Origin of the sequence: Pseudonocardia ailaonensis (assembly GCF_039531635.1) — a bacterium.
Taxonomy (GTDB): domain Bacteria; phylum Actinomycetota; class Actinomycetes; order Mycobacteriales; family Pseudonocardiaceae; genus Pseudonocardia; species Pseudonocardia ailaonensis.
This window is the reverse complement of sequence record NZ_BAAAQK010000026.1, coordinates 1-54,820: the sequence shown is the minus strand read 5'-3', so window position 1 is coordinate 54,820 and position 54,820 is coordinate 1. Positions and strand designations below refer to the sequence as shown.

The 54,820-nt window shown below is 73.1% G+C and carries 56 protein-coding genes, 1 tRNA gene, 1 rRNA gene and 1 pseudogene (1 of these 59 cut by a window edge); 33 read left to right on the top strand and 26 right to left on the bottom strand.

What is annotated here, in order from left to right; all coding sequences use genetic code 11:
• A protein-coding gene (locus ABD324_RS31815) for a pyridoxal phosphate-dependent aminotransferase (RefSeq protein ID WP_344425687.1) crosses the window boundary here: on the top strand, positions 1-86 show its 3' portion. Its footprint begins 1,060 nt before the window's first position; 86 of the gene's 1,146 nt are visible here — the last part of the coding sequence; its start codon lies off the left edge, out of view; it ends in the stop codon at positions 84-86.
• A gap of 27 nt (positions 87-113) precedes the next feature.
• Here the strand turns inward: ABD324_RS31815 and ABD324_RS31810 are convergent, their stop codons facing one another.
• Genes ABD324_RS31810 through ABD324_RS31800 form a run of 3 tightly spaced genes read right to left on the bottom strand, consistent with a single transcriptional unit; the run spans position 114 to position 3,154 of the window.
• Complete coding sequence (locus ABD324_RS31810; protein WP_344425684.1) at positions 114-2,414, bottom strand: FdhF/YdeP family oxidoreductase; 2,301 nt, start codon at positions 2,412-2,414, stop codon at positions 114-116.
• Between the two features lie 48 nt (positions 2,415-2,462).
• Positions 2,463-2,897: a hypothetical protein gene (locus tag ABD324_RS31805; RefSeq protein WP_344425681.1), complete on the bottom strand. Its 435-nt coding sequence runs from the start codon at positions 2,895-2,897 to the stop codon at positions 2,463-2,465.
• Positions 2,894-3,154 (bottom strand): helix-turn-helix domain-containing protein, encoded by a 261-nt coding sequence (locus ABD324_RS31800; protein WP_344425678.1) that lies wholly within the window; start codon positions 3,152-3,154, stop codon positions 2,894-2,896. The genes ABD324_RS31805 and ABD324_RS31800 overlap by 4 nt, the downstream gene beginning before the upstream one ends.
• Positions 3,155-3,187: 33 nt before the next feature.
• Here ABD324_RS31800 and map point away from each other — a divergent pair, with 33 nt between their 5' ends.
• Both map and ABD324_RS31790 read left to right on the top strand, forming a co-directional pair.
• On the top strand, positions 3,188-3,955 hold the full coding sequence (gene map / locus ABD324_RS31795) for a type I methionyl aminopeptidase (protein ID WP_344425675.1): 768 nt from the start codon (positions 3,188-3,190) through the stop codon (positions 3,953-3,955).
• Positions 3,956-4,129: 174 nt separating this feature from the next.
• Positions 4,130-5,749, top strand: a complete 1,620-nt coding sequence (locus tag ABD324_RS31790; protein ID WP_344425673.1) for an acyl-CoA synthetase — start codon at positions 4,130-4,132, stop codon at positions 5,747-5,749.
• A 70-nt stretch (positions 5,750-5,819) separates the two neighbouring features.
• Here ABD324_RS31790 and ABD324_RS31785 read toward each other — a convergent pair whose 3' ends face one another.
• Positions 5,820-6,620 (bottom strand): NAD(P)H-binding protein, encoded by an 801-nt coding sequence (locus ABD324_RS31785; RefSeq protein ID WP_344425670.1) that lies wholly within the window; start codon positions 6,618-6,620, stop codon positions 5,820-5,822.
• Between the two features lie 92 nt (positions 6,621-6,712).
• On the opposite strand from ABD324_RS31785, the gene ABD324_RS31780 reads away from it, so the two are divergent.
• Entirely contained in the window at positions 6,713-7,111 is a 399-nt protein-coding gene (locus tag ABD324_RS31780; RefSeq protein WP_344425667.1) for a winged helix-turn-helix transcriptional regulator, read from the top strand.
• Here the strand turns inward: ABD324_RS31780 and ABD324_RS31775 are convergent.
• Positions 7,038-7,682, bottom strand: a complete 645-nt coding sequence (locus ABD324_RS31775) for an HAD-IA family hydrolase (protein WP_344425665.1) — start codon at positions 7,680-7,682, stop codon at positions 7,038-7,040. The two genes, ABD324_RS31780 and ABD324_RS31775, sit on opposite strands and share 74 nt — an antisense overlap.
• 54 nt (positions 7,683-7,736) lie before the next feature.
• Here ABD324_RS31775 and ABD324_RS31770 point away from each other — a divergent pair, with 54 nt between their 5' ends.
• Positions 7,737-8,087: a hypothetical protein gene (locus ABD324_RS31770; RefSeq protein ID WP_344425663.1), complete on the top strand. Its 351-nt coding sequence runs from the start codon at positions 7,737-7,739 to the stop codon at positions 8,085-8,087.
• 74 nt (positions 8,088-8,161) lie between these two features.
• Here ABD324_RS31770 and ABD324_RS31765 read toward each other — a convergent pair whose 3' ends face one another.
• Positions 8,162-10,087 (bottom strand): acyl-CoA dehydrogenase family protein, encoded by a 1,926-nt coding sequence (locus ABD324_RS31765; RefSeq protein ID WP_344425661.1) that lies wholly within the window; start codon positions 10,085-10,087, stop codon positions 8,162-8,164.
• The gene (locus ABD324_RS31760) at positions 10,084-10,725 is read right to left on the bottom strand and encodes a TetR/AcrR family transcriptional regulator (RefSeq protein ID WP_344425659.1); all 642 of its coding nucleotides are present in this window, start codon (positions 10,723-10,725) and stop codon (positions 10,084-10,086) included. Before ABD324_RS31760 ends, ABD324_RS31765 begins: the two co-directional genes overlap by 4 nt.
• Before the next feature lie 58 nt (positions 10,726-10,783).
• Here ABD324_RS31760 and ABD324_RS31755 point away from each other — a divergent pair, with 58 nt between their 5' ends.
• The 5 genes from ABD324_RS31755 to ABD324_RS31740 all read left to right on the top strand — a co-directional run bounded on the left by ABD324_RS31755 (position 10,784) and on the right by ABD324_RS31740 (position 16,078).
• Entirely contained in the window at positions 10,784-12,067 is a 1,284-nt protein-coding gene (locus tag ABD324_RS31755; RefSeq protein ID WP_344425657.1) for an acetyl-CoA C-acetyltransferase, read from the top strand.
• Positions 12,068-12,177: 110 nt separating this feature from the next.
• The gene (locus ABD324_RS37430) at positions 12,178-12,900 is read left to right on the top strand and encodes an SDR family oxidoreductase (protein ID WP_425565944.1); all 723 of its coding nucleotides are present in this window, start codon (positions 12,178-12,180) and stop codon (positions 12,898-12,900) included.
• On the top strand, positions 12,885-13,574 hold the full coding sequence (locus ABD324_RS37425; protein WP_425565947.1) for an SDR family oxidoreductase: 690 nt from the start codon (positions 12,885-12,887) through the stop codon (positions 13,572-13,574). The genes ABD324_RS37430 and ABD324_RS37425 overlap by 16 nt, the downstream gene beginning before the upstream one ends.
• Positions 13,574-14,386 (top strand): MaoC/PaaZ C-terminal domain-containing protein, encoded by an 813-nt coding sequence (locus ABD324_RS31745; RefSeq protein WP_344425655.1) that lies wholly within the window; start codon positions 13,574-13,576, stop codon positions 14,384-14,386. Before ABD324_RS37425 ends, ABD324_RS31745 begins: the two co-directional genes overlap by 1 nt.
• A gap of 165 nt (positions 14,387-14,551) precedes the next feature.
• Positions 14,552-16,078, top strand: a complete 1,527-nt coding sequence (locus ABD324_RS31740) for an adenylate/guanylate cyclase domain-containing protein (RefSeq protein ID WP_344425653.1) — start codon at positions 14,552-14,554, stop codon at positions 16,076-16,078.
• Here ABD324_RS31740 and ABD324_RS31735 read toward each other — a convergent pair.
• Positions 16,059-17,171: a DICT sensory domain-containing protein gene (locus ABD324_RS31735; protein ID WP_344425650.1), complete on the bottom strand. Its 1,113-nt coding sequence runs from the start codon at positions 17,169-17,171 to the stop codon at positions 16,059-16,061. The genes ABD324_RS31740 and ABD324_RS31735 overlap by 20 nt on opposite strands.
• Positions 17,172-17,323: 152 nt before the next feature.
• On the opposite strand from ABD324_RS31735, the gene ABD324_RS31730 reads away from it, so the two are divergent.
• Positions 17,324-17,884 (top strand): TetR/AcrR family transcriptional regulator, encoded by a 561-nt coding sequence (locus ABD324_RS31730; RefSeq protein WP_344425647.1) that lies wholly within the window; start codon positions 17,324-17,326, stop codon positions 17,882-17,884.
• Positions 17,885-17,894: 10 nt separating this feature from the next.
• Here the strand turns inward: ABD324_RS31730 and ABD324_RS31725 are convergent, their stop codons facing one another.
• A complete protein-coding gene (locus ABD324_RS31725) occupies positions 17,895-19,439 on the bottom strand; it encodes a multicopper oxidase family protein (protein ID WP_344425717.1) in 1,545 nt (514 codons plus the stop codon).
• On the bottom strand, positions 19,427-19,801 hold the full coding sequence (locus tag ABD324_RS31720) for a hypothetical protein (RefSeq protein WP_344425644.1): 375 nt from the start codon (positions 19,799-19,801) through the stop codon (positions 19,427-19,429). The genes ABD324_RS31725 and ABD324_RS31720 overlap by 13 nt, the downstream gene beginning before the upstream one ends.
• Positions 19,802-19,874: 73 nt before the next feature.
• Here ABD324_RS31720 and ABD324_RS31715 point away from each other — a divergent pair, with 73 nt between their 5' ends.
• Positions 19,875-20,300 carry a MarR family winged helix-turn-helix transcriptional regulator gene (locus ABD324_RS31715; protein ID WP_344425642.1) on the top strand — a complete coding sequence of 142 codons (426 nt, stop codon included), beginning with the start codon at positions 19,875-19,877 and terminating at the stop codon, positions 20,298-20,300.
• Here the strand turns inward: ABD324_RS31715 and ABD324_RS31710 are convergent.
• From ABD324_RS31710 to ABD324_RS31690, 5 genes are all read right to left on the bottom strand, one after another.
• On the bottom strand, positions 20,268-20,450 hold the full coding sequence (locus ABD324_RS31710; RefSeq protein WP_344425640.1) for a hypothetical protein: 183 nt from the start codon (positions 20,448-20,450) through the stop codon (positions 20,268-20,270). The two genes, ABD324_RS31715 and ABD324_RS31710, sit on opposite strands and share 33 nt — an antisense overlap.
• Before the next feature lie 48 nt (positions 20,451-20,498).
• On the bottom strand, positions 20,499-23,201 hold the full coding sequence (locus ABD324_RS31705; RefSeq protein WP_344425638.1) for a helix-turn-helix transcriptional regulator: 2,703 nt from the start codon (positions 23,199-23,201) through the stop codon (positions 20,499-20,501).
• Between the two features lie 85 nt (positions 23,202-23,286).
• Positions 23,287-25,680, bottom strand: coding sequence for an ATP-binding cassette domain-containing protein (locus ABD324_RS31700; protein WP_344425636.1), 2,394 nt, complete (start codon positions 25,678-25,680; stop codon positions 23,287-23,289).
• Between the two features lie 13 nt (positions 25,681-25,693).
• The gene (locus ABD324_RS31695; RefSeq protein WP_344425634.1) at positions 25,694-26,107 is read right to left on the bottom strand and encodes a VOC family protein; all 414 of its coding nucleotides are present in this window, start codon (positions 26,105-26,107) and stop codon (positions 25,694-25,696) included.
• 5 nt (positions 26,108-26,112) lie between these two features.
• Positions 26,113-26,556: a helix-turn-helix transcriptional regulator gene (locus tag ABD324_RS31690; RefSeq protein WP_344425714.1), complete on the bottom strand. Its 444-nt coding sequence runs from the start codon at positions 26,554-26,556 to the stop codon at positions 26,113-26,115.
• A 188-nt stretch (positions 26,557-26,744) separates the two neighbouring features.
• On the opposite strand from ABD324_RS31690, the gene ABD324_RS31685 reads away from it, so the two are divergent.
• The 3 genes and pseudogenes from ABD324_RS31685 to ABD324_RS37420 form a co-directional block, all read left to right on the top strand.
• The gene (locus ABD324_RS31685) at positions 26,745-27,311 is read left to right on the top strand and encodes a TetR/AcrR family transcriptional regulator (RefSeq protein WP_344425632.1); all 567 of its coding nucleotides are present in this window, start codon (positions 26,745-26,747) and stop codon (positions 27,309-27,311) included.
• Between the two features lie 90 nt (positions 27,312-27,401).
• Entirely contained in the window at positions 27,402-28,415 is a 1,014-nt protein-coding gene (locus tag ABD324_RS31680; RefSeq protein WP_344425630.1) for an MsnO8 family LLM class oxidoreductase, read from the top strand.
• Between the two features lie 93 nt (positions 28,416-28,508).
• Positions 28,509-29,114, top strand: a pseudogene (locus ABD324_RS37420) (enoyl-CoA hydratase/isomerase family protein); the annotation flags it as partial.
• Positions 29,115-29,810: 696 nt separating this feature from the next.
• On the opposite strand, the gene ABD324_RS31675 reads toward ABD324_RS37420, so the two are convergent.
• Positions 29,811-29,883: transfer RNA gene (locus ABD324_RS31675), tRNA-Gly, on the bottom strand.
• Between the two features lie 129 nt (positions 29,884-30,012).
• Here ABD324_RS31675 and ABD324_RS31670 point away from each other — a divergent pair.
• From ABD324_RS31670 to ABD324_RS31650, 5 genes are all read left to right on the top strand, one after another.
• Positions 30,013-30,564: a DUF732 domain-containing protein gene (locus tag ABD324_RS31670; RefSeq protein ID WP_344425628.1), complete on the top strand. Its 552-nt coding sequence runs from the start codon at positions 30,013-30,015 to the stop codon at positions 30,562-30,564.
• Between the two features lie 232 nt (positions 30,565-30,796).
• Complete coding sequence (locus ABD324_RS31665) at positions 30,797-31,639, top strand: HalD/BesD family halogenase (RefSeq protein WP_344425625.1); 843 nt, start codon at positions 30,797-30,799, stop codon at positions 31,637-31,639.
• 11 nt (positions 31,640-31,650) lie between these two features.
• Positions 31,651-33,300: a choline/carnitine O-acyltransferase gene (locus tag ABD324_RS31660; RefSeq protein WP_344425622.1), complete on the top strand. Its 1,650-nt coding sequence runs from the start codon at positions 31,651-31,653 to the stop codon at positions 33,298-33,300.
• On the top strand, positions 33,297-34,022 hold the full coding sequence (locus ABD324_RS31655; protein WP_344425619.1) for a class I SAM-dependent DNA methyltransferase: 726 nt from the start codon (positions 33,297-33,299) through the stop codon (positions 34,020-34,022). Before ABD324_RS31660 ends, ABD324_RS31655 begins: the two co-directional genes overlap by 4 nt.
• Positions 34,023-34,029: 7 nt before the next feature.
• Positions 34,030-34,494: a GyrI-like domain-containing protein gene (locus ABD324_RS31650; protein ID WP_344425616.1), complete on the top strand. Its 465-nt coding sequence runs from the start codon at positions 34,030-34,032 to the stop codon at positions 34,492-34,494.
• On the opposite strand, the gene ABD324_RS31645 is transcribed toward ABD324_RS31650, so the two are convergent.
• From ABD324_RS31645 to ABD324_RS31630, 4 genes are read right to left on the bottom strand one after another with little or no spacing between them, the layout of a single operon-like run.
• On the bottom strand, positions 34,467-34,865 hold the full coding sequence (locus ABD324_RS31645) for a VOC family protein (protein WP_344425613.1): 399 nt from the start codon (positions 34,863-34,865) through the stop codon (positions 34,467-34,469). The two genes, ABD324_RS31650 and ABD324_RS31645, sit on opposite strands and share 28 nt — an antisense overlap.
• Positions 34,865-35,629 carry a phosphosulfolactate synthase gene (locus ABD324_RS31640; RefSeq protein ID WP_344425611.1) on the bottom strand — a complete coding sequence of 255 codons (765 nt, stop codon included), beginning with the start codon at positions 35,627-35,629 and terminating at the stop codon, positions 34,865-34,867. Before ABD324_RS31640 ends, ABD324_RS31645 begins: the two co-directional genes overlap by 1 nt.
• Positions 35,626-36,741 (bottom strand): acyltransferase, encoded by a 1,116-nt coding sequence (locus tag ABD324_RS31635; protein WP_344425608.1) that lies wholly within the window; start codon positions 36,739-36,741, stop codon positions 35,626-35,628. Before ABD324_RS31635 ends, ABD324_RS31640 begins: the two co-directional genes overlap by 4 nt.
• Positions 36,738-38,165, bottom strand: a complete 1,428-nt coding sequence (locus ABD324_RS31630; RefSeq protein WP_344425605.1) for a class I adenylate-forming enzyme family protein — start codon at positions 38,163-38,165, stop codon at positions 36,738-36,740. Before ABD324_RS31630 ends, ABD324_RS31635 begins: the two co-directional genes overlap by 4 nt.
• Before the next feature lie 92 nt (positions 38,166-38,257).
• On the opposite strand from ABD324_RS31630, the gene ABD324_RS31625 reads away from it, so the two are divergent.
• The 3 genes from ABD324_RS31625 (at position 38,258) to ABD324_RS31615 (ending at position 40,450) form a co-directional block, all read left to right on the top strand.
• A complete protein-coding gene (locus tag ABD324_RS31625) occupies positions 38,258-39,187 on the top strand; it encodes a CE1 family esterase (RefSeq protein WP_344425602.1) in 930 nt (309 codons plus the stop codon).
• 131 nt (positions 39,188-39,318) lie between these two features.
• A complete protein-coding gene (locus ABD324_RS31620) occupies positions 39,319-40,023 on the top strand; it encodes a PASTA domain-containing protein (RefSeq protein ID WP_344425599.1) in 705 nt (234 codons plus the stop codon).
• A 136-nt stretch (positions 40,024-40,159) separates the two neighbouring features.
• Positions 40,160-40,450, top strand: a complete 291-nt coding sequence (locus ABD324_RS31615; RefSeq protein ID WP_344425596.1) for an ACT domain-containing protein — start codon at positions 40,160-40,162, stop codon at positions 40,448-40,450.
• Between the two features lie 3 nt (positions 40,451-40,453).
• Here the strand turns inward: ABD324_RS31615 and ABD324_RS31610 are convergent, their stop codons facing one another.
• From ABD324_RS31610 to ABD324_RS31590, 5 genes are all read right to left on the bottom strand, one after another.
• Positions 40,454-41,557, bottom strand: a complete 1,104-nt coding sequence (locus ABD324_RS31610) for a threonine synthase (protein ID WP_344425593.1) — start codon at positions 41,555-41,557, stop codon at positions 40,454-40,456.
• Between the two features lie 7 nt (positions 41,558-41,564).
• A complete protein-coding gene (locus ABD324_RS31605; protein WP_344425590.1) occupies positions 41,565-42,227 on the bottom strand; it encodes an NADPH-dependent F420 reductase in 663 nt (220 codons plus the stop codon).
• A gap of 73 nt (positions 42,228-42,300) precedes the next feature.
• Positions 42,301-43,482 carry an RNA polymerase sigma factor gene (locus tag ABD324_RS31600; protein ID WP_344425587.1) on the bottom strand — a complete coding sequence of 394 codons (1,182 nt, stop codon included), beginning with the start codon at positions 43,480-43,482 and terminating at the stop codon, positions 42,301-42,303.
• Positions 43,479-43,817: a YciI family protein gene (locus ABD324_RS31595; RefSeq protein ID WP_344425584.1), complete on the bottom strand. Its 339-nt coding sequence runs from the start codon at positions 43,815-43,817 to the stop codon at positions 43,479-43,481. The genes ABD324_RS31600 and ABD324_RS31595 overlap by 4 nt, the downstream gene beginning before the upstream one ends.
• Positions 43,818-43,971: 154 nt before the next feature.
• Positions 43,972-44,469, bottom strand: coding sequence for a Dps family protein (locus ABD324_RS31590; protein WP_344425581.1), 498 nt, complete (start codon positions 44,467-44,469; stop codon positions 43,972-43,974).
• Between the two features lie 75 nt (positions 44,470-44,544).
• Here ABD324_RS31590 and ABD324_RS31585 point away from each other — a divergent pair, with 75 nt between their 5' ends.
• Positions 44,545-44,994 (top strand): Fur family transcriptional regulator, encoded by a 450-nt coding sequence (locus tag ABD324_RS31585; RefSeq protein ID WP_344425577.1) that lies wholly within the window; start codon positions 44,545-44,547, stop codon positions 44,992-44,994.
• Here ABD324_RS31585 and ABD324_RS31580 read toward each other — a convergent pair.
• Complete coding sequence (locus ABD324_RS31580; protein WP_344425574.1) at positions 44,975-45,946, bottom strand: sensor histidine kinase; 972 nt, start codon at positions 45,944-45,946, stop codon at positions 44,975-44,977. The two genes, ABD324_RS31585 and ABD324_RS31580, sit on opposite strands and share 20 nt — an antisense overlap.
• Before the next feature lie 306 nt (positions 45,947-46,252).
• Here ABD324_RS31580 and iolC point away from each other — a divergent pair, with 306 nt between their 5' ends.
• The 9 genes from iolC to ABD324_RS31535 form a co-directional block, all read left to right on the top strand.
• A complete protein-coding gene (gene iolC, locus ABD324_RS31575) occupies positions 46,253-47,218 on the top strand; it encodes a 5-dehydro-2-deoxygluconokinase (protein ID WP_344425571.1) in 966 nt (321 codons plus the stop codon).
• A 65-nt stretch (positions 47,219-47,283) separates the two neighbouring features.
• Positions 47,284-48,147 (top strand): class I fructose-bisphosphate aldolase, encoded by an 864-nt coding sequence (locus tag ABD324_RS31570; protein WP_425565945.1) that lies wholly within the window; start codon positions 47,284-47,286, stop codon positions 48,145-48,147.
• A complete protein-coding gene (gene iolB / locus ABD324_RS31565; protein ID WP_344425566.1) occupies positions 48,144-49,034 on the top strand; it encodes a 5-deoxy-glucuronate isomerase in 891 nt (296 codons plus the stop codon). Before ABD324_RS31570 ends, iolB begins: the two co-directional genes overlap by 4 nt.
• The gene (gene iolD, locus ABD324_RS31560) at positions 49,034-50,911 is read left to right on the top strand and encodes a 3D-(3,5/4)-trihydroxycyclohexane-1,2-dione acylhydrolase (decyclizing) (protein ID WP_344425563.1); all 1,878 of its coding nucleotides are present in this window, start codon (positions 49,034-49,036) and stop codon (positions 50,909-50,911) included. The genes iolB and iolD overlap by 1 nt, the downstream gene beginning before the upstream one ends.
• Positions 50,912-50,919: 8 nt before the next feature.
• Positions 50,920-52,413 (top strand): CoA-acylating methylmalonate-semialdehyde dehydrogenase, encoded by a 1,494-nt coding sequence (locus tag ABD324_RS31555; RefSeq protein WP_344425560.1) that lies wholly within the window; start codon positions 50,920-50,922, stop codon positions 52,411-52,413.
• Positions 52,414-52,470: 57 nt separating this feature from the next.
• Positions 52,471-52,932: a MarR family winged helix-turn-helix transcriptional regulator gene (locus ABD324_RS31550; protein ID WP_344425557.1), complete on the top strand. Its 462-nt coding sequence runs from the start codon at positions 52,471-52,473 to the stop codon at positions 52,930-52,932.
• Positions 52,933-53,089: 157 nt separating this feature from the next.
• Positions 53,090-53,545 carry a hypothetical protein gene (locus ABD324_RS31545; protein ID WP_344425554.1) on the top strand — a complete coding sequence of 152 codons (456 nt, stop codon included), beginning with the start codon at positions 53,090-53,092 and terminating at the stop codon, positions 53,543-53,545.
• Position 53,546: 1 nt separating this feature from the next.
• Positions 53,547-53,846, top strand: a complete 300-nt coding sequence (locus ABD324_RS31540; protein ID WP_344425551.1) for a DUF3817 domain-containing protein — start codon at positions 53,547-53,549, stop codon at positions 53,844-53,846.
• Positions 53,847-54,679: 833 nt separating this feature from the next.
• Positions 54,680-54,820 (top strand): 16S ribosomal RNA (locus ABD324_RS31535); the annotation flags it as partial.

The window sequence follows — 54,820 nt, the reverse complement described above, 5'->3', positions numbered from 1 at the left end:
CCCTGGCCCCCACCCTCCTCCGCTTCGCCTTCTGCAAACGCGACGAGGTCCTGACCCAAGCCCTCACCCGCATTATGGAACCATAACGCGAAAAAGAGGGCCGAAAATTCGCGTTATGGTTCCATAATGCGGCGGGAGGGGTGGGCGAACCGCACCACGACCCATTTCGACGTCGGCGTCCCCGACTCGAGGGCCTGGGAGTCCAGCGGGATCAGCGGGTTGGTCTCCGGGTAGTAGGCCGCGACGCAGCCCTTCGGGGTGTCGTAGGAGACGAGCCGGAAGCCCTCGGCGCGCCGCGTCACCCCGTCCTCCCACTCCGACACGAGATCGACGTGGTCGCCGTCCGCCAGGCCCTGCTCGCGCAGGTCCTCGGGGCTGACGAACACCACCCGGCGCCCGGAGTGGATGCCCCGGTAGCGGTCGTCGAGGCCGTAGATGGTGGTGTTGAACTGGTCGTGGCTGCGCACCGTCTGCAGCACCAGCCGGCCCTCGGGGACGGTCATCACCTCGAGCGGGCTGGTGGAGAACACGGCCTTGCCCACGGCCGTCGGGAAGGTCCGGGTGTCGCGCGGCGGGTGCGGCAGGGTGAACCCGCCGCGCCGGGTGATCTTCTCGTCGTAGGCCTCGCAGCCGGGCACCACGCGGCCGATCCGCCTGCGGATGGTCGAGTAGTCCCGCGCGAAGTCCCGCCACGGGATGCCGTGCCGGTCGCCGAGGGTGGCCGCGGCGATCCCGCACAGGATGTCGACCTCGGAGCGCAGGTGCGGGCTCGCCGGTTCCGCGCGGCCGCGGGAGGCGTGCACCGCGGACATCGAGTCCTCCACGGTGACGCGCTGGACGATCCCGCCGGTGAGGTCCTTCTCGGTGCGGCCCAGGGTCGGCAGGATCAGCGCGTCCCCGCCGGCGGTGAGGTGGCTGCGGTTGAGCTTCGTCGAGATCTGGACGGTCAGGGCGGCGGAGCGCAGTGCGGCCTCGGTGACGTGCGTGTCCGACATGGCCGCGGCGAAGTTCCCGCCGAGCCCGACGAAGACCTTCGCCCTCCCGTCGCGCAGCGCGCGGACCGCGGCGGCGGCGTCGTGCCCGTGCTCGCGCGGGGGCTCGAACCCGAACTCGGCCCCCAGCGCGTCCAGGAACGAGTCCGGCGACCGCTCCCAGATCCCCATGGTGCGGTCGCCCTGCACGTTGGAGTGCCCACGGACCGGGCAGAGGCCCGCGCCGGGCTTGCCGATCATGCCGCGGACGAGCGCGACGTTGACGAACTCCTGGATCGTCGCGACGGCGTTGCGGTGCTGGGTGATCCCCATGGCCCAGCAGTGCACGGTGCGCTGCGAGGTCGCGAGCATCTCCGCCGCGGCCTCGATCTCCTCCCGCGCCAGCCCGGTCGCGGCCAGCACCGCGGTCCAGTCCAGCTCCCGGACGTGCGCGGCCCACTCGTCGAACCCGACCGTGTGCCGGCGCACGAAGTCCTCGTCGACCGCGCCCGCCTCCAGCAGCAGGTGACCGAAGGCCTGCCAGAGCGCGAGATCGCCGTTCGAGCGGATGTGCAGGAACCGGTCCGCCAGCGCGGTGCCCAGCCCGGCGAGGCCCGTGGGCTTCTGCGGGTTGTCGAACTTCAGCAGGCCCGCCTCGCGCAACGGGTTGATCGCGAGGATCTTCGCGCCGTTCTTCTTGGCGATCTCCAACGCCGACAGCATCCGCGGGTGGTTGGTGCCCGGGTTCTGCCCCGAGACGACGATCAGGTCCGCCTCGTGCAGGTCCTGGAGGCTGACCGAGCCCTTGCCGACGCCGATCGTGCGGGCCAGGCCCACCGACGTCGACTCGTGACACATGTTGGAGCAGTCCGGCAGGTTGTTGGTGCCGAAGGCCCGCGCGAACAGCTGGTAGACGAACGCGGCCTCGTTCGACGCCCGCCCGGAGGTGTAGAAGAGCGCCTCGTCCGGGCTCGACAGTGCGTTCAGGTGCTCGCCGACCAGCGTGAACGCGCCGTCCCAGGAGATCGGCTCGTAGTGCTCGGCCCCCGCCCGCCGCACCATCGGATGCGTCAGCCGGCCCTGCTTCTCGAGCCAGTACTCGGTCTGGCGTTCGAGCTCGGGGATCGGGTGGGCGGCGAAGAACTCCGGGCCGACCCGGTCCTTGGTGCCCTCCCAGGAGACGGCCTTGGCGCCGTTCTCGCAGAACTCCGCGGTGTGCCGGTGGTCCTGCGGGTCCGGCCAGGCACAGGACATGCAGTCGAAGCCGTCGACCTGGTTGAGCGTCAGCAGGTTCTTCGCGGTCTTGACCACGCCCATCTGCCGCAGCGCCCTGGTCATCGAGACCTGGACCGCCTTCAGCCCGGCCGCGTGCGTGGCCGGCGGACCGACCTCCAGGCGCGACTCCTCGGCGTCGACGGGCGGACGGTCGTCGGTCGTGGACACAGGGCACCTCCGGTCATTGCTGCCCGCTAGTCTAGGCAGCGACCCGGGTCACAGTATGAGGAACAGCGCCACGATCAGCACGACCACGCAGACCCCGGCGATCACCGCGACCACCTGGCCGGGCTTCGGGCCGGTGCGCCCGCGCGTCCAGCCCAGGGCCTCGGCCGCCTCGTCCACGAGCCGGTGGGCCTCGACGCCCGGATCGACGGCGGCCTCGGCGCGGCGGTCCAGGCGCAGCAAGGACGTGCCGCCGCCGGCGATCTCGTCGAGCGTCTCCCGGCTGTCGGTGATCCGGTAGGTACCGGCGGCGCGGTCGAGCTCGACCCGGTGGGTCAGCCGTTCGCGGTACCGGCGCCCGCGGGCCCGCGGCAGGCCGTCGACCTCGGCGGACAGGGTGAAGCCCGTGTCGTCGGCCTCGACGGTCCAGCCCGCCTTGACGGCCTTCCTGCGGATCCTGGCGACCAGCCGTGCGGGATCGTTCATGCGGCCGGACTCGCGTCCCGCCGTCCGCAGCCGGCGAGCAGGGCCAGGTCGAGGTGCAGCTCGGCGGCCAGTGCGGCGACGGTGAAGAACGCGGGGGTGGGGATGCGGCCGGTCTCGATCTTGCGCAGCGTCTCGGGCGAGATCTCGGCGGCCGCGGCCACCTCGCCGATGCTGCGCGCGCCCCGCGCCTCGCGCAGGAGGGCACCCAGCCGCTCGCCGCGCTCGCGGTCCTCGGGGGTCAGGGGGACTCGGACCATTCCGTCATACTAATACCGGTATTGTTATCTCTCGTGATCGAGCTGAAGACGCCGGGGGAGATCGACGCGATCGACGCCGCCGGTTCCGTGGTGGCCCGGATCCTCGCCGCGGTGCGCGCGCACGCCGCTCCGGGCGTGCGCCCCCGGGAGCTCGACGCGCTGGCCTCGGACCTGATCGCCGAGGCCGGGGCGGTCTCCAGCTTCCGCGGCTACCACCCGTCCTGGGCGCCGACGGGCTATCCGGCCGTGCTGTGCGTGAGCGTGAACGACGCCGTGGTCCACGGCATCCCCGGCCGCCCGAAGCTCAAGGAGGGCGACCTGCTCTCCGTCGACTTCGCGGTCCACCTCGACGGCTGGTGCGCCGACGCGGCGTTCAGCGTCGTCGTCGGATCGGGCAGCGTCGCGGACAAGGAGCTGATCGCGACCACCGAGGCGGCCCTGCAGGCGGGTATCGACGCCGCGCAGCCGGGCGCGCAGATGGGGGACGTCGGGCACGCGATCGCGCTGGTCGCCCGCGCGCCGGGCTACGGGATGCTCGCCGACCACGGCGGCCACGGCGTCGGCCGCTCGATGCACGAGGAGCCGCACGTCCCCAACGAGGCCAAGCCCCGCCGCGGCCTGCGCCTCAAACCCGGCCTGGTCATCGCCATCGAGCCGATGCTGCACGCGGGCGGCAGGGACTCCTACCGCCACGACCGCGACGGCTGGACCATCCGCACCTCCGACGGCAGCCGCGCCGCCCACGCCGAACACACCATCGCGATCACCGAGTCCGGCCCCCGCATCCTCACCCTCGACTAAAGACCCGCGAGTCGGCACTTTCCGCAGGCCGAAACACACGCTGACGACGTCGTCGCCGTCACATTCATGCTCCCGACTCTGCTGATGGCGGGCTCCGCCTGCGCGCCGACTCGCGGGGTGGGTTGTCCCCCTGGGTGGGTGGTCGGGGGCCGGGGGGTCCGGCACGATGGCGACGTGTCCGACGTCGCACCGTTCACGCCCGAGACCTCCGCCGCCATCGCCCGTGCCCGGCAGCACACGGTCGGTGATCTCCTGCGCCGCACCGCGCTGCGGTACCCGGACAAGCTCGCCGTGGTGGCGGGGGAGCGGCGCGCCACCTTCGCCGAGTTCGACGTCGCCGTGAACCGCTGCGCCAACAACCTGGCCGCGCGGGGGCTCGCCAAGGGCGACCGGCTCGCCCTGCTCGGCCACAACTCGTGGCAGTTCGCGGTGCTCGCCTTCGCGACCGCGCGGATCGGCGTGGTGCTCGTGCCCGTCAACTTCATGCTGAACGCCGAGGAGATCGCCTTCATCCTCGGCCACTCCGGCGCCCAGGGCATGGTCACCGAGGACGCCCTGGCCCCGACCGCCGAGAAGGCGATCGCGGTGGCGGGCCTGACCGGCGGGGTGCGCGGCTGGATCGGCACAGCGCCGAAGGGCGCCATCGGCGCTGCGCCGACAGGGGACTGGGAGAGCGTCGACACCTGGATCGACTCCGGTTCCGCCGAGGCGCCGGACGTGCTCGTGGGCGACGACGACCCGTTGCGGCTCATGTACACCTCGGGCACGGAGTCCCGGCCCAAGGGCGTGATGCTGTCGTCGAAGTCGCTGATCACGCAGTACGTCTCCTGCGCGATCGACGGCGGCATGGAGGCCGACGACGTCGAGGCCCACTCCCTGCCCATGTACCACTGCGCGCAGCTGGACTGCTTCTTCTCCGTCGACGTCTACCTGGGCGCGACCAGCATCATCCTGCCGAGCCCGGACGCGGCGACCCTGCTGGAGACGATCGAGCGCGAGAAGGTCACCAAGCTCTTCTGCCCGCCGACCGTCTGGATCTCGCTGCTGCGCCATCCGGACTTCGACACCCGCGATCTGTCCAGCCTGCGCAAGGGCTACTACGGCGCCTCGCCGATGCCCGTCGAGATCCTGCGCGAGCTCGGCCGCCGCCTGCCGGACGTGCGGTTCTGGAACTTCTACGGCCAGACCGAGATGTCCCCGCTGGCCACGATCCTGCGCCCGCACGAGCAGGAGCCGCACGCCGGCTCGGCCGGGCGGGCCTCGCTCAACGTCGAGACCCGGGTGGTCGACGACGAGGACCGCGAGCTGCCCCCGGGCGAGGTCGGCGAGATCGTGCACCGCTCCCCGCACGCCGCCCTGGGTTACTACAACGACGAGGAGAAGACCGCCGCCGCGTTCCGCAACGGCTGGTTCCACTCCGGCGACCTGGGCGTGGTCGACGAGCGCGGCTATCTCGCCGTCGTCGACCGCAAGAAGGACATGATCAAGACGGGCGGGGAGAACGTCGCCTCCCGCGAGGTCGAGGAGGCGATCTACCTGCTCGACGGCGTGGCCGAGGTCGCCGTGTTCGGGATCAGCCACCCGCACTGGATCGAGGCGGTGACCGCCGTCGTCGTCCCCAGGCAGGGGGTGGCGCTGACGGTGGAGCAGGTCGACGCCCATGTCCGCGAGGTGCTCGCCGGCTACAAGCGCCCCAAGTACGTGGTCCTCGCGGAGTCCCTCCCCAAGAACCCCAGCGGCAAGATCCTGAAGAAGGACCTCCGCGTCGAGCACGCCCGGCTCGCGCAGGGCTAGCTGCCGGACCAGATCGCCGGTCGGGTGCCCTCACGCAGATCAGGCATGCGTGAGAGCACCCGCCCGCCGATCACCCCGCCTCACGACTCCCGCGGACCAGCTCGCGGATGCCGGTGGCCGGGCGGCCCAGCAGGGTGGCCAGGTCGTCGCCGGGCGCGGCGAAGAACCCGTCGGAGATCAGCTGCCCGATGAAGGCGGCCTCCCCGGTGGGCGCAACGGCCTTGTGCACCACGGACTTCCCGGTCGCCGACGCGATCTCGGCGGCCAGCTCGTCGTACGTCCACAAGGGACCGCGCAGCTCGAAGGTCCCGGTCTGCCCGCCCGTCAGCACGGCGGAGGCCGCGAGCCCGAAGTCCCGGATGGTCGCGGTGTTGAGCGGCTGCCCGCCGTCCGCCGCGACGAGCTCGCCGGACTCCGCGGCCGCCGCGACGACGCCCTGGTTCACGAACAGGTCCGTGTAGAAGCTGTTGCGCAGCGCCGCGAACGGCACGCCGGACTCGCGCAGCAGCCCCTCCGTGGTGGCGTGGTCGGCGAGGAATCCCGGACCGGTGTCGGCCGAGATCGCGCTGGTGTAGACGATCCGGGCCGCGCCGGCGGCCCCGGCCGCGGTGATCGCGTTGCCGTGCTGGCGCGGGCGGGCCCCGGGCGTGATGTCCGGCGACGACACGATCAGCACCGTGTCCGCCCCGGCGAAGGCCTTCTCCAGGCTCGCGGGGTCCTCGTAGTCGCCCTGGCGCACCTCGATGCCGAGCCCCGCGAGCTTCTCCGGCGTCCGCGCCACCGCGACGACCTCCTCGGAGGGCACGCGGGTGAGCAGGTCGTCCACCACGACCCGGCCGAGCTTCCCGGTCACTCCGGTCACGACGTACATCGCTGTTCCCTTTCGTTGACGACGTCGCTAACCTACGAGCACGTACTCTCTTTTCGTAAGTACGTACCTTGAGGTAAGCACCGGAGGTGGACGTGAGCGTGCAGGTGGAGTCGCTCCTACCGGGCGACGCGTTCGACCAGAACTGCCCGACCCGGGTGGTGCTCGACCACGTGACGTCCAAGTGGGCGGTGCTCGTGCTCGTCGCCCTGCTCGAGGACGGCGAGACGCGGTTCAGCGCGCTGCGCCGCCGGGTGGGCGGGGTCAGCGAGAAGATGCTCGCCCAGACGCTGCGGACCCTGGAGGCGGACGGCTTCCTCTCCCGCCGCGTCGTCCCGGCCACGCCGCCGCAGGTCTCCTACGCCCTCACCGACCTGGGGCGCGGGATCACCGAGCACCTCGCCGGGCTCGTCGGGTGGATCAACGCGCGGATTCCCGAGGTGGAGTCCATTCGGAGAGCAGGTCGGCCAGATCCGGGAGCCCGCTCAGCGTGAGATCGCCGCGCAGCCCGCGCAACGCCGCCGTCTGCGCGCCCGCGCCGTAGCCCGCGGCCAGACCGGGCGTGCTGTCCTCCACGACCAGGCACGCCCCCGGGTCCACGCCGAGCGCGGCCGCGGCGGCGAGGTAGCCCTCCGGGCTCGGCTTGCCCTCGGACACGTCCTCGCTGGTCACCAGCACCCCGGGTGGGGTGATCCCGGCGGCCTCGAGCCGGACGGCGGTGAGCCGGCGGTCCGCGCTCGTGACGATCGCCCAGGGCATCTCGAGGATGTCCAGCAGGCGCAGCAGGTTTCGGGCTCCGGGGACCTCCCGCACGTCGTCGAGATCCGTGTACTGCAGCGCGAGCTGGCGGGCCGCGGCCTCGGCCACCCCGGCGTCGTCGAGATCCGGGCGGAACTCGCGGACGGTCGGTTCGGACGGGCGGCCGTGCGCCACCGTGATCACCTGCTCGGGATCGACGCCGTACTCCCCGGCCCACACCCGCCAGGCCCGCTCCACGGCGGCGTCGGAGTCGACGAGCGTCCCGTCCATGTCGAACAGGATCGCGCGCAGGTCCTCGAGGTCCATGGCGGCACGGTAGCGCGCCGGAATACCCCAGAGGGGTATCAGGTTGGGGCGGACATGATGGACACGCTGAGCTACCGGATGGCCGAGGACTGGGTCGACGGCGGCAGCCCGCTGGAGGCCCTGCACCTGCTGGAGCCGAAGGCCGACGAGCTGCGCGCGAGCGCGAGCGGGTCGCTGCTGCTGGGCCGGGCGTACTACCGCTCCGCCCAGCTGCGGAAGGCGGAGGAGGAGCTGCGCCATGCGGTGGAGCTGGCGCCGGCCGACGCCTACGCCCGCTACCTGCTGGGCCGCACGCTGCAGCGGCAGAGCCGCCACGCCGACGCCCTGCCCCACCTGCGCCTCGCCGCCGCCCAGAACCCGGAGTACGCCGAGGACCGCGACACCTGCGCCGCCCGCCTCGCCTGACCCGTGTGAGCGAACGGCGCTCTCGCTCACACCTAGTGAGCGAGCGGCCCGTTCACCGGACCTCACAGGGGGTTTCAGCCGACGAGGTCGGGGACGGGGTCGGAGCCGGCGGTGGTGGGGGCGGGGTCGTCGAGGAGCGGGCAGGCCAGCCAGGACTCCGGGATGCCGAAGCCGTCGACCAGGAGTCGGGCGTGCGGGCGCAGCTCCGCGCACAGGTCGTTGACGGCCGCGGTGACCGCGCGGGACTCGCTCGCCGTCAGCCGCCCGTGTTCCAGGAACCACGCGCGGTCCCGCTCGATGACCGACAGTGCGTGCAGGTCGCACACCTTCTCCAGCAGCGCGCGCACCGCGGGATCCGGCGTCCGCGCGATGCCGGCCACGAAGGCGTCGACCACGATCCGGTCGACGTGCGCGCGGGCCGCTTCGAGCAGGTGGTCCTGGGCGGCGTTGAAGATCCCGAACTGGTCCGCGCCCTTGCGCAGCGCGGGCCGCAGCCGCCGCGCCACCCCGGCGAGCAGGTGCTCGGCACGGTCGGCGATCAACGCCCGCTGCGCTTCCCGTGAGCGCGGGGTCAGCCGGCGGACCCGGTGGGGCAGCTTGTTCGCGCCGGTCCGCTCGGCCACGGACTCCAGCGCCTGACCCCCGGCGAACCTCGCGAGACCCAGGGGCGAGAGCGCGCCGACCCGCTTGCCGTAGTCGCCGAGCAGCCCCTTGGCGAGCAGTTGCAGCAGGACGGTGTTGTCGCCCTCGAACGTCGTGAAGACGTCGGTGTCCGCCTTGAGCTGCGGCAGCATGTTCTCCGACAGGTACCCGGCCCCGCCGCAGGCCTCGCGGCAGGTCTGGATCGTGTGCGTGGCGTGCCAGGTGGCGATGGCCTTGAGCCCGGCGGCGCGGTTCTCGAGCTCGCGCTGCTCGGACTCGACCGGCGCGGCGCCGGGCCGCTGGATCCGGTCCATGTCCGCGATCAGGTCGTCCTGCGCGAAGGCCAGGGCGTAGGTGGTGGCCAGCGCCGGGAGCAGCTTGCGCTGGTGGGCGCGGTAGTCGAGGACCGCCACCTCCTGCCCCGTCGCCGGATCGGAGAACTGGCGGCGCCGCTCGCCGTAGCGGATGGCGAGGGTGAGCGCCTTCTGCGCCGCGCTGCCCGCGCCGCCCGCCACGCTGATCCGGCCGCGGACGAGCGTGCCGAGCATCGTGAAGAAGCGGCGGTTCTCGTTCTCGATCGAGCTGGAGTACGTGCCGTCCTCGGCGACGTCCGCGAAGTGGTTGAGCAGCGCCTCGCGCGGCACCCGGACCTGGTGGAAGGTCAACCGCCCGTTGTCGACGCCGTTGAGCCCGGCCTTGTGCCCGCAGTCGCCGATCTCGACGCCGGGCGCGGGCTCCCCGTCGACCCGGATGGGGACGAGGAAGGCGTGCACCCCGTGCGAGACGCCGGCGGTGATCAGCTGCGCGAACACCACGGCCATCTGGCCGTCCCGCGCCGCGTTGCCGATGTAGTCCTTGCGCGCCCCGGGCTCGGGGGTGTCGATCACGAACTCCCGGGTGGTCAGGTCGTAGGTGGCGGTGGTGCGCAGGTGCTGGACGTCGGACCCGTGCCCCGTCTCGGTCATCGCGAAGCAGCCGAGCAGGTCGCCGTCCATGATCCTGCGCAGGTACTTGTCGTGGTGACGAGAAGTGCCGAGCACCTGCACGGCACCCCCGAACAGTCCCCACTGCACACCGGCCTTGACCAGCAGCGACAGGTCGCCGTAGCCCAGCGCCATGAACGCCGCGACGACGCCGCCGACGTCGCCCTGCCCGCCGTACTCGGGCGCGAACCCGGCGTGCGGACGGCCGGTGGCGGCGAGCTCGTGGATCAGCTCCAGCACCCGCTCGCGGTACTCCTCGACCGACAGGCCGGGGCGGACGGGACGGAACTTCGCCATCTGGTCGCGGACGTCCGTGCGGACCTCGGCGAACCGGCCGTCGAGGGTGGTGCGGAGTGCTTCCACACTGGGAATCACGGGAGTGCCTCCTCGGTGGGGAGACCGGCGAGACCGGTCCAGGCGAGATGGGTGAGCCGGGCGCCGAGCTCCTCGCGGGTGGTCCCGTCCGGCCGGGCGAGCCAGTCGTCCGCGGCGCCCCGGACCATGCCGACGACGGCGTGCCCCCAGGTCCGCGCGGCCGCGGCCCCGGGCAGGTACCCCCGGATGACCTCGCAGATGTGGTCCCCGATGACGGTCACCAGGTCGGTGACGGGGTCCGCGTCGGCCCCCGGCGTGAGCAGCGGCCGGTGTACCACGAACCGGTACACCTCGCGGTCCGACTCGATCAGGCGCAGATAGGCGTCTATACCTGCGGAGACGGCGGCGTGCGGGCCCTCGGCGAGCGCGCGGCCGGTGGCCTGGCGGATCTGGCCCACGAGCACGTGGGCCACCGCCTGGCACACCGCGACGTACAACCCGGTGCGATCGCGGAAGTGCCGGTACACCGCGGTCTTGCTGGTCCCGGCGGCGGCGGCGACCTCGTCCATGCCGACGCCGGCGCCGTGGGCGCGGATGGCCTCGACGGTGGTGGCGACGAGCTCGGCGCGGCGCTGCTCCCGGTGGGCGTCCCAGCGGGAGTCGCGCCGGTCGCGTGTGACGTCGACCTCCGTCTTCATGGAACCCACAGTACCGGGTACTGTGGGTCGCAGCTACTCACCAGTAGGAGGAACGGCCATGGCGTCAGGCAAGGCCGTCGTGATCGGCGGCAACCGCATCCCGTTCGCGCGCGCCAACGGGCGCTACGCCCGGGCGTCCAACCTGGACATGCTCACCAGCACGCTCGACGGGCTCGTGGCCCGCTACGGGCTGGCCGGCGAGCGGCTCGGCGAGGTGGTCGCCGGCGCGGTGCTCAAGCACTCCCGGGACTTCAACCTCACCCGCGAGGCCGTGCTCGGCTCCCGGCTCGCGCCGTCGACCCCGGCCTACGACATCCAGCAGGCCTGCGGCACCGGGCTGGAGGCGACCATCGCCGTCGCGAACAAGATCGCGCTCGGGCAGATCGAGAGCGGCGTGGCCGGCGGGGTGGACACGGCGTCCGACGCGCCGATCGCGGTGAACGAGGACCTGCGGAAGGTGCTCGTCGCGCTCAACGGGGCGCGGACCCTGCAGCAGCGGCTGAAGGTGCTCACGAAGCTGCGGCCCGGCCAGATCGTGCCCGAGATCCCGCAGAACTCCGAGCCCCGCACCGGGCTCTCGATGGGGGAGCACGCGGCGATCACCGCGCGCGAATGGGGCGTGTCCCGCGAGGCGCAGGACGAGCTCGCCGCCGCCTCCCACCAGCACCTCGCCGCCGCCTACGAGCGCGGCTTCTTCGACGACCTGGTGACGCCGTACCTCGGCCTGACCAGGGACGACAACCTTCGCCCCGACTCGACCGTCGAGAAGCTGGCTCGCCTGAAGCCCGTCTTCGGGAAGGGCGAGGGCGCGACGATGACGGCGGGCAACTCGACCCCGCTGACGGACGGCGCGGCGCTCTCCCTGCTCGGCTCCGAGGAGTGGGCCCGCGCGCACAAGCTCCCGGTGCTCGCCCGGTTCGTCGACGCCGAGACCGCGGCGGTCGACTACGTGCACGGTCGCGACGGGTTGCTGACGGCGCCCGTGTACGCCGTGCCGAGGCTGCTGGAGCGCAACGGGCTCACGTTGGCCGACTTCGACTTCTACGAGATCCACGAGGCGTTCGCCTCCACGGTGCTCGCCACGCTCGCGGCCTGGGAGGATCCCGCCTTCGCGAAGGACCGCCTCGGGCTCGACGCGCCCCTGGGCCCGATCGACCGGTCCCGCCTGAACGTCGTCGGCTCGTCGCTGGCGACCGGGCACCCGTTCGCCGCGACGGGTGGCCGGATCGTCTCCACGCTGGCGAAGCTGTTGCACGAGAAGGGTTCCGGACGAGGGCTCATCTCGATCTGCGCCGCCGGCGGTCAGGGCGTCGTGGCGATCCTGGAGGCGGTCGAGTCATGAGCACCGACGACGTACTTCTTCCCGCGGAGGAGAAATGAGCACCGACGACGTACTTCTTCCCGCGGTCGAGTCATGAGCACCGACGACGTACTTCTTCCCGCGGAGGAGAAATGAGCACCGACCGGTTCCGTGACTTCTCCAACGGGTCGATCGCGAAGCGGCTCGGGGTGCCCCGCATCCCGGTGCTCCGCCGCTACGCGCCCGGCCAGCCGCTCCTCGACGGCCCGGCGCTGGTCGCCGGCGCCGGGCGGTTCGCCAAGGCGGTCAGTGCGCTGCTCGCCGAGGAGAACGTCCCGGTGGTCGAGGCCGCGGAGGCCGAGCCTGCGGGGCCGACCGTCGGTCGCGGGGAGGAGAGGCTCGCCGCGGTGGTCGTGGACCTGACCGGGGCGACGACCCTCGACGATCTCGCCGCGGCCCGGGAGATCCTGCAGTCCGCGGTGCGGAAGCTCGCGCCGTCCGGGCGGGTGCTCCTTCTGGGGCCCGACGCCTCGCAGGCAGCCTCGCGGGCCGGCTCCGCCTCCGCCGGGGTCGAGGCGGCCGCGGTCGCGCAGGCCCTCGACGGGCTCGTCCGCACGATCGCGAAGGAGCTGCGCGCCGGCGCCACCGCGAACCTGCTGGTGGTCGACGCCGACGCGGTGCCCGCCGCCGTCGACAGCTCCGTGCGGTTCTTCCTCTCGGCCCGGTCGGCCTATGTGGATGGGCAGGTGGTCCACATCGGCGTGCCCGTCGGCGCACCGCAGGACCCACCGGCCGTCGACTCGCCCACCGAGAGGCGCCTGGAGGGCCGCATCGCCGTGGTCACCGGCGCGGCCCGGGGATCGGCGCCGCCATAGCGGACACGCTCGCGCGCGACGGGGCCACGCTCGTCGTCGTCGACATCCCGGCGGCCGGGGAGGGCCTGGCCCAGGTGGCCAACCGCACCGGCGGTACCGCGCTGCAGCTCGACATCACCGCGGCCGAGGCGCCGGCGCGGCTGGTCTCCTTCCTGGAGCAGCGCTTCGGGCGGCTGGACCTGCTGGTGCACAACGCCGGCATCACCCGCGACAAGCTGCTGGCCAACATGGACGCCGAGCGCTGGGACGCCGTGCTGAACGTCAACCTGCGCGCCCAGCTGCGGATCACCGAGGCCGTCCTGGCCTCGGACCTGCTGGAGGACGGCTCCCGGATCGTGAGCGTGTCCTCCCAGAGCGGCATCGCCGGCAACCGGGGGCAGGCGAACTACGTGGCGTCCAAGGCCGGGATCATCGGCATGGTGCGGGCGCTCGCACCGGTCGTCGCCGAGCGCGGGGTGACGGTCAACGCCGTCGCCCCGGGATTCATCGAGACCGAGATGACCGCCCACATGCCCGTCGCGACCCGCGAGGGCGGCCGCCGGATCAACTCGCTGCGGCAGGGCGGGCTGCCCGTCGACGTCGCCGAGGCGATCGCGTGGCTCGGCCAGGCCGCGTCCGGCGGGGTCAACGGGCAGATCGTGCGGGTCTGCGGCCAGTCCATGATCGGAGCCTGATGCTGGGCCTCTACGCGAAGGCGGCGGTGGGAGCGGTCCTGCCCGGCCGCGGGACGAGCCTCCCGACGGTGCAGCTCGAGCGCTCGGTCACCCCGACCGTCGCGCAGCTCGCGGACTACGCCGAGGTCTGCGGGTTCGGGCTCGGCGACACCCTGCCGATCCCGTTCCCGCACGTCCTGGGCTTCCCGCTGCAGATCGAGCTGATGGCGGGGCGGTCCTTCCCCCTGGCCCTGCCGGGGCTCGTGCACATCGCGAACACGATCACGGTGCACCGCCCGATCGGCCTCGGGGAGCGTCTCGACATCCGGGTGCGCGCGGAGCGGTTCGCCGCGCACGCCCGCGGCGCCCAGGTGGACCTGGTGACGGAGATCGACGTCGACGGCACGCGGGTCTGGGACGGCCGCAGCACCTATCTCGCCCGGGGCGCCCAGGCACCGACGGGCGTGGCGGGCATCCTGCCGGAGCCGGAGGCGCCGGAAGGCCCCGCGAGCGCGGTCTGGCGGGTGCCCGGCGACATCGGCCGCCGCTACGCCGCGGTGAGCGGGGACGTGAACCCGATCCACCTGAACCCGGTGACCGCCAAGGCCTTCGGCTTCCCACGGACCATCGCGCACGGCATGTGGACCGCCGCCCGCGCCCTCGCCTCCCTGCAGGGCCGGACCCCCGACACCGCGACCTACACCGTCCTGTTCCGCAAGCCCCTCGTGATCCCGTCCACGGTGGAGCTGGTCACGGAACCCGGCTGGACCCTCGCGGTCCGCGACCGCAAGGGCTCCGCCCACCTGGTGGGAGCGATCACGCCCTCGCGGTGATCATCAGGACCTCACTGTCGGATGATCAGGAAAAATTCGCACTGACGTCCTGGTGATCACCACGGAGTTCGTTCACCACTGCGAGCGGGCGGCGACGGGCACGGATCACCCGGGCGGGGGCGGCGCCCGGGACGGGGACTCGCCCGTTCGGCCTACACTCCGCGCATGTCGGACCGAGAGCTGCGGCCCGGGCGTCCCGTGCTGGGGCTGCCCGTCCGCCTGCTGCTCTCCGGCGTCGTGGCCTGCGCCAACATCGGTGGGGCACTGATCGTCTTCGTGCTGGCGGCCTGGGTGGTGCCCACGGGCTCGGTCGCCGATCCCGGCGCGGTCCGGCTGCTCAACGTGGCGGTGTTCGTGGGGTTCGTGCTGGTCTCGACGCCGCTGGGGGTCGTGTTCGGGCATCTGGCCTTCCGGCTGCGGGGGCGTGCGGCCCGGCGCGACCCGGCCCGGCGCGCCCGGTACCTGGTGGTCTACGGGCCGTTGCGGATCGTGCGGGTGCTGGCGGTGCTGTGGGCCGGTGCGGTCGTCCTCTTCGGTCTCCTCAACCTGCAGTTCTCGCCGCGGCTCGCGCTGTCGGTGGCCGAGACCATCACCATCGGCGGGATCGCCACCTGCTCGCTGTCGTTCCTGCTCGGCGAACGGATCCTGCGCGGCGCGGCCACGCGGATCCTCGCCGGCGAGCCGCCGCGGAGCCGCGCGGTGCCGGGTGTGCTGCTGCGGCCGGTGCTGTTCTGGGCGCTGGGCACGGCGGTCCCGGTGATCGGGCTGCTCGTGGCGGGCGTCTCGGCGCTGGCCTTCCGCGACGTCAGCGCGGAACGGCTGGCCGCGATGATCCTCGCGATCGGTGGGGCGGCGCTGCTGGCGGGGCTGCTCACCACCATCGGCGCCGCCCGGGCGGCCGCGGACCCGGTGATGGCGGTACGCCGCGCGATGCAGAAGGTGGAGAGGGGCGATCTCGACGTCGTCGTGCCCGTGTACGACCACACGGAGCTGGGCCGGCTGCAGGCCGGCTTCAACACGATGGTCGCCGGGCTGCGCGAGCGGGAGCGGATCCGGGACCTGTTCGGGCGGCACGTGGGCCAGGAGGTCGCGCAGGCCGCCGCCGCGGCGGAGCAGGTCGAGCTCGGGGGCGAGGTCCGCCGGGTCGCGGTGCTGTTCGTCGACCTCGTCGGGTCGACGGCGATGGCGGCGGAGCGGCCGCCGGCCGAGGTCGTCGACGTCCTGAACGGGTTCTTCGCCGTCGTCGTCGAGGTGGTCGAGGCGCACGGCGGCTGGATCAACAAGTTCGAGGGCGACGCCGCGCTGGCGGTCTTCGGCGCCCCCACCGAGCTCGACGACGTGGCGGGCCGCGCTCTCGCGGCCGCCCGCGAGCTGGCGGAACGGCTGGCCGGGGGACCGCTCGCCGCGGGGATCGGGGTCTCGGCGGGCGACGCCGTGGCCGGCAACGTCGGCGACCCCCGTCGCTACGAGTACACGGTGATCGGGGACCCGGTGAACGAGGCCGCCCGGCTCACGGACCTCGCGAAGTCCCGCGGCGGCGTGGCGGCGTCCGGCGCCGCGGTCCGGCTCGCGGAGCCGGCGGAGGCGGCCCGCTGGGAGGTCGGGGACCCGGTCGTCCTGCGCGGCCGGACCGCACCCACCCCGGTCGCCGTGCCCCTGCGGGCAGGCAGCCCTAGCGACCGTCCACGCTGACGGGAACCGGGACGTTCCCCCTGGTGGCGCCGGTGACCTCGCGCGCCAGCTGGTCGACGGGCAGGGGTCGGCGGCGCGTGACGGTGGCGGCGGCGACCCCGGGCAGGTGGACGAAGGGATAGTGGTCGGAGAGCCGGTTGACCCGGACGCAGGCCTCGGCGCCGAACCGGTCCACGTCGGCCGGGGCCCACGAGGGCAGGACGGCGAGGAAGTCGTCGCGGCCCAGCCGGACCACCTTGTCGACCTCGCCGAGCATGTCCGCCACGCAGTCCGCCACACCGTGCAGCGCCGCCAGCTCCGCCCGCAGGCCGTGCCGGGCGCGCAGGTCGGACACCCCGAAGACCCGCAGCAGGACCAGGCCGATCGGGAGCGTGCCCTCGCCGAGCCCGCGGGTCCAGCGGTCGAGGAAGCCGACGGTGTGCAGGCCCGTGCGGGGGTCGCGGTCGTGGCCCTCCTCGAGGGCGTCGGCCAGCCGTTCCTCGGCGGTGAGCCGGAGCCGCTCCGCCTGGTCGACCCGCTCCGTGAGGAAGCGCAGCGGCGCGTCCCACTGGTCCTGCGCGAGCGGCTCCGGCACCGCGACGACGTCGCCGAGCACCCGGTCGATCGCCGCGACCGTCTCGTGCGGCAGGCGCAGCTGGGAGCGCAGCCGCAGCACCTGCCGGTAGGCGTCCTCGCGGCGGAACGACCAGCGCCCGCGGAACTGGCGGCCGGCCTCCAGCGTCGGTGCGCCCGAGCCGACCCGCTCGAGGTCGCGGGCGACGAGCGTCGCGCCGCCGTGCGGGCCCAGGACCGTCACGCTCCACTCGCGGGCGAGGGGGTCCTGCGCGTCGACCAGCGCGTGGCGCACGCCCGGGGGCAGCCGCGGCGGCAGGTCCTCGGCCAGCCCGACGATCGTCAGCGCGCCCGAGTCGGCGATGCGCCGGTAGACTTCGACCTCGCGTTCGAAGTAGGACCACTTCTGGAACATCGCGATCACCACGAGGGGTTCGCCGGGCGGGCCCGCCATGGCGAAGCGCTCGATGGCGTGCGAGATCTCGACCAGCAGGCGCTTGCCGTAGAGCCTGCCCGCCTCATCACGTGCAGTGATCGTCACTCGACGGAGGGTAGCGAACGCCCGCGGGCGTGCGCGTTCAGGTCGGCTCTGCGACTTCCGCCCCTGTAGCGTCCCCGAACGAGTACCCGATCGAGTATCGGCCCGGGGAGGAGGTCCCGACGTTGGCCAGGCCCCGCGACGAGGATGTGCGCGTGCCGATCCTGACGGCCGCCTTCAGCTGCGTCGGCCGCAAGGGTGTGTCGGGGCTCTCCGTCCGCGAGGTCGCCCGCCTGACCGGGCTGAGCACCGGCAGCGTCACCCACCATTTCCCGACGCGGCGCGACCTGCTCCACAGCGCGATCGACTTCGGCTTCGAGCGGCTGGTCCCCGAGCTCGGCGCCCTGGAACCGGGCACGGGCCTCGGTGTGTTGCTGGAGCACTACGACCTCTCCGACGCGGCCCGGCGCAGCTGGTGGCGGTTCGTCTTCGCCCTGATGTTCGAGGCCGAGTCCAGCCCGGACATCGCGACGCGGCTGGAACAGGGGTGCCAGGTCGGCATGGACCGGTGGCGCACCGTGCTGGAGCAGGAGCGAGAGCTCGGGCGGGTGCGCGAGGACGTCGACGTCGGGGAGGCGGCGCGCACGCTCGTCGCCGTGGGCAACGGTGTGATCCTCGCCCAGCTGATCATGTCCGCCGATGCCGGGTCGGCGGTGGCGGACCTGGCGGGGGCCGTCCACTCGCTGCGCCCGCACCCGGAGCCCGCCGCCCGCTAGGTGTGCTCCGTCAGGCGACGACGACGTTCGCCATCATCGCCATGTCCTCGTGCTCGAGGTTGTGACAGTGGAAGACGTACCGGCCGGGATAGCGGCCGAACCGGATCGCGATGGCCGCCTCCTCGGCCGGGCGCAGGTCGAGCGTGTCCTTCCAGCCGGCGTCGAACGGCCCGGGGCCGTCGATGCCCCGGGAGAGGACCTGGAACGGCTGCAGGTGCAGGTGGATCGGATGGTGGAAGTCCGTGACCAGGCGCCAGATCTCCACGCTCCCCGCCCGGACGCTCGCCGCGGCGGTGTCCGGGGTGAACGGCGCGCCGTTGACGAGCCAGCCGCGCATGCCGCCGATCCGGCCGCTCCGGAACTGCATCGTCCGGGTGGTCACGGCCTCGGCGGGATCGATCGGGTCGACGGTCGAGAGCCGGTCCGGGATCCGGTAGGGCGGTGCGGTGGCCGGTCCGACGCGGAACTGCGCGACCTCCGACGTGCGGTCGCTGCCGAAGTCGTTCACCAAGCGGACCACGCTGCCGGGGCGGTAGCCGCCGAAGTCGACCAGCAGGTCGAACCGCTCGGCCGGGGCGAGCTCCACGTGGTCGTGGACGGCCGGGGCGGCGAGCAGCCCGCCGTCCGAGCCGATCTGGACGAGGCCGCCGGGTGGGGGCGGGTCGAGGCGCAGCGAGAGGCGGCGGGCGTTGCAGGCGTTGAGGATCCGCAGCCGGTACGTCGCGCCGTCGACCGTCGCGACCGGCCAGGGGGCACCGTTGACCAGCATGACGTCGCCGAGCACGCCGGCCACGAACCCGTCGCCCACGCCGGGGATGCGGGTGAGCGTGCGGTCGACGCTCGGGTAGAGCAGCGACCCGTCGGCGCCGAAGCTGCGGTCCATGATCATCAGGGGGAGCTCGCGATCGCCGGACGGCAGGCCCAGCGCGTCCTCCTCGTCGTCGCGGACCAGGTGGAAGCCGGCGAGCCCACGCCACACGCTCGGACCGGTGAAGTCCATGCGGTGGTCGTGGTACCAGAGCGTGGCGGCCCGCTGGTCGACCGGATACGTGTAGGTCCGGCTCCCGTGGCTGACGTTCCCGGCCATCCCGCCCATGTCCATCGAGGACATGCCGGCGGGGTGGACGTAGTCGGTGGGGTAGCCGTCGCTCTCCTCGGGGACCTCGCCGCCGTGCAGGTGGACCACCGTCGGCACGGGCAGCCGGTTCGTGTGCGTGACGACGGTGCGCCGCCCGCGCCTGCTGACCAGCGTCGGGCCGGGGAAGGTGCCCTCGTAGCCCCAGATCTCGGTCGGGGGGCCGGGCAGGATCGCCGCCGTCGCCCGCTGCTGGGTGATCTCGTAGAAGTCGGTGTCGGCGGAGCGGCGCACCGGCTGCAGGACGCGCGGCACCGCCAGCGGCCGGACGAACGCCGGGGGGAGCGGGGCCGTGCTGGGCACCAGGTTCCCGGTCGACGAGGAGCCGCTCGCCCCGACCGCGAACGGGATCCCCACCGCCAGGCCGATCCCGGCCACGAGCCCGGTCCCGAGCACCGCGCGCCTGCTCACGCCGCCCATCGGAACCTCCACGCCCACACGGCGATCGCGGCGGCACACAGGATCGTCAGCACCCCGAGCGGCACGTGGAGCGTCAGCGCCCGCTCGAACCCGAACACGATCTGCAGCGCGACCATCCCGAACACCCCCAGCGTCGCCGCCAGCGGCAGCCACGGGCCGCGCCCCGGGCGCAGGACGAGTACGGCGGCGACCAGGGACACCAGGACGCTGATGCCGGCGTAGGTCGCGTTCTCGCGGTGGACGAGCAGCGAGTCGTAGGTGCCGGACAGGAACTGCCCGGCGAAGACGGCCTGGTCGAACAGCATCACCGCCGCCACCGTGCTCGTGATCCGGAAGGCCCAGCCGGGCCACGGGACCGTCATGGGACCCCCCTCTATTAGATTCATATGAATCTGATCCATGTGAATCTAACAGGCCGCTGCTAGCGTCCGGGCGATGAGTCCTCCCGGGGTGCACGTCCGGCTCGGCATGCTGCTGCGCCAGGCGCACCGCCATGCCGCCCGCGCCTTCGCCGAGGCGCTCGCCCCCCTGGACCTGACTCCCCGCCACTACGGCGTGCTGCTGGTGCTCACCCGCGACGGCGTGTCCACCCAGCGGGACCTGATCGGGCAGACGGGCAGCGACAAGGCCGGGATGACCCGCACCGTCGAGGATCTCGAGACGCTCGGCCACGTGCGCCGCACACCCTCGCCCACCGACCGCCGGGTGGCCGAGATCCGGCTGACCGACCGGGGGCGGGCGGCGTTCACCGAGGCCACGGCGCTGGCGGAGGAGGTGGGCCGGGGCCTGTTCGCCGGGTTCACCGAGGGTGAGCTCGCGACCGTCGAGTCAGTGCTGTCCCGGCTGGTCGCCGGGGAGTAGCCGCTGCCCGGTCGGCTCCTCGGCCAGCTCCTCGAGGCGCGCGAGCAGCTCGAGCCGGCCCGAGAACGGGTTGGCCTCGTCCGAGGTCGCCCGCCGGACCGTGCCTTCGAGGCGCCCCTCGCGCTCGACGAGGTCCACGACGATTTCCATACCTCGCAGCGTCCCCGCCGGCGGGCGCGAAGTCCCTGGGGAGAGTCCCTAGCCCACGAGCTCCCGCAGCCGCCGGCGGGACCGGATGCCGAGCTTCGCGTAGACGTTGCCGAGGTGGTACTCCACCGCCTTGTCCGTGACGAACAGCTCCGCCGCCACCTCGCGGTTCGTCATCCCGCGCGCGACCAGCGCGACCACCTCGCGCTCCCGCTCGGTCAGCTCCGCGGCACCGGGGAGGACCGGCACCACCGGGGCGACCGCGCCGAGGGACCCGAGATCGCGGCGGACCCGGGTCTCGTACGGCACCGCGCCCGCGAACGCCACGAGCGCGGCCTCCAGGCGCTCGCGGGCACCCGGGGAGCCCTGTGCCGCAAGGAGCCTGCCGTGCCGGTGCAGCAGCTTGCCGCGGTCGAGGGCCGGCACCTCGGGGCCCGCCAGCGCCGTCGCCCGCGCGTACCCGGCGAGGGCGGCGGCGGTGTCGCCGCGGGCCTCGGCGATCTTCGCGGCCAGGCCGGTGACGACGGCGTCGAGGTCGATCGCGCGCTCGACCGCGGCAGCCCGCAGGCGCTCCAGCAGCTCGGCGGCGGTGTCCGGCTCGCCGGCGTCGAGCGCCGCGTCGACCACCATCGGCCACCAGGTCAGGGCGGTGGACATGGGGACCGGCATGGCGTTCGCGACCAGCCCGGCGAAGACGGCGAGGATCTCCCGCGGGTCCTCGCGGGCGTCGGCGACCACGGCGCGGGCGATCAGCGTGGTGAACGCGGCCTCCAGGCTGCCGAGCCTCCCGACGGCCTCTCCGGCCGCCTGCAGGTGCGCCTCGGCCGCGGCCCAGTCGCCGCGCACGCAGCCGGCCAGCCGGGCGTGCACGCCCTCGGCCTGGGCCCGCACCCAGACCAGGTCCTCCTCGTCGACGAGCCCGGACGCGAGCCGGGCGTGCAGCGCGGCCGAGCCCCAGTCCCCGGTCAGGAACAGGGCATTCGCCAGCTGCATGTGGGCGCGGGGCAGTCGGTCGGCCGCGACGCTCGGCGCGGAGCGGGCGAGCCGGATCGCGGCCTGCAGGTCCGCGGCGGCGCGGGCGGGCCGGGCCGCGAAGAACTCCAGGGTGCCGCGGGCGACGAGCAGGTCCGTGTCGGCGGGATCGGTGACCTCGGCGGGCAGCCGCGGGGCGAGGCGGGCGAGCCCGGCGACCGCGCCCGAGCGCATCTGCTCGCCGACCGCGAGCGCGGTCCAGGCCTCGCGCTCGGCCTCGGGGGTGAGGTCGAGCTCCAGGGCACGGGACGCGACGGCGATCGCCTCCTCACCGCGGCCGCCGGTGTAGAGCAGCACCGCGAGCCGCACGGCGGCCTCCGCGGCGATCCGTGATGTCGACGCGTGGGCTCCCCGAGCGTCGCCGAGTGGTGCTCGGGGTCCCCGAGCGTCAGCGGGGCTGTCGGGGGTGTCGGAGTGGTCGAGGGCGGCGGCCCGGCGCAGGTGGGGCTCCGCCGCGCCGGGTTCGCCCGCGTGCCAGTCCAGCAGGCCCAGCACGAGCTCCCGGTGGGGCCCGTCGGCGCAGGCCTCGACCTCGGGCCGGTGCTCCGCGGCCTGCCGGTGCCGCCCCGCTCCGATCAGCAGGACCACCGCGCGGAGCAGGAGCTCCTCGGCGCGCGGGCCCTCGCTGACCCGCGCCGCGTCGAGCAGCAGGCGGGCGGCGGGGACCTCGTCGAGGCCGGCCGCCGCCGATTCGAGGTCCGCGGCCAGCGCGGCGTCCGGCCCTTCCGCGGCGGCGACCCGGTGGGTGAGCGCCTCCCGGGCGCCCAGGTGTTCCGCGGCGGCCCGGTGCAGCGCCCGCCGGCGGGAGGGCGGGAGATCGTCCCGGACCGCGACCCGGTGCAACGGGTGCGTGAAGGCGAGCCGGTCGTCCTGGAGCCGCACGAGACCGGAGGCGACCAGGGCGTCCGCCGCGTCGACCGGCACGTCCGCGATCCGTGCGACGGTGAGCAGCGGCACCGGCCGCCCGACGACGGCCAGCGCGAGCGCCAGCTCCCGCGACGGCGCGGGCAGCGCGGCGAGGGCGGCGAGCGTCGTGGCGGCGAGGGAGCGGGGTGCCGGGAGAGCACCCTCGGGGCGGGTGAGCTGGGCGGGCGTCAGCTCCGTGAGCAGGGTCCGGACGTGCAGGGCGTGCCCGACGGTGTGCGCGTGCAGCCGCTCGGCGGCCCGGCTGCCCAGCTCGACGCCGTGCGTCGCCGCCAGCTCGGCGACCTCCGCGACGGTCAGCGCGCCGACCGGGATCCGCAGGCAGCGCCGGGCGTCGAGGCCGAACCGCGCCCAGCCGTCGAGCGCGCCGGGCCGGCTGGTGACGAGTACCAGCACCCGGTCCCCGCCCAGCCGCCGGACGGCCGTGAGCAGCGCGGTCCGCGAGTCCGGATCCGCCCAGTGCAGATCCTCGACGACGACCGCGAGCGGCCCGGAGTCCTGCGCGGCCGACCAGCGCGCCAGGGTCTCCGGGGCGGGGGCGACCAGCGCGAACGGCTCGTCGGAATCGAGCTCGTCCGCCTCCGCGCGGAGCACCCCGAACCCGGGCGGGAGGTCGCCGACCAGGGCGTCGACCAGCGCGGACTTGCCCGAACCGGCCTCGCCCTCGATCCACACCACGGCGGGCCGGCCGTCGCGGGCACCGGCCGCGGCCTCGCGGACCGCGGCCCGCTCCGCGACCCGGCCGACGAGCGGCGGCCCCGACTCGGGACGCGTCAGCAGCGGGCCGGTTCCAGTCATCGCACCAGCCTGCTCGCCGCCCGTACCGGGTCCGTTACGCCCGGTTCAGCCCCCACCGCGCCTGGCCCGTCACGAACAGGTCGGGTCAGGCCCCCACGTACTCCGCGAGGTGCTTCCCCGTGAGCGTGGACCGGTCCGTCACGAGCTCCGCCGGGGTGCCCTCGAACACGACCGTGCCGCCGTCGTGACCCGCGCCGGGGCCGAGGTCGACGATCCAGTCCGCGTGGGCCATCACGGCCTGGTGGTGCTCGATCACGATCACCGACTTGCCGGAGTCCACGAGGTGGTCCAGCAGCCCGAGCAGCTGCTCGACGTCCGCCAGGTGCAGGCCCGTGGTGGGCTCGTCGAGGATGTAGACCCCGCCCTTCTCGCCCATGTGCGTGGCCAGCTTGAGCCGCTGCCGCTCGCCGCCGGACAGCGTGGTCAGCGGCTGCCCGATCGTCAGGTACCCGAGGCCGACGGCGTCGAGCCGCTCGAGGATCTTGTGCGCGGCCGGGACCTTGCCGTCCCCGGAGGCGAAGAACTCGACCGCCTCGGACACCGGCATCGCCAGCACCTCGGCGATGTCGCGACCGCCCAGCTTGTACTCGAGCACCGACGCGTCGAACCGCCGCCCCTCGCACAGCTCGCAGGGGGTGGAGACGCCCGCCATGATCGCCAGGTCGGTGTAGATCACGCCGGCGCCGTTGCAGTTCGGGCAGGCGCCCTCGGAGTTCGCGCTGAACAGGGCCGGCTTCACCCCGTTGACCTTCGCGAACGCCTTGCGGATCGGCTCGAGCAGGCCGGTGTAGGTGGCCGGGTTGCTGCGCCGGGAGCCCTTGATCGCGCCCTGGTCGATGGCGACGACGCCCTCGCGCTTGGCCACCGAGCCGTGGATCAGCGAGCTCTTGCCGGAGCCCGCGACGCCCGTGACCACGCACAGCACGCCGAGCGGGATGTCGACCGACACGTCCTGCAGGTTGTGGGTGGACGCGTTGCGGATCTCCAGCGTGCCCGTGGACTTCCGGACGGACGGCTTGACCGCGGCTTTGTCGTCCAGGTGCCGTCCGGTGAGGGTGCCGCTGGCGCGCAGGCCCTCCAACGAACCCTCGAAGACGACCTCGCCGCCGCCGGACCCGGCCCGCGGGCCGAGGTCCACGACGTGGTCCGCGATCGCGATGGCCTCGGGCTTGTGCTCGACCACGAGCACGGTGTTCCCCTTGTCCCGCAACGCGAGCAGCAGCTCGTTCATCCGCGCGATGTCGTGCGGGTGCAGGCCGATCGTGGGCTCGTCGAACACGTAGGTGACGTCCGTGAGCGAGGACCCGAGGTGCCGGATCATCTTGGTGCGCTGGGCCTCACCGCCGGACAGCGTGCCCGACGGCCGGTCCAGCGACAGGTAGCCGAGCCCGATCTCGACGAACGAGTCGAGCGTCTCGCCGAGCGACTTGAGCAGGGGAGCCAGGGACGGCTCCTTCAGGTCGCGGACCCAGACGGCCAGGTCGCTGATCTGCATCGCGCAGCAGTCCGCGATGCTGATGCCCTTGATCTTCGACGAGCGCGCGGCCTCGGTCAGCCGCGTCCCCTCGCACTCGGGGCAGGTGGTGAAGGTGATCGCCCGCTCCACGAAGGCCCGGATGTGGGGCTGCATCGCGTCGACGTCCTTGGACAGGAACGACTTCTGGATGCCGGGGACCAGGCCGGAGTAGGTGAGGTTGATGCCCTCGACCTTGATCTTCGTGGGCTCCTTGTAGAGCAGGTCCTGCAGCTGCTTCTTCGTGAAGCTCTTGATCGGCTTGTCGCAGTCGAAGAAGCCGCAGCCGCGCAGGATCCGGCCCATCCAGCCGTCGAGCGAGTAGCCGGGGATGGTGAGTGCGCCCTCGTTGATCGACTTGTTCTCGTCGTAGAGCTGGGTGAGGTCGAAGTCGTTGACCGCGCCGCGACCCTCGCACCGCGGGCACATGCCGCCCGTGATGGAGAACTCGCGGCGCTCCTTGACCGTCTGCCCGGCCTTCTCGATGGTGACCGCGCCGGCGCCGCTGATCGACGCGACGTTGAACGAGAAGGCCTGCGCCGAGCCGATGTGCGGGTCCCCGAGGCGGCTGAACAGGATGCGCAGCATGGCGTTGGCGTCCGTGACCGTGCCGACCGTGGAGCGGGGGTTGGCGCCCATCCGCTCCTGGTCGACGATGATCGCGGTGGTCAGCCCGTCGAGGACGTCGACGTCCGGGCGGCCCAGGCTGGGCATGAAGCCCTGCACGAAGGTCGAGTAGGTCTCGTTGATCAGCCGCTGCGACTCGGCGGCGATGGTGCCGAAGACCAGCGAGCTCTTCCCGGAGCCGGAGACCCCGGTGAACACGGTCAACCGGCGCTTGGGCAGCTCGACGCTGATGTCCTTCAGGTTGTTCTCCCGCGCGCCGTGCACGCGGATCAGGTCGTGGCTGTCGGCGGCGTGCAGGTCGGCGGTCGTCGCTGCCTGCTGCTCGGTGGCCGTGCTCATTCCGAAGGGCTCCCTACTTGGCCTGGGCGATGCGGATCGTGTTGCCGGCGGGGTCGCGGAACGCGCAGTCCCGGACGCCGTAGGGCTGGTCGGTGGGCTCCTGGACGACCTCGGCGTCGCCCGCCTGCAGCGTCGCGAAGGTCTCGTCGACGTCCTGGCTGGTCAGGTTGATGGCGCCGAAGGTGCCCTTCGCCATCATCTCGCTGATGACGCGGCGTTCGTCGTCGGTGATGCCGGGGTCGACGGCCGGCGGGGTGAGCACGATGGAGACGTTCGGCTGCCCGACCGGCCCCACGGTGATCCAGTACAGGTCGTTGTAGCCGACCTCGGAGCGCACCTCGAAGCCGAGCACGTCGCGGTAGAAGGCGATGGCCTCGTCCTTGCCGGTGTGCGGGAGGTAGGCCTGGGCGATGGAGATGTCCGTCATGCCGCTCACGCTAGGGGCGGTCCCGCGGCGGGTGCTTCTCGATTCCTGATCGGTCGGGTGACGTGCTTCTCCACGCAGGACGGGATGCCCGGTTCGGGGTCCGCGTCCCGCTTGTAGACGCTCGGGGGCACCCCGACGAGCTCGGTGAACCGGGTGCTGAAGGTGCCCAGCGAGGAGAAGCCGACCGCGAAGCAGACGTCGGTGACGGACAGCTCGCCGGCCCGCAGCAGGAGCATCGCCCGTTCCACCCGCCGCGTCATCAGGTACGAGTAGGGCGACTCGCCGTAGGCGGCCTTGAACTGGCGGCTCAGGTGCCCGGCGGACATGGCGACGCCGCGGGCGAGCGCCTCGACGTCGAGCGGCTGGGCGTACTCGCGGTCGATCCGGTCCCGGACACGGCGCAACCGTGCCAGGTCGTCGAGGTTCGGGGCCGCCACCTGCGGGATCATGCCACGGGCCGCCGGAAAGGTCCGCATTCGAGCGGACCACGAGTGGGGGAGCAGAGCCGCCGAGGCATCGTCGGGCGGCTCGGCAGGCGGAGGCCGGCGGCCGCGCCGTCAGCCGGAATCGGCACGGTCCACGGCGCACGGCAGACGCGATACGGTGGCCCCGGACGTTTGTGGCTCCGGAGGGAACGATGACGACGGGACAGCGGGCCGACGCGCGGCGGAACTACGAGCGGATCCTGGCCGTCGCGAAGGCCGAGGTCGCCGGTCAGGGCTCCGATGCCTCATTGGAGAGGATCGCCCGCGTCGCGGGTGTCGGCTCGGCGACCGTGCGGCGGCACTTCCCGAGTCGCTACGCCCTCCTCGAGGCGGTCTCGCGGGCCGGCGTCGACGCGCTGGTCGAGTACGCGGACACCCTGCTCGACGCGGGTGTCCCGGCGCGGGACGCCCTGCTCGACTGGTTGCGCGAGGTCGTCGACCACTGCATCACCACGCGCGGGCTCCTCGCCGCCCTCTCCTACGTCCCCCAGCAGGGCCTGGTGTCGGACAACTCCTGCTTCACGAGCGTGCGGGACGCGGCCGCGCCGCTGTTGGCCCGGGCGCAGGCCGAGGGTGCGGTCGCCGACGGGACCACCACGGGCGACCTGCTCGAGCTCGTCCTCGGCATCGTGCTGGCGACCGACGGGCACCCCGGCCGGACCGTCACGGCGCACCGCCTGTTCGACATCACCGTGGCGGGCATCAGCCCGTCGCGCTGACCCGCCGTCCTTGTCAAACGGTGGGCCCCGCCGTATCGTAAACGGCGGGGGCCGCCGTTTGTGCTCCCGGTACGGGAGCGGGGTAGGCACATGCGGTACTCACTCGTCGAGCTGGCACCGGTCGTCCCGTGCGCGGACAGGTCCGCGGCGCTGGAACTCGCACTGCGGGCGGCGGTGGACGCGGAGGGGTCCGGGTACCACCGAATCTGGTACGCCGAGCACCCCGGCGCGCTCAGCTACGCCTCCCACGACCCGGCAACGCTGATCGCCGCGGCGGTCGGCCGCACCTCCCGCATCCGGCTCGGGTCCGGTGCGGTCCTGCTGAACCACCACAGCCCGTTCGGCATCGCCGAGCGCTACCTGATGCTCGAGGCGCTGGCCCCCGGCCGCATCGACCTCGGTCTGGGGCGCGCGAGCAGCGGCCCGCTCGTCGACCACCTGCTCCGGCGGGACCGCCGCGCCGCCGCGTCGGACGACTTCGGCGAGCAGGTGCAGGAGCTCGTCGGGCATCTCCATCGCGCGTTCGAGCCCGGGCATCCCTACGCCTCGGTCGACCTGACGGCGGGCCTGTCGGGCGTTCCCGAGGTGTGGGTGCTGGGTTCGTCCGGCCACAGCGCCGCGCTGGCCGGACAGCTCGGCATCGGGTACGCCTTCGGCGCCCATATCAACCCCGCCGTGCTACCCGCGGCGTTGCGTCGCTACCGCGACAGCTTTCGGGCAACGCGGTTCGGCACGGGGAAACCGCAGGTCGTGCTGGCGGTCAACCTGGTCGCCGCCGACGACGAGCGGCTCGCCCACGAGCTCACCTGGCCGGCCCGCGCACTGCGCGCAGGTGGGCGGGATCGCCCCATCCCCACCCTCGAACAGGCCCGCGCGGAACTGGACAGGCTCGAACGGGCCCGGCCCAGCGCGATCGAGGGCGGCGTCGTTCCCGCACAGGTCTCGGGCACCACCACGTCGCTGCGCGAGCAACTGCAACCACTGGTCACCGAGACGGGGGCCACCGAGATCATCGTGCACGACATGCTCACCGACATCGACCTGCGGCGCCGGTCCCGCGAGCTCGTGGCCGACGCGCTCGGCGCCCTCGTCCCGGGGGCATGACCCTCGGCTCGGTCCGACCGCGGGCACGTCCCGTCCCGCGCGGTCCCCTCGCGCCCCCTGTCCTGGATTCCCTACCACGGAGAGTGCACTGACATGAGAACTCGCTCGGGCTCGGTCCGGTGGGAAGGCGAGGACGACGGGCTCGTCGTCGTCACCTTCGACGCCGAGGGCGCCCGCACCAACCTCGTCACGGCTGCCCACGTGGCGGGCGTCGACGCCCTGGTCGACGACCTGCGCGCCAGGCTCGACGAGGTCACCGGGGTCCTGCTGACCTCCGGCAAGGAGTCCTTCTTCGCCGGCCCGGAGTACCGGGAGACCGACGCCGGACCTGCCGGCCCGGCGTGGGACCTCGCCGCGCGCTTCCGCACGCAGCTGCGGGACCTGGAGACGATCGGCCGCCCGGTCGCGGCGGCGCTGGTCGGCTCCGCGCTCGGCGGCGGGTTCGAGATCGCCCTCGCCGCTCACCACCGCGTGGGCCTGGACGACCCGGCCGTGCGCTGGCAGCTGGGCGAGCGGACGATGGGCATCCTGCCCGCCGGAGGCGGGACCGTCCGCGCCGCGCGGATGCTCGGCCTGGCCACCGCGGTGCGGGAGGTCGTTGGCGAGGGGGTCGCCTACACGCCCCGCTGGGCGCTGCACCGCGGACTCGTCGACGAGCTCGCCGCGACCCGCGACGAGGTCGAGGCCAGGGCGAAGGCCTGGATCCGGCGGACCGGGCCCGCGGCGGGTGGCCAGCGGTGGGAACGACCGGACTACCGCGTTCCCGGCGGTGTTCCCGGAGAGCCGGCCTTCGATGCCGAGCTCGCGCGGGTGCGGGCCGAGCTCGACGCGATCGGCGACACCCTGACCGGTGCCGCACGGCGGGAGATCCTCGGTGTCGTCCACGCCGCGATCACCTCGCCGATCGACACCGCGTTCGAGCTGGAGACCGCCGCGTTCCAGCGCCTGGCACCCACCGCGACCACCGCACCGCTGCTGTTCGGCGCCGTCAAGCGGCTCCGCGACCGCGTCGAACGCGGCAACGTCGCGGCCGACCCGTCCACGGCACGCGAGCTGCGCACCTTCACCCTCGGGGCGCGGCACCCGCTGTGGGACACGTTCGTCCCGGACCTGCCCGGCCGCATCGTCGAGGTGCCCGTCGAACCGGCGTCGACCGAGGAGGAGATCACCCGTCGAGTGGCGGCAGCCGCGGCCTACGGGATCCCCTGCTCGTCGGCGCAGGCAAGCCCGATGTACTGCACGATGCCGTGCGCGGCCGGTTCGACGACGGCGACTACGTCGATCCCGCGGAGGCGATGCTCGCCCGGGCGCTGTTCGGCACGGCCGAGGAAGGCGACGCCGGGGCGGCCCCACCCGCGTGACCGGCGGCCGCGGACGGGATCACGATCTCATCGGAGCGGACGACGGGATTCGAACCCGCGACCCTCACCTTGGCAAGGTGATGCGCTACCAGCTGCGCTACGTCCGCATGTCCGGTCACCCGGAAACGCTCCGGCGACTCTACCCCAGGACCCGCCGGCCCCCCGCCCGTCATCAGATTTGACGATCTCGGCACCCGGGCCTGCACGTCGGCGGGCGCCGCGGCGATAGGCCGGGTATGGACATCGAGCCGGCCACCGAGCGGATCGCGCACGTCCCGGCGGCCGCTCCGGTGGCCCCCGCGATCGCCCCGTCGATCCCGCTGCCGCGGCCCTCCCCGGAGAACGCCCCGCCGGGGCCGCGCAGCCGGGTGCCGCTCGTGCTCGGCGGGGTGGGCCTGCTGCTGGCGGGCCTGGTCCTGGGTTTCGCGCTGCGCCCGGTGGTCGTGGGCGCCCTCGCCTCCTCCGTCCCGGCGCCGTCGACCCGTCCCGCGGTCGCCTCCGCCGCGCAAGCCACCCAGGCTGCCGTCCCGGCCACGCCGGAGCAGGCCTACGTCGCCCAGGTCACGGGCACGCCGGGGCTCACCACGAGCATGAGCGAGGGCGACCTGATCCAGGTCGGGAACTCGACCTGCCAGGTGCTGTCCGAGCGCCGGTACACCCGGGCCGACCTGGTGGCCCGGCTCGGGCAGTCCAAGCTCGGACCGCAGGTCATGGGCGTGCTCGTCGACGCCGCCCAGCGCAACCTCTGCCCCCAGTACACCTATCCCGCCGCGTCGATCCCGCGCTGATCCCGCGCTGATCCCGCGCTGATCCCGCGCTGATCCCGCGCTGATCCCGCGCTGATCCCGCGCTGATCCCGCGCTGATCCCGCGCTGAGCCGTGCCCGGCGGACGGTGACGGGTCCGGACGATCCACAGATCGGTCCCCTGTGGATCGGTCTGTGGATCATGTGGATGGACGGTGCGCACACCCTCCGATCGGAGGTGGTGGGCGTCACTCCCGGCCGTGACGATGGAGGTCATGGACCTCCGGGAGATCGTCGACACCGGGCGCTTCCCCCTCGACGCGGCGGGCGGCGCGGGCTGGACGGAGGCGGTCGGGCGGGCCCGGGCCGAGCTGGGGCGGGACGGCTGCACGGTGCTGCGGGGGTTCGTCCGGGCCGGCATGCAGGAGCGGCTCCGGGAGGAGGGTGTGGGCGTCGCGCCGCACGCGTACCGCGAGGTCGAGATCGTCAACGTCTACAACACCGACCCCGATCCGGCGCTCCCCGCGGACCATCCGGGCCGGCGGACGGTGGAGCGCGGCAACGCCTTCGTCCCCCGCGACCGCATCCCCGCCGACCTGCTGATCTCCCGGCTCTACGGCAGCACCGAGGTGCGGCGGTTCGTCGCGGCCTGCGTGGAGGTGCCCGAGGTGCACGCGCTGGCGGACCCGCTCGCCGGCCTGTGCCTCAACGTCGTCGCGCCCGGCCGCGAGCACCCCTGGCACTTCGACACCAACGAGTTCGCCGTCAGCCTGCTCACCCGGGCGCCGGAGGGCGGCGGCGCGTTCGAGTACGTGCCCGGGATCCGGGCGCCCGGCGACGAGCGGTTCGCCGACGTCGCCGCCGTGCTCGACGGCCGTTCCGACCGGGTCCGCCGGCTGGTCCTGCAGCCCGGTGACCTGCAGATCTTCCGCGGCCGGTACGCGCTGCACCGGGTGACCGCGGTGCAGGGCCGCGTCGACCGGCACACCGCGATCCTGTCCTACAGCGCGCGCCCGGGAGTGGTCGGCGGCGCGGCCCGCACCCGCCAGCTCTTCGGCCGGCTGACCCCCGCACACCTCGCGGGTGAGCGCTCCCGCGTCGACGAGCTCCTGGACTGAAGAGGTATCGAGTGGAACTGCCCGAGGTGCCCCTGCCCGAGCCGGCCGAGAGCGTGGAGCGCTTCCTCGCCTGGTGCGCGCCCCTGATCGACGCCGACGAGCTCGCCGAGACCGAGAAGGCCACGGCCGAGTTCCTGGCCGGCCCGGCCGCCGCGCTGCAGGAGGAGCTGCGCGCCTACGCTGCCGATCCGGCCGCCGGGGCCGACAGCTGGCTCGACGACTTCTGGGCCTACCGCTACCTCGGCCGCCGGGACCGCATCGCGCTCAACGCCAACTTCTTCTTCCTGTTCCGCGAGGCGGAGCCCGCGGACCAGCTGGTGAGGGCCGGGGAGCTCACCGCCGCGGCGGTCGCCCTGAAGCTCCGGATCGACGAGGGTCGGGTCCCGCCGATCGTGCGCCGCGGCCGCCCGACCTCGTCCGCGCAGCTCCCGGAGGTCTTCTCCACCACCCGGATCCCCGGCGAGCCGCAGGACACGGTGCGGGTGGCCGACACCTCCGCCCGGCACGTGGTGGTCCTGCGGGACGGGGCGATGCACTCCCTCGACGTCCTCGATGCGGACGGCCTGCCGTACCCGGCCGCGGCGATCACGGAGGCCCTGCGCGCGCTCCCGGCGGAGGAGGGCGAGGGCGTCGGAGCCCTGACCAGCGGCGCCCGCGCGCAGTGGGCGGCGGACCGGGCCCGGCTCGACCCCACCGCGCTGGAGATCGTCGAGACCGCCCTGCTCTTTGTCTGTCTGGAGGCGGGCGACCCGCCCGGCACCCAGGAGGCGTGCGACCGGCTGCTGGCCGGCGACGCCGCGAACCGCTGGTTCGACAAGGCCCTGTCGATCGTCGTGTTCCCGGGCGGGCGGGCCGGCGTCAACATCGAGCACTGCCGCCTCGACGGGACCACGGTCCTGCAGGCCGTCGAGGAGATCCTCGGCCCGCAGGAGGACCGGCCCACGAGCACCGGCACACCGGCCCCGCAGCGGATCGACTTCGGAGGCGTCGCGCGGGACCGCATCGCGCAGGCCCGGCAGGAGTTCGCCGGCTACGCGGCCGCGAACGCCACCCGGTGCCTCACGTTCGGCTTCGGCTCCACCGCGATCAAGGCGCTCGGCGTCTCGCCGGACGCCTTCGTGCAGATGGCCTACCAGCTCGCCCACCGCCGCGCGAAGGGGCTGACGGGCGCGACCTACGAGTCCATCGCCACCCGCGAGTACGCGGGCGGCCGGACCGAGGCGATGCGGGTCGTCACGCCGGAGGTGGTGGCCTTCGCCGACGCCCTGACGAGCGGTGCGGACCGGGCCACGCGCAAGGCCACCTTCGCCGCGGCGGTGCGGGCGCACGGTGCGCGGGCGCGGGACTGCCAGGAGGGCCGGGCACCCGAGCAGCACCTCTGGGAGCTTGCCCGGCGGGCGCGGGAGGAACCCGCCTTCCTCCGCAGCCCCGGCTGGCTCACGATGCGCGACGACTACCTGTCCACGAGCTCCGCGCCCTCGGAGTCCATCGAGTTCTTCGGGTTCGGGTCCACCGGCGAGCGCTGCATCGGGGTGGCGTACGTGCTGCTCCCGGACCGCTTCCACCTGTACCTGAGCACCCCGGTGTCCGTCGCGGAGCAGCTCGAACGCTTCGCCGACGAGCTCGCCCGGGCGCTCGACGAGCTGCGGGAGCTGGCATGACCGTCATCGACGTGCGGTTCGCGGCCCCGACCGGCGGCGCCGGCCCGGACCAGGACGAGGAGTGGTGCGAGGTCACCCGCCACGGGAGCACCGAACGGATCCGCTTCCACGACTACGCCGCGATCTTCGCCGTCCCGGGCCTCTACGAGCGGATCTTCCACGACCTCCTGGAGTGCTGTTCCCCGCGGGTGGTCGCGGACCTGCTCGCCGAGGTGCTCCCGGATCCCGGTGCGGCCCGCGTGCTCGAGCTCGGCGCCGGGAACGGCCTGGTGGGCGCCGAGCTGCGGCGGATCGGCGTGCGGCACCTCGCGGCCGTCGACATCCTCCCGGAGGCCGCCGCGGCGGCCGAGCGTGATCGTCCGGGCACCTACGACGCCTACCACCTCATGGACCTGACCAGGGACGACACGACCCCGCTCGGTACCCCGGACGTGCTGGTCACAGTGGCCGCGCTGGGCTTCGGCGACATCCCGCCCGAGGCGTTCGCGGCGGCCTTCCGGAGGCTGCGGCCGGGTGGCCTGGTCGCCTTCACGATCAAGGAGGAGTTCCTGGGCTCGCAGGACCGCAGCGGGTTCGCGGACCTGATCGCCCGGACCGACGGCCTCACCACGCTCGCGGAGCGCCGCTACGTGCATCGCCGCACGATGTACGGTGCGCCCCTGCACTACGTCGCCCGCATCGCCCGGAGGCAGCCCGCGGGCCCGGAGACAGCCCGGAGGTAGCAGGACCATGGACCACGAGGTGACCCTCGAGGAGGTCGCCGCGCGCCCGACCGCGGTCGTCCCGGCCGTCACGACCTGGTCCGAGTTCCCGGCGCTCTGGCCGGTCCTGTCCGGCGAGGTGTGGGCCTGCCTGCGGGCCGCCGGGATCGACCGCGGCTGCCGCAACGTCATGCTCTACCGCGACGACCCAGCGTCCGGTGGGGTGGGGGTCGAGATCGGCGTCGAGCTGACCCGCCCGTGTCCGCTCACCGGGCGGGTCGTGGCGTCGAGCCTGCCCGCGGGCCGGGTGGCGCGCACCCGCCACCACGGCCCGTACGCCGGCCTCGGCGACGCGCACCGCGCTGTCCTGCGCTGGTGCGCCGCCCACGGTCTCGAACCGAGCGGCACGCGCTGGGAGGTCTACGGCCCGCACTCCGACGATCCGGCGCAGGTCTGGACCGACGTTCAGTACATCATCCGGGGATCGTCGTAGTACTTGAACTCCAGCAGGTTGTTCGACGGATCGGCCAGCACGAAGGAGCGGTGCTCCTCCGCCGTCCCCTCGAAGCGGTGGAAGGGCTCGGCGAAGAAGCGCAGCGTGCGCAGCCGGGCCAGCCTGAGCAACCGCTCCCAGTCCTCGCGGTCGTGGAAGGTCACCCCGAAGTGCCGCGGGTACAGCTCCGGCTCCTGGTCGATCTTCTCGCTGAGATGGCACACCACCTGGTCTCCGAAGAAGTCCAGCGTGATCCGGTCGCCGTAGCGCCGCGCCAGCTTGCACCCCAGGCCCGTGACGTAGAAGGCGAAGGCCTCGTCGAGGTCGAGGGCGGGGACGGCCAGGTGGAAGGTGTCCTGCGTGGTGCGCATCAGGCGCCCGCCGGGAGGGTGTCCGAGCGGAGCCCGAGGCGCAGGGTCTCGCAGGCGATCACGTCGTCCATCGCGACGTTGCCCATGTTCACCGCGGGGCCCAACAGCTTCACGAAGTAGGTCTGGAGGTCCTTGGTGGGCGCCTCGAACAGCAGCTTGTCGGGGTCGACGCCCGAGGCCAGCACCTGGTCGACGATGTCCTCCCGTGGTTTGCCGTCCGCCGTACAGAGCCCGCTGCGGCCGCTCTCGCGCGCCTCGGTCGTCACCAGGTGGGCGCCGGCGGCCAGGTCGGAATGGATCGCCGAGACCCACTGCTCGGCCGTCTGCGCCGCGGCGCGCTCCTGGTTCTTGGCGCCGACCTCGCTGATCACCGTGAACTCGTCCGAGAGCCGGGCGACCCACCGGGACTTCTCGGCGTCGTCCATGGCGATGGTGCCGTTGGAGACCTCCACATAGGACGCGCCGACGGTGCGGCAGACCGCGCGGAAGTCGTCGACGAGGTCCTCCTGGGCGAACCGCTCGAACAGCGTCCCGCCCAGGTAGAAGCCGATCCGGTGTTCCTTCAGCGCGTCGATCTTGCGCTTGATGTCCCGGGTGACCAGAGCCGTGCCCCAGCCGAACTTCACCAGGTCCACGAGGTCCCCGACGCTCTCGATCGCGTCCTCGAAGCGGCCGGTGGACAGCCCCGGGTCGACGACCATCGTGAGGCCGCGGGTCCGCGGGGCGCTCTCCCGGAAGGGCAGGTCGAGGCGGGTCATGATCATGTCATTCCTCCTTCTCGGCGAAGGGCGCCCACGCGCAGGGGCGGCCTCCGGGTCTCCGGTGTGCGGGGTCGTCCCTTGCCGGTCAGCGGCAGGGAGAGCGGGGTGCGTCGCAGGATCTCGACGACGAGGAGCGAGCCGGCGACCGCCGCGAGGTACGCGACGACGCTCGACCAGGGGGACGGCAGCGCCAGCACCGTGCCGGCGACGGTGAGGGCCCACAGGATCGCGGGGTGCACGAGGAACACCCCGAAGGAGCGTTCGGACGCCAGGTCGATCACCCGGGGAACGCGCCACACCGTGCCGAGCGTGAAGAAGCCGGCCACCACCGCGACCGACCAGACGATCATGACCGGCTGGAAGACGTCCGCCGCGAAGGCCGCGGGCTGCCCGGCGGCCACCGAGCGCAGGTACCAGAGCTCCGCGCCGGCCCCGCTCACCACGACCACGGCCGCGACGACCCACGGGAGCCGCCGGACCCAGGCGACCACCGCGTCCAGGTGCATGGCCACGACGCCCCCGAGCACCAGGAAGAACTGGTAGCTCAGGACGAACGAGCCGGCGTACGGCAGCAGGACGGCCTTCAGCCCGGTCGGGGCGGGATCGTGCAGCACCAGGTCGATGCCGATCTGCAGCAGGAAGCTCGCGGCGAGCAGCAGCAGGTGGTGCCCGTGCGTGGCCCGCATCAGCCGCCGGAACAGCGGGAACAGCAGGTAGAACTGCAGCGAGACGAGCAGGAAGTACAGGTGGAACCAGCCGACGCCGGTGCCGAGGTTGATCCCGAGATCCGCGAGCGCCTGGCCCGCGGACGCGGGTGCGGCAGTGGCCCACTGCAGCCCCGTGTAGATCAGCGTCCACACCACGTACGGCACGCCGACCAGCAGGAACCGCCGCTTCCAGAACGGCACCGGCCGCGGCCCGCGGTCGAGGTGGCGCACGGTCAGCACGAACGCGGTGAGGACGAAGAACGCCTCGCGGGTGAAGTGCAGCAGCATCACGACGGCGTTGGGGGTCACGCCGTCGAGGGGCTGCGTGGTGGAGAGGGTGTGCACCGCGATCACGCACGCGAACGTGAGGACCCGGACCATCTCCGCCTGCCGGACCTTCCGGCTCATGCCAGGGTCCTGCGCAGCTCCGCACGCCGGATCTTGCCCGTCGGCCCGACCGGGAAGGTCTCGACGAGGCGGATCTCCGCGGGCCGCTTCCACCGGGCGAGCCGCTCGGTACAGCGGCGTTCGAGGGCGGCGACGAGGTCGTCGCCCGTCCCTCGGACCAGCGCGACCGGCACCTGCCCGAGCACCTCGTCGGGCCGGGCCACGACCACCGCCTCGGTCACCCCCGGTTCCTCGAGCAGCACCTCCTCGACCTCGCGGGGATGCACCAGCTCCCCACCCCGGTTGACGACGTCGTCGGCGCGGCCCACGAGGAACAGCTGCCCGTCGTCGTCGATCCGGCCGAGGTCGGCGGTGTCGAGCCAGCCGCCGGGGAAGGCGTCGCGGCCCGCGTAGGAGCGGATCACCCCGGCCCCGCGGATGCGCACCCGGCCGACCTCGCCGGGCCTGCACGGCCGGCCCGCGCGGTCGACGACCTCCAGCTCGCCGTCGACCACCCGGCCGACGGAGCCGGCCGGTGCGCCGCCGTCGAGCGGGGTCGCGGTGATCTGGCTGGCGGCCTCGGTCATCCCGTAGCTCTCGACCACCGGCACTCCGAGCGCCTTCTCGACGGCCTCGCGCACGGCGGGCGGCAGCGGCGCCGATGCGGAGCGGACGAACCGCAGCCGCGGCGGGACCGGCCCGAGCCCCGTCCGGGCGAGGACGGTCAGGAGCGCGGGTGCCGCGTTGAGCCAGGTGACGTCGTGCTCGGCGAGCAGCTCCCAGAAGCCGGTGCGCCGGAAGCGCCGGTCGAGCACCAGCTCCGCGCCGCTGACCAGGGCCGCGACCAGGCCCACGACCTGCGCGTTCACGTGGAACAGGGGTAGCGGGTTGAAGCCGCGGTCGCCGGGGGAGAGGCGGTGGTGGCGGGCGACGGCCCGGCCGACGTGCAGCAGCTGGGCCTCGGGGAGCGCCACGATCTTGGGCGTCCCGGTGGATCCCGAGGTGAGCAGCACCGCCGAGCCGGGCCTCCCGTCGGGCTCGCGAGGCGTCCCGGCGGGGGCCGCGGGCAGCCCGGTGAGCGGACCGGTCCCGACCGGGATCGCCCCCTCGAGCCCGATCCCGGGGCGGTCCGTCAGCGCGGCGGTGGGGCGCAGCACCCGGCGGAGCCGCTCGGCCTCGGCCGGGGGCGCGGCGGGGTCGAGCGGGGCGCTCTCGTACCCCGCGGCGATCAGCGACAGGTGGGCGACGGCGAAGGCGAGCGGGTCGTCGACGTCGACCAGCACCCGAGCGCCCGGTGTGATCCGGCGGGCGGCCAGCTCACCGGACCAGGCCCGCACCGCATCCGCGAGCGCGCCCCGGGTGACGATCCGGGAAGAACGGGCATCGCGAAGGAAAATATCCGTTTCTTCGCGAAATCGTATGGAGAGACGGAGACCGTCGTGCATGGGAACCCAGCGTGGCCCGTTTTCCTGTGTGCGAGCTGTGGGTCGCCTAGGAACGGCGTCGGTCGAGCTCCGAGGGTTCATACTCGGGACTCGTGGCATCTCGTCGACGGGCACTTCTGCGGGCGCTGCGACTGGTGCCGTTCCTGCTGCTCATCGCCATTGTGGCGGTGTCCTCGCCGGCTCGCGACGATTCCGCCACGCTGCCCGTCGGAACCGTTGTCACAACTCACACGATTGCGGTCGGCGGCGTGTCGCGCACTTTCCGGACGTATGCCCTCGAGGGCGCGAATTCACCCCTTCCGCTCATTGTGGTTCTCCACGGACGCGGTCAGTCGGCCGACACCGTTCTCGCGCGTACGGGATTCCTCGGACTGGTCGGCGACGGGCGGGCCGTCCTCGCCTTCCCGGACGGCGTCGGCCGTTCGTGGAACGCCGGCGGCGGCTGCTGCGGGGTGGCGGCGCAGCGCGCGGAGCCGGACCAGGAGTTCGTCACGGACGTGGTCGCCGCGACCGTGAAGGCGCTGCCGGTCGACCGTCGGCGGATCTACCTCGTCGGCTACTCCAACGGCGGTAAGCTCGCCTACGCGGAGAGCTGCACCCACCCGACGACCTTCGCCGCCGTCGCCACCTACGGCTCGGTCCCCCTGCAGCCGTGCGACGCCCCGCAGGCTCGTCCGGTGCTCATCGGGGCCGGCCAGCTCGACCCGATCCTGCCCTACCGCGGCCAGCCCCGGGGCCGCCCGCCGCTGCCCTCGATCGACACCGCCGTGGCCGAGCTCCGCGCCCAGGACGGCTGCACCGCCACCCCGTCCGAACGCCGCGACGGGCCCGCGGTGATCCGCCGCTGGGCGGGCTGTCGCGACGGCAGCGCGGTGGAGCTCGTGGTCTACCCGCACCTCGGCCACGACTGGCCGACGGTCTCGGAGGTGGGCACCGACGCCGCCGTCGCCACCCTCGCCTGGGACTTCCTCGCCCCCTTCCACCTGCCGGCGCCCCCACACACCACGCCCCCCACCGCCTGAGCCCGAGAGTCGGCGCGCGGGCGGAGCCCGCCATCAGGCGGAGCCGGGAGGCCGAAATACACATCTGCGACGTGGGTCCGTCAGGGTAACCTGGCACTGTCGTCAAGGAGACCTGACGCTCGGGAGGGATCATGGCCAAGGAGTCGAGGCCCTGGCGCGAAGGCCGTCGCTCGTGGGACGAGCTCGCCGACTGGTACCGCGAGCGTGAGGGTGATCCCCTCGACGCGCTGAGCGACGTCGGCGTGGTCCGCCGGCTGCTCGACGAGGCGGAGCTCGAGGCGGTGCGGTCGGCCCGGCGCGTGAGCCGGTCGTGGGCGGAGATCGCGACCAAGCTGGGCGTCACGAGGCAGTCGGCCTGGGAGCGGTGGCGGGATCTCGACGTCGAGGAGCCGGCCCGGCCCGAGCCGGCCCGATCCGAGTCGGCGCAGTCCGGGTCGGCGCAGTCGGGGTCGGTGCGGTCGCCGGAGCTCCCGCCGGAGGCGAGCGGTTCCGTGCTGGAACGTGCGGCCCGCGCCGCCCGCCGCCGCGCCTGGATCACCGTGCCGAACCTGGTGGGGCAGACCGTCGACCATGCCCGCCGGGTGCTCGACGGCCTGGACCTCATTGCCGTCTCCGCCGATCCGGACGGGCCCCAGCTCGCCGAGCCGTCGATGCAGTACGCCCTGGTCACCGACCAGAGCCCGGAGTCGGGCGCGAAGGTCGCCACCGGTGCGCCGATCCGGGTGTGGGTGGACCGCGGCGGCGGCTCGGGGGTGCGCGAACCGCGCCGGCCGAGGCCGAAGGCGTGGGAGGCGCGAGAGATCCCGGACGAGGAGCGGGAGCAGGCGATCGGCTGAGTGTTATGGTCTGGGTGTGCGCGCGGTGCTGATCATTACCCGGCGCGCCGACTGAGCCAGGAAGTCGGCGCGCGGTCTCCGCACGCCCGACCGGGATCTGGCCCGGATCTTTCTTCCGTCCGCGAGGAGATCCGTGATGACCGCAGTCCTGGACCATGCCGCTCCCGTCGAGCTGGTTCGTCCCTCCGACCAGCCCACCCACCGGCACGTGACGGTGCACGTCACCGCCGGTCTCGACGGCGTCCTGCGGGTGGTGTCGATGCTGCGCGGGCGCACCTACCGCGTCACCGACCTGCAGGTCGACGTCCACGAGGGCGCCCTGGAGAGCCGGCTGAACGCCACGGTCCTGCTCACCGCCGACGGCGTGGACCTGCTGGTGGCGCGGCTGAACCGGCTGCCCGCGGTGACCAGCGCCGTCGCGCGCTGACTCTCAGAGCAGCGCCGTGATCGAGTCCGCGGCCTTCAGCGCGGAGCCGGTCAGGATCGTGACGACCGTGTCCCCGGGGGAGATCGCACCGCGCCGCGCGAACTCGGCGAGGGCCGGGACGACCTGCGCGCTCGTGGGCTCGGCGTAGTGGCCGCGCCGGGCGAGCCCCAGCGTCGCGGGCCCGATCGCGTCCTCGGGGACGGCGACCATGTCGCCGCCGGATGCCCGGATCGCGGCGAGCACCTCCGGCGCCCGCACCGGTGCGGCGATCGCGGTGCCCTCGGCGATCGTGGGCGACCAGCTGGTCGGCTCGACACCGGTGAACGCGCTGACCAGGGGGCTGACGTTCGCCGGCTGGGAGACGAGCAGCCGCGGCCGTCGCCGGATGGCCCCGGAGGCGAGCAGCTCGCCGAAGCCGAGATGGCAGCCGAGCACGAGGCTGCCCGCCCCGGCCGGGAGCACGACGGCGTCCGGAGCGCCGAAGCCGAGGTCCTCCCAGATCTCGTAGGCCAGCAGCTTCGTGCCCTGCAGGAAGAACGGATGCCAGTTGTGGCTGGCGTAGAAGCGCTCGGCGGAACGCCGGACGGCCTCCTCGGCGGACGCCTGCCGGGGCCCCGGCACGAGCTCGACGCCCGCCCCGTGCGCCCGGCTCTGCCGGATCTTGGCCTCGGACGTCGACTCCGGCGCGAGGATCAGCGCGTCGATCCCCGCGGCGGCGGCGTAGGCCGCGACGGACGAGCCGCCGTTGCCGCTGGAGTCCTCCAGGATCGCCGGCACACCCTGCGCCGCCAGCACCGAGATCATCACCGTGGTGCCGCGGTCCTTGAAGCTCGCGGTCGGGTTGAACCACTCGGGCTTCACCACGACCGGGATCCCGCCGAACTCCATGGGCAGCAACGGGGTACAGCCCTCACCCAGGCTGACGGGCGGCACCGGCCCCGGCAGCGCGGCGGCGTAGCGCCACTGCGAGCGGCGGCCGGTGTCGACGTCGTCGCGGGTGATCCCCGGCAGCGGCTCGACCAGGAGCGGTGAGCCGTCGTCGCCGCGCCAGCGGGGCTCGTCCAGCGGATAGGTCCGGCCGGAGCGGTCGACGAGGCGGGCGGTCACGCGCAGATCATGCCGCGCGGAACTGCTCGGGCCGCTCGGACGGGGTCTCGGCCAGGGCCTTCGTGACACCCGCGGCGTCGAGGTCCGTTCCGTACACCGGGGTACCGGGCTGCTGGCGCCAGGACTCCTCGAGGCTGCCGCCGTCGACCGGGTCGAAGCCCAGCTCGTCGACCAGCGCGAACACCGTGTCCTTGCCGGCGCCGGGGGCACCGGCGATCGGCAGCGCGATCCGCTTCTCGGCGCCCTTCGGCGCGCCCTGGGTCAGCAGGTGCTTCCAGAAGATGCCGTTGAAGACCTTGTAGACCGGCACGCCGAGCTGCTGCGACACCCACACGCTCTCGGCGAGGCCGTCCTCGATGGCGTCGATCCGGCCGTCGCGCTCGCGCGGGTAGTAGTTGTTGGTCTCGATCACCGGCGCACCGTCGCGGGCCTTCGCGACGATGCCCGGCGCGAGATCCGGGACGCATCTCTGCGGGATGCTGACGATCACCAGGTCCGCGTCCGTGGCGGCGTCGGCGGCCCAGACGGGCGTCGCACCGGTCTCGGCGGCCAGCTCCGCGAGGGTCTCCGGATCCCGCGAGTTCGCCACCTTGACGTCGTGCCCCAGCGCGGCCAGCCGCCGGGTCAGGCTGCCGCCGATGTGCCCCGCTCCGATGATGCCGATTCTCATGTGGGCGCCAACCCCGACGGGCCACCCCCCATTCCCCGTGAGTGCGGATGGTCGCCGGGGCGACCATCGCCACTCACGACCCCTGGGCCGTCTCGCGCCGTCGTCGCAGAAAGGTCTGCTCGGCCGCGTCGTCGGTCAGCGCGATCGCGGCGTCGTAGGCCTCGACGGCCTCGGCGGCCCGGCCCAGGCGGCGGAGGAGATCGGCGCGGACCGCGTGGAAGGGGTGATAGGCGCCCAGGTCCAGGTCGTCGACCAGGGCGAGGGCCGCCTCCGGCCCGTCCCGCTCGGCCACGGCGACCGCCCGGTTCAGGGCGGCGACCGGACTCGGGGTGATCGCGAGCAGCTGGTCGTAGAGCGCGACGACCTGCGCCCAGTCCGTCCGTTCCCCGTCCGTGTGCACGGCCTGGATCGCCGCCTGCACCTGGTACGGACCCGGTCGGCCGCGCCGCAGGCACTGCCGCACCAGCTCGTGGCCCTCCGCGACGAGCCCGGCGTCCCAGAGCGAACGGTCCTGCTCGTGGAGCGGGACCAGGGTGCCTCCGGAGCCGGTGCGGGCCGGGCGGCGGGCCTCCCCGAGCAACATGAGCGCGAGGAGCCCGCGGACCTCAGGCTCGTCCGGCATGAGGTCGAGCAGCTGGCGGCCGAGCCGGATCGCCTCGGTGGCGAGATCCGTGCGGGGCAGCGAGCCGTGCCCCTCCGTGTACACCAGGTAGACGACGGCGAGGACGGCGTCGAGCCGTTCCGGCAGGTCGACGTCGTGGGGCACCCGGTAGGGGATGCGGGCGTCGCGGATCTTGGCCTTGGCCCGCACGATCCGCTGCGCCATCGTCGCCTCCGGCACGAGGAACGCCCGCGCGATCTCACCGGTGGTGAGCCCGCCCAGCAGCTTCAGGGTGAGCGCGACCCGGGCGGGCGTGCCCAGGGCCGGATGGCAGCAGGTGAAGATCAGCCGGAGCCGGTCGTCGTGCACGGGACCTTCCTCCTCCGGCTCGGACCCGGTGTGCAGGACGAGCGCCTCGACGTGCTTCTCGTCGCGGACGCGCTCGCGGCGGAACCGGTCGATCGCCTTCCGCCGGGCGGTGGTGATGATCCAGCCGGCCGGGCTCGGCGGCATCGGCGGCCAGCGGGTCGCGGCCTCGGCGAAGGCGTCCGCGACCGCCTCCTCGGCGAGGTCGATGTCGCCGAGGAGGCGGACGAGCACGGCGACGGCCCGGCCGTACTCCTCGCGGAAGACCTGCGTGACCTGATCCGTCACGACCAGAAGAACGGGCGGACCTCGATGGGCAGGGTGGTCGCCGCGGCGGCCTTGCGCCCCCACTCCAGCGCGGCGTCCAGATCCGGGGCGTCGATGATCGTCAGGCCGCCGAGGTACTCCTTGGCCTCGGCGAACGGTCCGTCCGTGAGCAGGGCACCCCCGTCCCGGACGACGGTCGCCGTCTCCTGGCCCGCGAGCCCGCCGGAGAAGACCCACACCCCGGCCGCCTTCATCTCGTCCTGGTTCGCCCGGACGTTCTTCATGATCGCGTCCAGCTCGTCCTTCGACGGCGGGGTGCCCTCGGGCTGGTAGACGCTGAGCAGGTAGTTCGGCATGGCTTCCTCCCGGTGTCTCCGGGCCGGTCCGTCCGGCCCGCACCCTCTACACGGGCGGGCCCGGCGGGAATCGACATCCGGCGGAAAAATCTTCCCGGAGACGACGACGCGCCGCACCCCGCAGGGTGCGACGCGTCGTCCGGTGGTGGGAGCGTCAGGCTCGGCGGTTCTCCGCGCTGACCATCCAGGCCTGCTTCTCCAGGTCGTGGATGATCGTGTGGAGCAGGTCGGCGGTGCTCGGGTCCTCGGCGTCCACGGTGTCGTGCACCGCGCGCACCGTGGCCGCGGTCCGGTACAGCCGCTCGGTGATGTCGTTGACGACGTCCGTGGTGTTCAGCTCACCCGGGAGCATCAGCGGCAGCGAGGTCGACTCGGCCACGGTGGTGGGCCTGCCGTCCGGCACCGCGTAGAGCGCGCGCATGCGCTCGGCGACGGTGTCGCTGTGGTCGCGCGCGAGGTCGACGATCTCGTCGAGCTGCAGGTGCAGGTCGCGGAAGTTGGCCCCGACGACGTTCCAGTGGGCCTGCTTGCCGTCGAGGTGCAGCGCGATCAGGTCGACGAGGACCCGCTGCAGGCTCGCCTCCAGCTCGGGGGTGGCGGTGAAGGCGCGGGAGGTGGGGACGGTGGTGTTCTTCGCAGCGGTGGTCGGCATGACTCCGTTCTACTCCTTCTTTTGACTGAGTCAAGTTAGTGACTCCGTACAGGGTGAACGCGTAGGCTTGCCTTCATGGACGATCCGACGACACTCCTGCGAGCGAAGGGCCTGCGCAGCACCCCGCACCGCCGGGCCGTGCTCGCGGCGCTGCGCGAGCGGTCGCACGCGACCGTGGTCGAGGTCGCCGAGGACGTGGCCCGCCTCGGCGCCGCCGCCGGCCCCGCCGCGGTCTCGGAGCTGTCCCGACAGGGCCTCTACAACGTCCTGGAGGACCTCCGCCGGGTCGACCTGGTCCGCAGCATCGAGCCCGCCGGCTCGCCCACCCGCTTCGAGCTGCAGCACGGCGACAACCACCATCACCTGGTCTGCCGGGTCTGCGGCACGGTCAGGGACGTCCCCTGCGCCACCGGCACCGCCCCCTGTCTCACCCCCTCCGACCAGGCGGACTTCGTGATCGACGAGGCCGAGGTCCTCTGGTGGGGGACCTGCGGCGCCTGCGCGGCTACCCGCGGGGGAGCGTGACCCGGACGGCCGTGCCGCGTCCGCCCTCCGGCGGGGCGGCGTCCTGGACGACGATCGTGCCGCCCAGTGCCTCGGTGATCCGGGCGCAGGTCGACAGCCCGATCCCGGTGCCGCGGGTGGCGTGGTCGTGGGCCAGGCGCACGAACGGGTCGAAGACGCGTCTGCGCTGGTCCTCCGGGATGCCGGGGCCGTTGTCGCTGACCTCCAGCGTCCACCCGTCCGGGCCTGCGGCGGCGCGGATCCGCACGCGCGGGGCGACGCCGGGGCGGCCGTGCTCCAGCGCGTTGGCGATCAGGTTCTGCAGCAGCCGGTGCAGCAGGGCCACGTCGCCGCGCACGTGCTCGGGCCCCTCGTAGCTCACCTCGCCGGCGGCCGCGCGGATCTCGGCCGCCAGGTCCTCGACGAGTGCGGCGACCATGCCGGGGAGGTCGACGTCGGTGATCTGCGGGCGGACGTCGAAGGTGGCGTACTCGAGCAGGCCGTCGACGACCGTGCGCATCCCGGTCGCCGCGTCGAGCGCCGAGCCGATGCAGTCGGCGGCCCGCGCGGACGTCTCGTCCCGGAAGGGGCCGTCGGCGAGCCGCAGGAACCCGAGGACCGCGGTGAGCGGTGCGCGCAGGTCGTGGGCGACCCGTCCGGCGAACTCGGTGAGCTCGTCGTCGGTCCGCCCCGGCCGTCCGGGTGGGCCCGCCTCGCGTTCCCGCCGTTCCAGGACCGCCCCGGCCTGTGCCGCGAGGACGTCGACGACCTGGCGCTGCCGCTCGTCGAGCGCCGTGGCGTCCACGGTGAGCGATCCCCGCACCACGCCGTCGTTGCCGCGCAAGGGGATCGCGCACGCGGCGCCGGTCGTCGGGACCGCCTGGTCCGCGAGCGAGATCGCCGAGAGTGCGCCCGACAGCTGCGTGGCGAGGCGGGCGATGCCGTCGAGCTCGGGATCGGGGCCTGTGTTCACCGGTCCTCGTCGAGGGCGGTCATCGGCGGACACCCAAGGGGGACAACGGGTGTCGGTGAGCGTTCATGGCCGATGAGGATAGAGAGGCGCGCCGCGCGGAACGGCCGTCCGACCGGAAAGTGGCACGCACTTCCCCTGGTCGGCGACGCTGCTCACGCTGGGTGTCGGGTTTGCGGCCCCGTGCATCCACGGAGCGGTGGCGGAGCTGGTGCTTAGGTCAATATGTATGAACAAAGTATTGACGTCGCTCCGTGGCGCTCGTACTTTCGAGTGTGAGCCCCGCACGAGCGTCGAAGAGGACCCCGCATGAGTGAACCGGCAGAGCTGTTGACCTTCGGCCGCGCGGGCGTGGACATCTACCCCCTGCAGGTCGGCGTCGGGCTGGACGAGGTCGAGACCTTCGGCAAGTTCCTCGGCGGGACCACCGCGAACGTCGCCGTGGCCGCCGCCCGCCTCGGCCGCCGCACCGCGATCGTCACCGGTGTCGGCGCCGACCCCTTCGGCCGTTACGTCCGCGCGGAGCTGCGCCGGCTCGGCGTGAACGACGAGCACGTGGTGACGAACCACGAGTACCCCACACCCGTCACGTTCTGCGAGATCTTCCCGCCGGACGACTTCCCGCTGTACTTCTACCGCAAGCCCAGCGCCCCGGACCTGCAGGTCACGGCGGCCGACATCCCCGTCGACGCGGTGCGCGAGGCCGGTCTGCTGTGGCTCTCGGTCAGCGGGCTGTCGGAGGAGCCGAGCCGGGGCGCCCATCACGAGGCGCTCGCCGCCCGCGCGGGCCGGCCGACCGTGCTGGACCTCGACTACCGGCCCATGTTCTGGACGGACGCGGCGGCCGCCACCGAGCAGGTCCAGAAGATCCTCGGGCAGGTCACGGTGGCCGTCGGCAACCGCGAGGAGTGCGAGGTCGCGGTCGGCGAGACGGACCCGGAGCGGGCGGCCGACGCGCTGCTCGCCGCGGGCGTCGAGCTGGCCGTCGTCAAGCAGGGCCCGAAGGGCGTGCTGGCGAAGACCCGCTCCGAACGCGTGGTGTCCCCGCCGATCCCGGTCACCCCGTACAACGGCCTCGGCGCGGGCGACAGCTTCGGTGGCTCGCTCGCCCACGGCCTGCTCGCGGGCTGGCCACTGGAGAAGGTCCTGAGCCGGGCCAACGCCGCGGGCGCGATCGTCGCCTCCCGGCTGGAGTGCTCGACGGCGATGCCGACCGCTGCCGAGATCGACGTCCTGCTGTCCGGGGGAGACCCCAACGAGAAGGTGAACCCGTGAGCGAGCTTGCGAGCGAGCCGGTGTCGCACCAGCGCTTCGCGACGAACTACGACGAGGTCCGGGACATCCGGACGTTCGAGCCGCACCGCATCCCCGAGCTGCTGCGCTCGCGCGCCCGGCGCCCGTTCGTCCCGGCCGACGGCCGCCTGATGATCGTCGCCGCCGACCATCCGGCCCGCGGCGCGCTCGGCGCCCGCGGCCGTGCCGACGCCATGGCCAGCCGCCCCGAGCTGCTCGACCGGCTGCGCGCCGCACTGGGCCGCCCGGGTGTCGACGGCGTGCTCGGCACCGCGGACATCCTCGAGGACCTGCTGCTCATGGGGGCCCTCGAGGGCAAGGTCGTGGTGTCGTCGATGAACCGCGGCGGCCTGCAGGGCGCCACGTTCGAGCTCGACGACCGGCTGACCGGCTACGACGTCGCGGGCACCGCGGCCGCCGGGTTCGAGGCGATCAAGATGCTGACGCGCATCGACCTGGCCGATCCGGCGTCCGTCGCCACCCTGGAGCTGTGCGCGCAGGTGGTCACCGACGCCAACCGCGCCGGCGTCGTCGCCATGGTGGAGCCCTTCCTGTCGAACCGGGTGGACGGCAGGGTGGTCAACGACCTCTCCCCGGAGGCGGTGATCAAGTCCGTGCACATCACGCAGGGGCTGGGCTCCTCCAGCGCGTACACGTGGATGAAGCTGCCCGTCGTCGACCAGATGGAGCGGGTGATGGAGGCGACCACGCTGCCCACGCTGCTGCTCGGCGGCGATCCGACGGGGGCGCCCGAGGAGACCTACGCCTCCTGGAAGGCGGCCCTGGAGCTGCCGTCGGTGCGCGGGCTGATCGTCGGGCGGGCGCTGCTCTACCCCGAGGACGACGACGTGGCCGCGGCCGTCGACACCGCGGTGTCCCTGGTCAGGCCGGCGGACGTGGTGGCGGCATGAGCGAGCGTGCGAGCGGATCATCTACCCGGAGCGAGTACGTGATTCCCGCCGGCAGCGGTGCCGCGGACGGGTACGAGCTCGAGGTCACCCCGAAATCGGCCGGCTGGGAGCACTCCAGCCTGCGGATCCTCTCGCTCGCACCGGGTGCGGCCAGGGTCGTCGAAACCGGCACCGAGGAGATGTTCGTGGTGCCGCTCAAGGGCTCCGCGCTCGTCACACTCGGTTCGGAGACCCATGACCTGGAAGGCCGGGAGTCGGTCTTCGAGGGACCCACGGACGTCTCCTACCTGCCGATCCGCTCCACGGTGACGCTCTCGTCGGAGTCCGGCGGCCGGTTCGCCCTGTGCGGCGCGCAGTGTGCGGTCGAGCTGCCGTTCCGGTACGGCCCCAAGGCCTCCGTGCCCGTGGAGCTACGCGGCGCCGGGCAGTGCACCCGCCAGGTACGCAACTTCGGCGCGGTCGGCGCCTTCGACGCCGGCTCGATGATCGCCGTCGAGGTCATCACCCCCGGCGGCAACTGGTCGAGCTACCCCGCCCACAAGCACGACGAGGCGGGCCCGCACGAGTCCGAGCTCGAGGAGATCTACTACTTCGAGATCGCCCCCGGACCGGCGGGACAGCCGGGGCTCGGCTTCCACCGGACGTCCGGCTCGCCCGGCCACGACATCGACATCATGGTCGAGGTCCACGACCGCGACACCGTGCTGATCCCGTGGGGCTGGCACGGTCCGTGCGCCGCCGCACCCGGGCACGACATGTACTACCTCAACGTGATGGCCGGCCCCGGCGACGAGCGCGCCTGGCTGATCACGGACCACCCCGACCAGGCCTGGATCCGCGACACGTGGGCGTCCCAGGCCGTCGACCCCCGACTCGGAGGGCAGTGATGGGCACCGTTCGGCTCACCGTCGCGCAGGCCACGGTGAAGTTCCTCGCGGCGCAGTACAGCGAGCGCGACGGCGTGGAGCAGAAGTTCTTCGAGGGCTGCTTCGGGATCTTCGGCCACGGCAACGTCGCGGGGCTGGGCCAGGCGCTGCTGCAGGCCGAGCTCCTGGCCCCGGGCGAGATGCCCTACGTCCTGGGCCGCAACGAGCAGGCCATGGTGCACACCGCCGTCGCCTACGCGCGGATGAAGGACCGGCTGCAGACCTGGGCCGTGTCCTCGTCCGTCGGGCCCGGCGCGACCAACATGGTCACCGGCGCCGCGCTCGCTACCATCAACCGGATCCCCGTGCTGCTGCTCCCGGCCGACACCTTCGCCGACCGCTCGGCGTCGCCACTGCTGCAGGAGCTGGAGCAGCCCTTCGCCGGCGATCTCACGGTCAACGACTGCTTCCGCCCGGTGTCGAAGTACTTCGACCGGGTCTGGCGGCCCGAGCAGCTGCCCGCGGCCCTGCTGAGCGCGATGCGCGTGCTCACCGACCCGGTCGAGACCGGCGCCGTGACGGTCTGCTTCCCGCAGGACGTGCAGACGCAGGCGCACGACTGGCCCGTCGAGCTGTTCGCGAAGCGGGTGTGGCACGTGGCGCGGCCGCTCCCCGAGCGGGCCGCGCTGGCTCGTGCGGCGGAGATCATCCGCTCGGCGACGCAGCCGGTGATCGTGGCCGGTGGGGGAGTGCACTACTCGGGCGCGACGGAGGCGCTGCGGGCACTGTGCGAGGCCACCGGCATCCCGGTCGGGCAGAGCCAGGCGGGCAAGGGCACGCTGGTGTTCGACCACCCGCAGTGCCTGGGCGCCATCGGGTCCACCGGCACGACCGCGGCCAACGCGATCGCGCGGGACGCCGACGTCGTCATCGGCATCGGGACGCGTTTCTCGGACTTCACCACGGCGAGCCGCACCGCGTTCCAGAATCCGGACGTCCGGTTCGTCACCATCAACGTGGCGCCGATCGACGTCGTCAAGCATTCGGGGACCGCGGTGCTCGCGGATGCGCGCGAGGCACTGGAAGCGTTGCGGCCCTTGCTCGACGGCTACGCCGTGGAGCCGGCCTACCGGGAGCGCTACACCGCGCTCGACGCCGAGTGGGCGGCCACGGTGAAGGCCGCCTACGAGCCCGAGGAACTGACCCAGAACGTGGTCATCGGGCTCGTCAACGAGCTGACCGACCCGCGCGACGTCGTGGTGTGTGCCGCGGGCTCCATGCCCGGTGACCTGCACAAGCTCTGGCAGACGCGGGACGCGAAGGGCTACCACGTCGAGTACGGCTACTCCTGCATGGGCTACGAGGTCGCCGGCGGTCTCGGCGTGCGGCTCGCCTGTCCGGACCGGGACGTGTTCGTCATGGTCGGCGACGGCTCCTACCTGATGATGGCCACCGAGCTCGCCACGGCGGTGCAGGAGGGCATCAAGGTCATCACCGTCCTGGTCCAGAACCACGGCTTCGCGTCCATCGGCTCGCTGTCGGAGTCGCTGGGCTCGCAACGGTTCGGTACGAGGTACCGCTACCGGTCGGGCACGGGCCGCCTCGACGGCGACGTGCTCCCGCTCGACCTGGCCGCCAACGCCGAGAGCTTCGGGATCCGCGTGATCCGCACCAAGACGCCGGCGGACTTCGCAGCCGCGATCGCCGAGGCCAAGGCGGCGCCGGACAGCTCGGTGATCTACGTCGAGACGGACCCGCTGATCGGCGCCCCGGACTCGGAGTCCTGGTGGGACGTGCCCGTCAGCGAGGTGTCCGAGCTCGACTCCACCAAGGCCGCTCGCGAGGTCTACGACGCGCGCAAGGCCACCCAGAAGACGTTCCTGACGCCCGGTACCTGAGGAGAGAGATGACGAACACCCTGCACCACTGGGCCAACGGGCAGAAGGTCGACGGTAAGTCGGGCCGGTTCTCCGACGTCACGAACCCGGCGACGGGCGAGGTGACGGCGTCGCTGCCGCTCGCCTCCGCGGAGGAGGCCGCCGAGATCATCGCGGCGGCGAAGGAGGCCTTCCCGGCCTGGCGGGACACCTCGCTGGCCAAGCGGACCCGGATCCTCTTCAAGTTCCGCGAGCTGCTTGACGCCCGGGCGCCGGAGCTGGCCGCGATCATCACGGCCGAGCACGGCAAGGTCCTCTCCGACGCCGCCGGTGAGGTGGCGCGCGGGCAGGAGGTCGTGGAGTTCGCGTGCGGGATCCCGCACCTGCTCAAGGGCTCGATGACGGAGAACGCGTCGACGAACGTGGACGTGGCCTCGATCCGCCAGCCGCTCGGCGTCGTCGGGATCATCTCGCCGTTCAACTTCCCGGCCATGGTGCCGATGTGGTTCTTCCCGCTCGCCATCGCCGCGGGCAACACCGTGGTGCTCAAGCCCTCGGAGAAGGTCCCCACAGCGGCGTTGTGGATCGCGGAGCTGTGGCGCGAGGCGGGGCTGCCCGACGGCGTGTTCAACGTGCTCAACGGGGACAAGGTCGCCGTCGACGCGTTGCTCACCTCGCCGGACGTCAAGTCGGTCAGCTTCGTGGGCTCGACTCCGATCGCCCGCTACGTCTACGAGACGGGCACGGCGCACGGCAAGCGGGTGCAGGCGTTGGGTGGGGCGAAGAACCACATGGTGGTCCTGCCGGACGCGGACCTGGACCTGGCTGCGGACCAGGCGATCAACGCCGGCTTCGGCTCGGCGGGTGAGCGGTGCATGGCGATCTCGGCGCTGGTGGCCGTGGGGGACATCGCGGACACGCTCGTCGACAAGATCGCGTCGCGCGCCCGGGGCCTGAAGACCGGTGACGGTCGCCGCTCGTGCGACATGGGCCCCTTGGTGACGGCGGCGGCGCGGGATCGGGTGTCGGGCTACATCGACGCGGGTGAGGCCGCGGGCGCGACGCTGGTGGTGGACGGCCGGCAGGGTACCTACGACGCGGACGGGTCGGGCTTCTTCGTCGGGCCGACGCTGTTCGACAACGTGGGCACGGACATGAGCATCTACACGGACGAGATCTTCGGGCCGGTGCTGGCGGTGGTGCGGGTGGACTCCTACGAGGACGCGGTGGGGCTGGTCAACGCGAACCCGTACGGGAACGGCACGGCGATCTTCACCAACGACGGTGGGGCGGCGCGGCGTTTCCAGAACGAGGTGGAGGTCGGGATGATCGGCATCAACGTGCCGGTCCCGGTGCCGATGGCCTACTACTCGTTCGGGGGCTGGAAGAACTCGCTGTTCGGCGACACCCACGCCCACGGCACGGAGGGCGTCCACTTCTTCACCCGCGGCAAGGTCGTCACCACCCGCTGGCTCGACCCGAGCCACGGCGGCATCAACCTGGGCTTCCCGCAGAACAACTGACCCTGTGACTGGCGATGGTCGCTCCGGCGACCATCGCCACTCACGAGGTGGGGCAGGATGACGGTCGTGACCAGCCCCGGACCTCCGCCCGCCGGACCGGGGTCGATCGCCGTGCTGCTCGCGATGGTGGGCCGGCGCGTGCGCGAGGAGATCGACTCGGCGCTGCGCCAGGAGCAGCTCGCCATGCGGCACCTCTCCGCGCTCGGGCACCTCGCCCGCCGGCCCGGGATGTCCTACAGCGAGCTCGGCCGCCGGGCGGGGGTGACCGCGCAGAGCATGCAGGCGACCCTGCGCCAGCTCGAGGAGCGCGGGGCCGTGGAACGGCGGACCGAGCCCGGCCGCGGCCGGGTGGCCGAGCTCCACGTCACGGCGGACGGACGACGGCTGCTGGCGACCGCCGAGAAGGCCGTCGCCGAGGTGGAGCGCGTGATGCTCGCCTCGGTGCCCCGGCCCGAGCGGGCCCTGCTCGCCCGCACCCTGATCGGCATGGTCGGGCGGCTGGGCGAGGACGCACCCTGAGCCGCAGGTGCTAGTTTCAGTCTGACTGGAACTGATCGCTCTCGATGGTGGCCCTCCGAGGCCCGGCTCCCGTTCCGCCGGAACGCCGTCGACGGCCCCAGTTTCAGTTGGACTGAAGGAAGAGCGGCCGATTTCGGGGCCGCGGAGGGAGGTACGCATGACCGCCGTGCTGCTGTCGATCCATGTCCTGGCGGCCATCGTGTTCATCGGACCGGTGACCGTGGCCACATCGATGTTCCCGCGCAGTGCCCGTGCGGCCCTCGCGGGTGACGGTCCGCCGGGCGCGGTGGAGGTCCTGCACCGCATCAGTCGCGTCTACGCGGTGCTCGGGGTCGCCGTCCCGGTCTTCGGGCTCGCCACGGGCGCCGCCATGGGGGTGCTGGGCGACGCGTGGCTGATCGCGTCCCTCGTCCTGACCCTGCTGGCCGCCGGGATCCTCGGCCTTCGGGTGCTACCGGAGCAGGCCGTGGTGATCCGGGCCCTGCGTGGGGAGGCCGAGGTGGCGCCCCGGACCGTCCGCGGACTCTCGATGAGCTCGGGGTTGTTCGCCCTGGCCTGGGCGGTCGTCGTGGTGCTGATGATCGTGCGCCCCGGCTCGACGACGGGAGTCTGAGATGGGCCTGCGGATCGCCGCCGCGGCGGAGGCCGTCTCCCTGGTGGTGCTGCTCGTCAACCTGGTGACGCTGCACCTGCGGCCGGTCACCCAGCTGGCCGGCCCGCTGCACGGCTGCGCGTACCTCGCGGTGATCGCGCTGACCGTCGCCTCGACCCGGGCGGGACGGGGGCGCCTGCTCGCCCTGGTCCCGGGAGTCGGCGGGGCGCTCGTGCTGCGATTCCTGGCGCGCACGGAAAGAGCGTCTCCCACCGGCGGCCGCGGAATTGCTTCGCCCCCGCGTTCGCGACACATCCGGTGAGAGACGCTCATCGGGTACAACGGCGCGAACCGCGCGGAGATGCGCGCCCGAACGGGTGGTCCGAGCCCACTGCCTGCGGTGATGTGATCACAGCGGGCTGTCCGGATGCCCTGGACGGGGTGGCGCGGACGCGTTCTGCGGAGTGATCACCGCCAGATCACGTCGCGGGCGGAATTCTGGTGCGGTCCGGATCACGTTGGGCCCGAACACTTCTGAACGGTGGAGCGCGGAGGGACCACTCCCGGACCGCGCGCCGGCAGGCGCCCGTGTGGCGGCTCCGCGGGGGCGCCGGACCCGATGGCCGGCGGAGCGGCTCTTTCGCGCGCACACGCCGCGCGCACACGCGAGGGACGCGAGTGCGACGACGAGGGCATCGCACGCCTCCCTCGAAGGTGTGACCGCCGTCATGAAGGCCGAAATCTGCCGTTCACCTGGCCGAAACGCGCCGTGCATGCCCGTCCGCAGGCCGCTGAGCTGCGAGAACAACCCCACAGGCCCCGAGGGGACCCCGATTTGACCCGTGCCGTGGGCAGGGCGTAACTTTCTCGTTGTCAGCGAGACGCCGGACAGAACGGGCCTCAGAGCCCGGTCAACAGGCCCGCTGGCCGCCCCCGAGCCGGACCCCCCGGAATCAGCTTGATTTCTGGCGGGTGTACGGTTGGGAAAAGCCCCGGAAGTTCTCCGACAGGAGATCCATGGTGTGCGGGTGTCCTTTGAGAACTCAACAGTGTGTCGAGCTAGTAATACCGAGACTGGTAGAAGTCGTGCCAGTTCATTTTTGGGCTCGTAATCCCGACCCCGTCGGGAGCGAGCCCGCCAGCTAGAGCCAGATTTTGTTGGAGAGTTTGATCCTGGCTCAGGACGAACGCTGGCGGCGTGCTTAACACATGCAAGTCGAGCGGTAAGGCCCTTCGGGGTACACGAGCGGCGAACGGGTGAGTAACACGTGGGTGACCTGCCCTCCACTCTGGGAT

Bases quoted from the DNA above. Each gene is read 5' to 3' on its own strand.
- ABD324_RS31645 (WP_344425613.1), bottom strand. From the start codon at position 34,865: ATGCGCACCACGCAGGACACCTTCCACCTGGCCGTCCCCGCCCTCGAC.
- ABD324_RS31620 (WP_344425599.1), top strand. From the start codon at position 39,319: ATGGCCAAGGAGTCGAGGCCCTGGCGCGAAGGCCGTCGCTCGTGGGAC.
- ABD324_RS31775 (WP_344425665.1), bottom strand. From the start codon at position 7,682: ATGGACCTCGAGGACCTGCGCGCGATCCTGTTCGACATGGACGGGACG.
- ABD324_RS31635 (WP_344425608.1), bottom strand. From the start codon at position 36,741: ATGAGCCGGAAGGTCCGGCAGGCGGAGATGGTCCGGGTCCTCACGTTC.
- ABD324_RS31605 (WP_344425590.1), bottom strand. From the start codon at position 42,227: ATGAGAATCGGCATCATCGGAGCGGGGCACATCGGCGGCAGCCTGACC.
- ABD324_RS31745 (WP_344425655.1), top strand. From the start codon at position 13,574: ATGCTGGGCCTCTACGCGAAGGCGGCGGTGGGAGCGGTCCTGCCCGGC.
- ABD324_RS31720 (WP_344425644.1), bottom strand. From the start codon at position 19,801: ATGACGGTCCCGTGGCCCGGCTGGGCCTTCCGGATCACGAGCACGGTG.
- ABD324_RS31705 (WP_344425638.1), bottom strand. From the start codon at position 23,201: ATGACTGGAACCGGCCCGCTGCTGACGCGTCCCGAGTCGGGGCCGCCG.
- ABD324_RS31700 (WP_344425636.1), bottom strand. From the start codon at position 25,680: ATGAGCACGGCCACCGAGCAGCAGGCAGCGACGACCGCCGACCTGCAC.
- iolC (WP_344425571.1), top strand. From the start codon at position 46,253: ATGAGTGAACCGGCAGAGCTGTTGACCTTCGGCCGCGCGGGCGTGGAC.
- ABD324_RS31770 (WP_344425663.1), top strand. From the start codon at position 7,737: ATGATGGACACGCTGAGCTACCGGATGGCCGAGGACTGGGTCGACGGC.
- ABD324_RS31670 (WP_344425628.1), top strand. From the start codon at position 30,013: ATGGACATCGAGCCGGCCACCGAGCGGATCGCGCACGTCCCGGCGGCC.
- ABD324_RS37430 (WP_425565944.1), top strand. From the start codon at position 12,178: ATGAGCACCGACCGGTTCCGTGACTTCTCCAACGGGTCGATCGCGAAG.
- ABD324_RS31760 (WP_344425659.1), bottom strand. From the start codon at position 10,725: ATGAAGACGGAGGTCGACGTCACACGCGACCGGCGCGACTCCCGCTGG.
- ABD324_RS31615 (WP_344425596.1), top strand. From the start codon at position 40,160: ATGACCGCAGTCCTGGACCATGCCGCTCCCGTCGAGCTGGTTCGTCCC.
- ABD324_RS31550 (WP_344425557.1), top strand. From the start codon at position 52,471: ATGACGGTCGTGACCAGCCCCGGACCTCCGCCCGCCGGACCGGGGTCG.
- ABD324_RS31665 (WP_344425625.1), top strand. From the start codon at position 30,797: ATGGACCTCCGGGAGATCGTCGACACCGGGCGCTTCCCCCTCGACGCG.
- ABD324_RS31725 (WP_344425717.1), bottom strand. From the start codon at position 19,439: ATGGGCGGCGTGAGCAGGCGCGCGGTGCTCGGGACCGGGCTCGTGGCC.
- ABD324_RS31800 (WP_344425678.1), bottom strand. From the start codon at position 3,154: ATGGTCCGAGTCCCCCTGACCCCCGAGGACCGCGAGCGCGGCGAGCGG.
- ABD324_RS31710 (WP_344425640.1), bottom strand. From the start codon at position 20,450: ATGGAAATCGTCGTGGACCTCGTCGAGCGCGAGGGGCGCCTCGAAGGC.
- ABD324_RS31590 (WP_344425581.1), bottom strand. From the start codon at position 44,469: ATGCCGACCACCGCTGCGAAGAACACCACCGTCCCCACCTCCCGCGCC.
- ABD324_RS31805 (WP_344425681.1), bottom strand. From the start codon at position 2,897: ATGAACGATCCCGCACGGCTGGTCGCCAGGATCCGCAGGAAGGCCGTC.
- ABD324_RS31680 (WP_344425630.1), top strand. From the start codon at position 27,402: ATGCGGTACTCACTCGTCGAGCTGGCACCGGTCGTCCCGTGCGCGGAC.
- ABD324_RS31555 (WP_344425560.1), top strand. From the start codon at position 50,920: ATGACGAACACCCTGCACCACTGGGCCAACGGGCAGAAGGTCGACGGT.
- ABD324_RS31655 (WP_344425619.1), top strand. From the start codon at position 33,297: ATGACCGTCATCGACGTGCGGTTCGCGGCCCCGACCGGCGGCGCCGGC.
- iolB (WP_344425566.1), top strand. From the start codon at position 48,144: ATGAGCGAGCGTGCGAGCGGATCATCTACCCGGAGCGAGTACGTGATT.
- ABD324_RS31640 (WP_344425611.1), bottom strand. From the start codon at position 35,629: ATGATCATGACCCGCCTCGACCTGCCCTTCCGGGAGAGCGCCCCGCGG.
- ABD324_RS31690 (WP_344425714.1), bottom strand. From the start codon at position 26,556: ATGATCCCGCAGGTGGCGGCCCCGAACCTCGACGACCTGGCACGGTTG.
- ABD324_RS31540 (WP_344425551.1), top strand. From the start codon at position 53,547: ATGGGCCTGCGGATCGCCGCCGCGGCGGAGGCCGTCTCCCTGGTGGTG.
- ABD324_RS31755 (WP_344425657.1), top strand. From the start codon at position 10,784: ATGGCGTCAGGCAAGGCCGTCGTGATCGGCGGCAACCGCATCCCGTTC.
- ABD324_RS31545 (WP_344425554.1), top strand. From the start codon at position 53,090: ATGACCGCCGTGCTGCTGTCGATCCATGTCCTGGCGGCCATCGTGTTC.
- ABD324_RS31715 (WP_344425642.1), top strand. From the start codon at position 19,875: ATGAGTCCTCCCGGGGTGCACGTCCGGCTCGGCATGCTGCTGCGCCAG.
- iolD (WP_344425563.1), top strand. From the start codon at position 49,034: ATGGGCACCGTTCGGCTCACCGTCGCGCAGGCCACGGTGAAGTTCCTC.
- ABD324_RS31595 (WP_344425584.1), bottom strand. From the start codon at position 43,817: ATGCCGAACTACCTGCTCAGCGTCTACCAGCCCGAGGGCACCCCGCCG.
- ABD324_RS31585 (WP_344425577.1), top strand. From the start codon at position 44,545: ATGGACGATCCGACGACACTCCTGCGAGCGAAGGGCCTGCGCAGCACC.
- ABD324_RS31650 (WP_344425616.1), top strand. From the start codon at position 34,030: ATGGACCACGAGGTGACCCTCGAGGAGGTCGCCGCGCGCCCGACCGCG.
- ABD324_RS31685 (WP_344425632.1), top strand. From the start codon at position 26,745: ATGACGACGGGACAGCGGGCCGACGCGCGGCGGAACTACGAGCGGATC.
- ABD324_RS31695 (WP_344425634.1), bottom strand. From the start codon at position 26,107: ATGACGGACATCTCCATCGCCCAGGCCTACCTCCCGCACACCGGCAAG.
- ABD324_RS31740 (WP_344425653.1), top strand. From the start codon at position 14,552: ATGTCGGACCGAGAGCTGCGGCCCGGGCGTCCCGTGCTGGGGCTGCCC.
- ABD324_RS31630 (WP_344425605.1), bottom strand. From the start codon at position 38,165: ATGCACGACGGTCTCCGTCTCTCCATACGATTTCGCGAAGAAACGGAT.
- ABD324_RS31785 (WP_344425670.1), bottom strand. From the start codon at position 6,620: ATGTACGTCGTGACCGGAGTGACCGGGAAGCTCGGCCGGGTCGTGGTG.